This is a genomic window from Limosilactobacillus reuteri (assembly GCF_020785355.1).
Taxonomy (GTDB): Bacteria; Bacillota; Bacilli; order Lactobacillales; family Lactobacillaceae; genus Limosilactobacillus; species Limosilactobacillus reuteri_I.
The window spans coordinates 57672-115342 of sequence record NZ_JAJGVH010000032.1 but is presented as its reverse complement, the minus strand read 5'-3'; the positions used below and the strand labels follow the sequence as shown (position 1 = coordinate 115342).

General features: G+C 39.4%; 57 protein-coding genes, 1 tRNA gene and 1 other annotated feature (2 of these 59 cut by a window edge). Of the genes, 43 read left to right on the top strand and 15 right to left on the bottom strand.

Translation table 11 applies throughout. From position 1 onward, the window contains the following. Both LMB56_RS01250 and LMB56_RS01245 read left to right on the top strand, forming a co-directional pair. Positions 1-693 carry the 3' portion of a hypothetical protein gene (locus LMB56_RS01250; protein WP_153703150.1) on the top strand. Its footprint begins 12 nt before the window's first position, so 693 of the gene's 705 nt are visible here — the last part of the coding sequence; its start codon lies beyond the left edge, outside the window; the stop codon is at positions 691-693. 75 nt (positions 694-768) lie between these two features. Then, the gene (locus LMB56_RS01245) at positions 769-1503 is read left to right on the top strand and encodes a M57 family metalloprotease (protein ID WP_217324506.1); all 735 of its coding nucleotides are present in this window, start codon (positions 769-771) and stop codon (positions 1501-1503) included. A 49-nt stretch (positions 1504-1552) separates the two neighbouring features. On the opposite strand, the gene LMB56_RS01240 is transcribed toward LMB56_RS01245, so the two are convergent. After that, the gene (locus LMB56_RS01240; protein ID WP_153703149.1) at positions 1553-3361 is read right to left on the bottom strand and encodes a heavy metal translocating P-type ATPase; all 1809 of its coding nucleotides are present in this window, start codon (positions 3359-3361) and stop codon (positions 1553-1555) included. Between the two features lie 103 nt (positions 3362-3464). Here LMB56_RS01240 and LMB56_RS01235 point away from each other — a divergent pair, with 103 nt between their 5' ends. Continuing rightward, complete coding sequence (locus tag LMB56_RS01235) at positions 3465-4652, top strand: phosphopentomutase (RefSeq protein WP_229283341.1); 1188 nt, start codon at positions 3465-3467, stop codon at positions 4650-4652. Between the two features lie 213 nt (positions 4653-4865). Here the strand turns inward: LMB56_RS01235 and LMB56_RS01230 are convergent, their stop codons facing one another. Both LMB56_RS01230 and LMB56_RS01225 read right to left on the bottom strand, forming a co-directional pair. Then, entirely contained in the window at positions 4866-5720 is an 855-nt protein-coding gene (locus LMB56_RS01230; protein WP_229283342.1) for an NmrA family NAD(P)-binding protein, read from the bottom strand. Positions 5721-5722: 2 nt separating this feature from the next. Then, a complete protein-coding gene (locus tag LMB56_RS01225; RefSeq protein ID WP_229283343.1) occupies positions 5723-6178 on the bottom strand; it encodes an Rrf2 family transcriptional regulator in 456 nt (151 codons plus the stop codon). Positions 6179-6326: 148 nt separating this feature from the next. On the opposite strand from LMB56_RS01225, the gene LMB56_RS01220 reads away from it, so the two are divergent. The 5 genes from LMB56_RS01220 to msrB all read left to right on the top strand — a co-directional run bounded on the left by LMB56_RS01220 (position 6327) and on the right by msrB (position 9834). Then, positions 6327-7226 (top strand): glycine betaine ABC transporter substrate-binding protein, encoded by a 900-nt coding sequence (locus LMB56_RS01220; RefSeq protein WP_229283344.1) that lies wholly within the window; start codon positions 6327-6329, stop codon positions 7224-7226. An 81-nt stretch (positions 7227-7307) separates the two neighbouring features. Beyond that, complete coding sequence (locus LMB56_RS01215; protein ID WP_229283345.1) at positions 7308-7958, top strand: ABC transporter permease; 651 nt, start codon at positions 7308-7310, stop codon at positions 7956-7958. Next, positions 7933-8703 (top strand): ABC transporter ATP-binding protein, encoded by a 771-nt coding sequence (locus tag LMB56_RS01210; protein WP_229283346.1) that lies wholly within the window; start codon positions 7933-7935, stop codon positions 8701-8703. Before LMB56_RS01215 ends, LMB56_RS01210 begins: the two co-directional genes overlap by 26 nt. Beyond that, complete coding sequence (locus LMB56_RS01205) at positions 8696-9334, top strand: ABC transporter permease (protein ID WP_065533590.1); 639 nt, start codon at positions 8696-8698, stop codon at positions 9332-9334. The genes LMB56_RS01210 and LMB56_RS01205 overlap by 8 nt, the downstream gene beginning before the upstream one ends. A 71-nt stretch (positions 9335-9405) precedes the next feature. Beyond that, entirely contained in the window at positions 9406-9834 is a 429-nt protein-coding gene (msrB, locus tag LMB56_RS01200; protein ID WP_086142779.1) for a peptide-methionine (R)-S-oxide reductase MsrB, read from the top strand. Positions 9835-10033: 199 nt separating this feature from the next. Here msrB and LMB56_RS01195 read toward each other — a convergent pair whose 3' ends face one another. From LMB56_RS01195 to LMB56_RS01175, 5 genes are all read right to left on the bottom strand, one after another. Continuing rightward, positions 10034-11371 (bottom strand): ClC family H(+)/Cl(-) exchange transporter, encoded by a 1338-nt coding sequence (locus LMB56_RS01195; protein WP_016497149.1) that lies wholly within the window; start codon positions 11369-11371, stop codon positions 10034-10036. 345 nt (positions 11372-11716) lie between these two features. Continuing rightward, positions 11717-12862, bottom strand: coding sequence for an ArgE/DapE family deacylase (locus tag LMB56_RS01190; protein ID WP_229277410.1), 1146 nt, complete (start codon positions 12860-12862; stop codon positions 11717-11719). Between the two features lie 18 nt (positions 12863-12880). Beyond that, positions 12881-13588: a methionine ABC transporter permease gene (locus LMB56_RS01185; protein WP_411268716.1), complete on the bottom strand. Its 708-nt coding sequence runs from the start codon at positions 13586-13588 to the stop codon at positions 12881-12883. After that, entirely contained in the window at positions 13563-14627 is a 1065-nt protein-coding gene (locus LMB56_RS01180; protein WP_016497147.1) for a methionine ABC transporter ATP-binding protein, read from the bottom strand. The genes LMB56_RS01185 and LMB56_RS01180 overlap by 26 nt, the downstream gene beginning before the upstream one ends. Before the next feature lie 12 nt (positions 14628-14639). Next, complete coding sequence (locus tag LMB56_RS01175) at positions 14640-15491, bottom strand: MetQ/NlpA family ABC transporter substrate-binding protein (RefSeq protein WP_003671339.1); 852 nt, start codon at positions 15489-15491, stop codon at positions 14640-14642. 91 nt (positions 15492-15582) lie between these two features. Beyond that, positions 15583-15826, bottom strand: a binding site (T-box leader). A 151-nt stretch (positions 15827-15977) separates the two neighbouring features. Here LMB56_RS01175 and LMB56_RS01170 point away from each other — a divergent pair. From LMB56_RS01170 to LMB56_RS01150, 5 genes are all read left to right on the top strand, one after another. Further along, on the top strand, positions 15978-16961 hold the full coding sequence (locus LMB56_RS01170; RefSeq protein ID WP_229277408.1) for a LacI family DNA-binding transcriptional regulator: 984 nt from the start codon (positions 15978-15980) through the stop codon (positions 16959-16961). A 120-nt stretch (positions 16962-17081) separates the two neighbouring features. After that, positions 17082-17957, top strand: coding sequence for a fructokinase ScrK (scrK, locus tag LMB56_RS01165; protein ID WP_229283347.1), 876 nt, complete (start codon positions 17082-17084; stop codon positions 17955-17957). Positions 17958-17977: 20 nt separating this feature from the next. After that, positions 17978-18244, top strand: a complete 267-nt coding sequence (locus LMB56_RS01160; RefSeq protein ID WP_086142625.1) for a hypothetical protein — start codon at positions 17978-17980, stop codon at positions 18242-18244. Between the two features lie 194 nt (positions 18245-18438). After that, positions 18439-19371 (top strand): L-lactate dehydrogenase, encoded by a 933-nt coding sequence (locus LMB56_RS01155; protein ID WP_065533596.1) that lies wholly within the window; start codon positions 18439-18441, stop codon positions 19369-19371. Positions 19372-19517: 146 nt separating this feature from the next. Beyond that, a complete protein-coding gene (locus tag LMB56_RS01150; RefSeq protein WP_229283348.1) occupies positions 19518-20714 on the top strand; it encodes an MFS transporter in 1197 nt (398 codons plus the stop codon). A gap of 197 nt (positions 20715-20911) precedes the next feature. Here LMB56_RS01150 and LMB56_RS01145 read toward each other — a convergent pair whose 3' ends face one another. Together LMB56_RS01145 and nth are read right to left on the bottom strand one after the other, a co-directional pair. Beyond that, positions 20912-21205, bottom strand: a complete 294-nt coding sequence (locus LMB56_RS01145) for an FMN-binding protein (RefSeq protein ID WP_153703140.1) — start codon at positions 21203-21205, stop codon at positions 20912-20914. Positions 21206-21216: 11 nt separating this feature from the next. Continuing rightward, entirely contained in the window at positions 21217-21858 is a 642-nt protein-coding gene (nth, locus tag LMB56_RS01140; protein ID WP_229283349.1) for an endonuclease III, read from the bottom strand. A gap of 297 nt (positions 21859-22155) precedes the next feature. On the opposite strand from nth, the gene LMB56_RS01135 reads away from it, so the two are divergent. From LMB56_RS01135 to ndk, 6 genes are all read left to right on the top strand, one after another. Beyond that, on the top strand, positions 22156-23628 hold the full coding sequence (locus tag LMB56_RS01135) for an APC family permease (RefSeq protein ID WP_229283350.1): 1473 nt from the start codon (positions 22156-22158) through the stop codon (positions 23626-23628). Further along, the gene (locus tag LMB56_RS01130) at positions 23591-24952 is read left to right on the top strand and encodes an aspartate aminotransferase family protein (RefSeq protein WP_229283351.1); all 1362 of its coding nucleotides are present in this window, start codon (positions 23591-23593) and stop codon (positions 24950-24952) included. Before LMB56_RS01135 ends, LMB56_RS01130 begins: the two co-directional genes overlap by 38 nt. A gap of 39 nt (positions 24953-24991) precedes the next feature. After that, positions 24992-25065, top strand: a tRNA-Thr gene (locus LMB56_RS01125). Between the two features lie 169 nt (positions 25066-25234). Further along, positions 25235-26404 (top strand): cation:proton antiporter, encoded by a 1170-nt coding sequence (locus tag LMB56_RS01120; RefSeq protein WP_153706555.1) that lies wholly within the window; start codon positions 25235-25237, stop codon positions 26402-26404. A gap of 12 nt (positions 26405-26416) precedes the next feature. Further along, a complete protein-coding gene (gene helD, locus LMB56_RS01115; RefSeq protein ID WP_229283352.1) occupies positions 26417-28735 on the top strand; it encodes an RNA polymerase recycling motor HelD in 2319 nt (772 codons plus the stop codon). Between the two features lie 87 nt (positions 28736-28822). After that, on the top strand, positions 28823-29266 hold the full coding sequence (ndk, locus tag LMB56_RS01110) for a nucleoside-diphosphate kinase (protein ID WP_003665559.1): 444 nt from the start codon (positions 28823-28825) through the stop codon (positions 29264-29266). A gap of 53 nt (positions 29267-29319) precedes the next feature. On the opposite strand, the gene LMB56_RS01105 is transcribed toward ndk, so the two are convergent. Next, complete coding sequence (locus tag LMB56_RS01105; RefSeq protein ID WP_169470834.1) at positions 29320-30279, bottom strand: DNA-methyltransferase; 960 nt, start codon at positions 30277-30279, stop codon at positions 29320-29322. 277 nt (positions 30280-30556) lie between these two features. On the opposite strand from LMB56_RS01105, the gene trpS reads away from it, so the two are divergent. The 5 genes from trpS to LMB56_RS01080 all read left to right on the top strand — a co-directional run bounded on the left by trpS (position 30557) and on the right by LMB56_RS01080 (position 35575). After that, positions 30557-31579 (top strand): tryptophan--tRNA ligase, encoded by a 1023-nt coding sequence (gene trpS, locus LMB56_RS01100; protein WP_229283353.1) that lies wholly within the window; start codon positions 30557-30559, stop codon positions 31577-31579. A gap of 143 nt (positions 31580-31722) precedes the next feature. Then, on the top strand, positions 31723-32664 hold the full coding sequence (locus LMB56_RS01095; protein ID WP_003667177.1) for a Ppx/GppA family phosphatase: 942 nt from the start codon (positions 31723-31725) through the stop codon (positions 32662-32664). After that, entirely contained in the window at positions 32657-33919 is a 1263-nt protein-coding gene (locus LMB56_RS01090; protein WP_229283354.1) for a hydroxymethylglutaryl-CoA reductase, degradative, read from the top strand. The genes LMB56_RS01095 and LMB56_RS01090 overlap by 8 nt, the downstream gene beginning before the upstream one ends. Beyond that, positions 33912-34871, top strand: coding sequence for an IpaB/EvcA family protein (locus LMB56_RS01085; RefSeq protein ID WP_229283355.1), 960 nt, complete (start codon positions 33912-33914; stop codon positions 34869-34871). Before LMB56_RS01090 ends, LMB56_RS01085 begins: the two co-directional genes overlap by 8 nt. 5 nt (positions 34872-34876) lie before the next feature. Beyond that, positions 34877-35575, top strand: a complete 699-nt coding sequence (locus LMB56_RS01080) for an NAD-dependent protein deacylase (RefSeq protein WP_086142628.1) — start codon at positions 34877-34879, stop codon at positions 35573-35575. Between the two features lie 54 nt (positions 35576-35629). On the opposite strand, the gene LMB56_RS10365 is transcribed toward LMB56_RS01080, so the two are convergent. After that, the gene (locus tag LMB56_RS10365) at positions 35630-35755 is read right to left on the bottom strand and encodes a hypothetical protein (protein ID WP_003665570.1); all 126 of its coding nucleotides are present in this window, start codon (positions 35753-35755) and stop codon (positions 35630-35632) included. A gap of 268 nt (positions 35756-36023) precedes the next feature. Here LMB56_RS10365 and LMB56_RS01075 point away from each other — a divergent pair, with 268 nt between their 5' ends. The 15 genes from LMB56_RS01075 (at position 36024) to LMB56_RS01005 (ending at position 50967) form a co-directional block, all read left to right on the top strand. Continuing rightward, on the top strand, positions 36024-36872 hold the full coding sequence (locus LMB56_RS01075) for a DUF72 domain-containing protein (RefSeq protein ID WP_122480918.1): 849 nt from the start codon (positions 36024-36026) through the stop codon (positions 36870-36872). Positions 36873-36949: 77 nt separating this feature from the next. Continuing rightward, on the top strand, positions 36950-38977 hold the full coding sequence (gene metG, locus LMB56_RS01070) for a methionine--tRNA ligase (protein ID WP_122480919.1): 2028 nt from the start codon (positions 36950-36952) through the stop codon (positions 38975-38977). Continuing rightward, a complete protein-coding gene (locus LMB56_RS01065; RefSeq protein ID WP_122480920.1) occupies positions 38970-39788 on the top strand; it encodes a TatD family hydrolase in 819 nt (272 codons plus the stop codon). The genes metG and LMB56_RS01065 overlap by 8 nt, the downstream gene beginning before the upstream one ends. Beyond that, positions 39785-40351, top strand: coding sequence for a ribonuclease M5 (gene rnmV, locus LMB56_RS01060; RefSeq protein ID WP_122480921.1), 567 nt, complete (start codon positions 39785-39787; stop codon positions 40349-40351). The genes LMB56_RS01065 and rnmV overlap by 4 nt, the downstream gene beginning before the upstream one ends. Then, complete coding sequence (gene rsmA / locus LMB56_RS01055) at positions 40344-41237, top strand: 16S rRNA (adenine(1518)-N(6)/adenine(1519)-N(6))-dimethyltransferase RsmA (protein WP_122480922.1); 894 nt, start codon at positions 40344-40346, stop codon at positions 41235-41237. Before rnmV ends, rsmA begins: the two co-directional genes overlap by 8 nt. A gap of 90 nt (positions 41238-41327) precedes the next feature. Beyond that, entirely contained in the window at positions 41328-41570 is a 243-nt protein-coding gene (locus LMB56_RS01050; RefSeq protein WP_003665581.1) for a Veg family protein, read from the top strand. Between the two features lie 187 nt (positions 41571-41757). Beyond that, a complete protein-coding gene (ispE, locus tag LMB56_RS01045; RefSeq protein ID WP_229283356.1) occupies positions 41758-42609 on the top strand; it encodes a 4-(cytidine 5'-diphospho)-2-C-methyl-D-erythritol kinase in 852 nt (283 codons plus the stop codon). A gap of 141 nt (positions 42610-42750) precedes the next feature. Continuing rightward, positions 42751-43662, top strand: a complete 912-nt coding sequence (locus LMB56_RS01040; RefSeq protein ID WP_229283357.1) for a metal ABC transporter solute-binding protein, Zn/Mn family — start codon at positions 42751-42753, stop codon at positions 43660-43662. Between the two features lie 7 nt (positions 43663-43669). Next, positions 43670-44341 (top strand): metal ABC transporter ATP-binding protein, encoded by a 672-nt coding sequence (locus LMB56_RS01035; RefSeq protein WP_229283358.1) that lies wholly within the window; start codon positions 43670-43672, stop codon positions 44339-44341. Then, on the top strand, positions 44341-45138 hold the full coding sequence (locus LMB56_RS01030; RefSeq protein WP_102816190.1) for a metal ABC transporter permease: 798 nt from the start codon (positions 44341-44343) through the stop codon (positions 45136-45138). Before LMB56_RS01035 ends, LMB56_RS01030 begins: the two co-directional genes overlap by 1 nt. 232 nt (positions 45139-45370) lie before the next feature. After that, positions 45371-46216, top strand: coding sequence for a pur operon repressor (gene purR / locus LMB56_RS01025; RefSeq protein ID WP_003667193.1), 846 nt, complete (start codon positions 45371-45373; stop codon positions 46214-46216). Between the two features lie 3 nt (positions 46217-46219). Next, a complete protein-coding gene (gene glmU / locus LMB56_RS01020) occupies positions 46220-47587 on the top strand; it encodes a bifunctional UDP-N-acetylglucosamine diphosphorylase/glucosamine-1-phosphate N-acetyltransferase GlmU (protein ID WP_229283359.1) in 1368 nt (455 codons plus the stop codon). Positions 47588-47661: 74 nt separating this feature from the next. Next, entirely contained in the window at positions 47662-48651 is a 990-nt protein-coding gene (locus tag LMB56_RS01015; RefSeq protein WP_229283360.1) for a ribose-phosphate diphosphokinase, read from the top strand. 170 nt (positions 48652-48821) lie between these two features. Next, on the top strand, positions 48822-49559 hold the full coding sequence (locus LMB56_RS01010) for a hypothetical protein (protein WP_229273237.1): 738 nt from the start codon (positions 48822-48824) through the stop codon (positions 49557-49559). Positions 49560-49644: 85 nt separating this feature from the next. After that, positions 49645-50967 (top strand): replication-associated recombination protein A, encoded by a 1323-nt coding sequence (locus LMB56_RS01005; RefSeq protein ID WP_229283361.1) that lies wholly within the window; start codon positions 49645-49647, stop codon positions 50965-50967. A gap of 49 nt (positions 50968-51016) precedes the next feature. On the opposite strand, the gene yidA is transcribed toward LMB56_RS01005, so the two are convergent. Genes yidA through LMB56_RS00990 form a run of 3 tightly spaced genes read right to left on the bottom strand, consistent with a single transcriptional unit; the run spans position 51017 to position 54031 of the window. Then, on the bottom strand, positions 51017-51838 hold the full coding sequence (yidA, locus tag LMB56_RS01000) for a sugar-phosphatase (protein WP_229270911.1): 822 nt from the start codon (positions 51836-51838) through the stop codon (positions 51017-51019). After that, positions 51838-53205: an HD domain-containing protein gene (locus tag LMB56_RS00995; RefSeq protein WP_229283362.1), complete on the bottom strand. Its 1368-nt coding sequence runs from the start codon at positions 53203-53205 to the stop codon at positions 51838-51840. The genes yidA and LMB56_RS00995 overlap by 1 nt, the downstream gene beginning before the upstream one ends. A gap of 1 nt (position 53206) precedes the next feature. Then, complete coding sequence (locus LMB56_RS00990; protein ID WP_229283363.1) at positions 53207-54031, bottom strand: lipoate--protein ligase family protein; 825 nt, start codon at positions 54029-54031, stop codon at positions 53207-53209. A gap of 159 nt (positions 54032-54190) precedes the next feature. On the opposite strand from LMB56_RS00990, the gene LMB56_RS00985 reads away from it, so the two are divergent. From LMB56_RS00985 to LMB56_RS00970, 4 genes are all read left to right on the top strand, one after another. Beyond that, positions 54191-54589: a YwiB family protein gene (locus LMB56_RS00985; RefSeq protein WP_003665595.1), complete on the top strand. Its 399-nt coding sequence runs from the start codon at positions 54191-54193 to the stop codon at positions 54587-54589. Between the two features lie 45 nt (positions 54590-54634). Then, entirely contained in the window at positions 54635-55192 is a 558-nt protein-coding gene (rpoE, locus tag LMB56_RS00980) for a DNA-directed RNA polymerase subunit delta (RefSeq protein WP_172401344.1), read from the top strand. A gap of 175 nt (positions 55193-55367) precedes the next feature. Next, a complete protein-coding gene (locus LMB56_RS00975) occupies positions 55368-56972 on the top strand; it encodes a CTP synthase (protein ID WP_113896832.1) in 1605 nt (534 codons plus the stop codon). Between the two features lie 268 nt (positions 56973-57240). Further along, on the top strand, positions 57241-57671 hold the start of the coding sequence (locus tag LMB56_RS00970) for a UDP-N-acetylglucosamine 1-carboxyvinyltransferase (protein ID WP_229283364.1). The gene runs 847 nt beyond the window's last position; only the first 431 of its 1278 coding nucleotides appear in the window; it begins with the start codon at positions 57241-57243; its stop codon lies beyond the right edge, outside the window.

The window sequence follows — 57671 nt, the reverse complement described above, 5'->3', positions numbered from 1 at the left end:
GGGATGTCGGTAGTTCGCTTTAGTTCTTTTGCGCCGGTGACAGAGATGATTTTACAGTCGTTGCCAGCCGCGAAGGACAAAGAAGACCAAAAAGCGCCGGCCATTAAAAACTTTGATCAATTACGTCAACGATTAAATAGTCAAGCGCGATTCCTTATTTTGGACCTTGAGTTTTTTCAGGATCAGCAGAAGCATCGAAATGGCGTTGCTCAGATTGCGGGGAAGATGTTTGAAACACAAAACAGCTTTAATTACTACCTCTATGCCCAGAATATGTCTGCTGAGCGACAATTGGCTTTTTTGCGACAATATGACCTCCGCCTTTCAGAAGTAAACGGATATGAGGTTAGGCAGATTTTTAACCGGATTTTTCATTTCATTGCGGTAGAGCAGCCTGACTATATTGTAAGCTGGGATAATGGAACTGACTTTGAATCATTGAATTATGAAGCAAATCGATTAAAAATTAAGAAGGAGGACCGTCCCTGGCGCACGATTCAGTCGTTAGATCTGGAAAAGCTAGTCGCTAAAGAAGTATGGAAAAGTAAAAGTGGGATCAGTCTGGAAAAGATGTGTCGTTTATTGCATCTTCCCCGGGTTAAATATCATCAAGCCCAAAATGATGTGATAGCGATTGAACAGATCTTGAAATTTTATGCTCGTGATTTAGAGCGTGAATTAAATTGTCGCTGATCGTTACCAAAATTTAAAATTTAGTTCATGATTTATCCCGATTGACTTTTTATAATTAGTAACAATTGAAAGAAGGTGAACGAGATAAATTTCATTTTTCGACTGCTTAAGCGGATATTTATAATAGGACTTTTAGTAGGTGGAGGATGGCTTTATTTCAATGATGCACAAGTTCAAGCAACGGCGAACCAAACTGCATGGAACGTTCGTGATCGCATTGCTAAGTTAATTGGCAGAGACGATACAAGCTCAAACGATAATTCTAATCTGCACTTAAACGATACAAACAATGGCTCTTCCAAAAGTGACCAAGAACCAACGACAGAACAACAAACAAGTACACAAACTTCAATTCCATCTACTGGACGATGGGCGACTAATCAAGCAACGGTCTATGTAAATACAAATAATGCTCAACTTGACGCAGCTACTAATACTGCAATTCAAAACTGGAATCAAACTGGGGCATTTACATTCAAACCGGTAAATAATCAAAGTAAAGCAGATATCGTTGTTACAACAATGAACCGTTCTGATTCAAATGCTGCTGGGTTAACGAAGACGTCCTCGAATTCGTTGACAAGGAGATTTATGCATGCAACGGTGTACTTAAATACATATTATTTAACTGACCCAAGTTATGGCTATAGTCAGGAACGAATTGTTAATACAGCCGAGCACGAACTGGGGCATGCGATTGGACTCGATCATACCAATGCCGTTTCGGTAATGCAACCTGCTGGATCATTCTATACGATTCAACCAGATGATGTGCAAGCAGTCCAAAAACTATATGCTAATAATAAATAAAAATGGCGAGACTGAAAGAAGTAAATTTCTCTCAGCCTCGCTATTCTATTTAGTCTGTCATTTTCCGTGCTTTTAGTGCCCATAGGATAGAGACAGTATCAATTATTTCCTGTAACATGGCGCCGAAAAAGGCCGGAATGATTCCGGTGCTAGCAATAAGCATTAGGATAGTACAGATTGCAATTCCGATTAGGACCGCCTGTTTTGCAATCCGCAGAGTTTCCTGAGAAATGCTAACGGCTTTTGCGACTCGCGAAAGGTCATCTTTTAGGATAACAACGGCAGCTGATTCACTAGCAGCAGTTGATCCATGAGCTCCCATCGCAATTCCAACATCAGCTGTCACAAGAGAAGGTGCGTCGTTTACGCCGTCGCCAACCATGAAAACAGGATGTTCATTTGTTGGAATGACTTTAAGTGCATTGATTTTATCTTGGGGAAGAAGGTCGGCTTTAACCTGCGTGATCCCTACTTGTTGGGCAACTTTATCTGCAATAACAGCTTGGTCTCCCGTTAACATTAATAGATTGGTAACCCCAAGCTTTTTTAACCGGTTCATTGTTTGCTTTGCTTCAGGACGAATATGATCGGTAAAAGTAATTGCACCATAGTATTGCCCATCGACGCTCACATAAATAGCCGTTGATGCTAACATCTGGTTAAGATTTTCTGATGATACGAATTTTAATTTTCCTACTTTAACTTCCCGTCCATCAACAGTTGCTAAAATTCCTTTACCGGTTATTTCTGTAAGTTGATCGACAGGTGATAAGGAAATATTATACGCAGTGGCATAAGAAATCAGTGAGCGTGCTAGGATATGTGATGATTGTTGTTCAGCACTTGCTGCGTAATGGAGGAGCTGAGTTGAGTCGATTTTTCCTGTAGGGAGGATTTTATCAACGGTCAATTGACCACTTGTAATAGTTCCTGTTTTATCAAATGCACCAGTTTTAGCAACTGCTAGTTTTTCCAGTACACTCCCTGTTTTGACAACAATTCCATTTCGTGAAGCTCGGCTCATTCCAGAAACCATTGCCACTGGAGCTGCGAGGATTAATGGACATGGTGAAGCAACAACGAGAACTTCCGCAAATCGTTCGGGACGGCCAGAAAGCACCCATGCGAGTGAAGAGATAATAATGGCAATAATCGTAAATGGAACAGCATATCGGTCGGCTAATCGAACAAAGTGGGCAGGAGTTGATTCAGCCTCCTTAACCAATTTAACGAGTTGCTGATATTGACTATCTTTGGCTAGCTTGGTGACCTGTAAAGTAATGGCATTATCACCATTAACTGATCCTGACATCACTTCGTCACCAGCTGTTTTTGAAACTGGCCGTGATTCACCAGTTAATGACGATTCGTCGAACAATCCCTCACCATTTTTAATAATTCCATCGACTGGTACTAATTCTCCAGGCTTAACGATAAGCTGGTCGCCAACTTTGACATCGTTAACTGGGATGTCGCTAGTTTTGCCATTGGTGATTAAATGCGCCGTTTGTGGTGAATTATTAAGTAATGCTTTTAATTCGGTGCTTGCTTTTTTGGCAGCATAATCTTCTAAGGCATCTCCTCCGGTTAACATTACAAGAATAACCATCGCTGCCCAATATTCGCTAACGGCTAGCGTTGCGACGACAGCCATAATGGCAAGCAGATCAACGCCATATTTACCACTACGAATAGTTTTTATCATGCCAATAAACATTGAAAAAGCAACAATTGCGCCGACGACAGTAACTAGAATTTGAGCAAAAAGTTGTAAATGAAATCCAAATTGGAGCACGACTGCGATTGCTGCAATTACTAGGATAATGATTAATTTTTGTTTATTAGATAGTTTTTTCATAATACCCCCGCTTAGTCCTCATACTTTCTACAATTTAATTATAGGATTTTTATGCAATGATATAATAAAAAATTAGAAATATTAAGGAAATTGGTGAAAAAGAATGCAAAATGGACAATCTTATCAACGTATTTTTGTAGTGATAATTGATTCATTAGGGATTGGAGCAACGGCTGATGCCAATCAGTTTGAGAGTTTAGGGGCTGATACGCTAGGACACCTTGGGGAACATTTTCGCGTACGGCTACAACTACCGACTTTTCAGAAAATGGGTCTTGGCAACTTGCACCCGATTATGGGGATGCCTTCGCTTGAAAATCTTCACGCTGCTTATGGTCAAATGAGTTCAATTTCAACGGGCCTGAGTGATCGGGAGAGCCAGTGGGAGATGATGGGCTTGGCAACGACCGCTGAACCTGACGTTTTTATTGATGGTGTGCCGTTGGAAATAGCGATTAATTTTGCGCGAAAAGCAAAGCGCCCTCTTTTAAGCAATTCCTTAATGAATATCCGGACTGCGTTGAAAGATTATGGCCTTGAACAATTGACAACAGGTGGTCTGCTAGTAGCGACGGCTAGTTCTTCGAGTGTTTGGTTAATTGCGCATGAACAGACTATTTCGGTTGGCGAATTAAAAGAAGATTGTCAGATTTTGCGAAAAATGTTGGATAATTCCCCATATACTATCGAAAATGTGAATGGTCTTCTTTTTAGCGGGAACCAGGCGGCTAATTTTTATCCCCAAGAACTTTATAAATTTCCTTTAGCTCCAGCAAGTCCAACGGTTATTGATTGTCTCTTGGAAGAGGGTTATGCTGTGAAGTTAATCGGGAAAAGTACCCAGTTCTTTGGTTTGGACCATAATGAAATAACCGGGAATAATCAAGAGAGCTTTGTTCAGTTGAAAGAACTGATCGAGAAAAAGTTTACGGGTGTTTGTATAGCAGAAGTGGGGGAGATAGAGCAATTTGGTAAAGCGCGTAATCCTGAAGGCTTTGGAACGGAATTGATGCGAATTGACCACGAACTTACAAAAATTATCGATAAACTACAAGATGATGATTTGCTGATTGTGACAGGGAACTTTGGGAATGACCCTACTTATCCTGGCGAAAAACATACTCGTGAATATGTGCCGTTACTTGTAACATCACCACAGATAAAACCAAATATTTCGCTCGGTGGCAGAAGTTTTAGCGATATTGGGGCAACGATTCTTGATAATTATGACTTAGAAGATAAGTTGCCAGTTGGTAATAGTTTTTTAAGAGAATTATTTTCTGCATATTGATAAAAGAGGATGGAAAAATTCTGATTTTCCATCCTCTTTTACCTATATTAACGATGAAATTTATAATAAATAGCAATTCCCATAATCAAAAGAAGGACAAGGTCAGCAAGACGCGGGTTTGTTTTAAATAACTCGTGCATTGCATGAATTTGTCCAATACCAAGGGGAAGAGTAAACATAGAAAAGACACCCTTTCAAAATTTACTTAAGCGCTTAGTAGTTTTTTATAAGGAATTCTTTCATATCTGTTGGTTGATGTCCAGTGATATGCGCAAAGTCGTCAGTAACTTGGTCCATCAAGCCCATTGCAGCTGCTTGGTACATCGAAGCGAGTTCGTTTCCGTCACCCTCAGCCGCGTAAATTTCAGCAAATTTTTTTACGGTAACGGGGTTATAACCAATCTCTTCACCTGTAACATTAGTCATAATATAACTAAGTTCTGGCATTGTATAATTTTTGCTCATGGTAAGGAGATAATTTTGTCCCTTGTCTCGCAAGTATGGTTTAACTGCTACATTGGCGATGGCTTCAGCACTATCTTGGCGGGAAATAAAACTCATTGCCTGGTCACCAACCGGGTAAATGATATTGTGGCGTTCAATTAATTCTGGAAGGTAAGGGACGAGTGGGTCAGCATACAATGAATTCTTAACAACAGCGTATTTAAGGCCGGAACTGGCAAGCCGGGCAGGTAAGTATGCGTAGTAACCAGCCATTTGGAAAGGATTGTTATATTGATCTGCAATAAAACTAACATCGACTAAATTATGAACGGCAGCCTTAAACATTGCGGTTAATGAATTCTCAAATTCGTCAATTCGATCCTTAACTAAGTAGGTGATGCTTGGAATGTAGATAACAACATCGATTCCGCTAAAGGCTGCCGTCATTTTAGCAACGTCATGATAGTCAATTGCGGCAATTTCATATCCAGCATCTTTGAATTGGGAAGCTTTGGCAGGATTGTGAACGCCGACGCGGATGTTGTCTGGGGATGTAAGTTTGCTTAATTGCTTAACAACGTGTTGACCAAGGTGCCCGGTTGCACCAGTAACCATATACTTCATTATTAGTTCCTTCTTTCTTTTTCGGCATCTTTCATTGCTTGTTTAACGCGAATAGTGTCGATGACATCTTGTAAACTGGTTCTCGCAAGTTTGGCTTTCGCGGCTGTTTCCGCTTGTTGGTAAAAGCCGTCAAGCGTCTCTTGAATATTCCCGCCAACGATGCATTGGGGATTTGTTCGTTCATCAATTGTAAATAGATGCGCATCCCCTTCGATCGCAAGAAAAATGTCATAGAGTGAGATGTTTTCGGGTGATTTTGTAAGCGCTGGATCAGCTGCACCATGGACGGTATTGATTAATCCAGCTTTATTGAGCGCGCTCATCAAACGTCGGACAACAACTGGCGAAGTTTCAATGCTGCTAGCAATATTATTACTTGTTAATGGAATAGTTCCTTGATAAATATTAATGAAAGCAAGAATATGGATGCTATCACTAAAACGGGTTGAAATTTTCATATTATCATTCCTTTAATGCTAATTGTAATTTATAAAGTTACATGATGTCAAGAGATTAAATTCGCTATTACCTTGACAATTATTTTTCTTAGATATAGTATTAGTTTATTGATTGAAACTTTTTTAGTTACAAGTTAGGAGAAAATAAATGAAATTTAAGAAAATCGTTGTTCTGTCATTATTAAGCATTACTAGCCTACTAGCAGGGACTATTACGCCGGCAGTAGCAAGTGCTGCCAGCAATAAACCAATTATTGTGGGTTCAAAAAATGTTTCAGAAAGTAAGACTGTTAGTGAAATTTACGCGCTTGCACTTGAGCATGAGGGTTATAAGGTTACTCGGAAACCCAACATTTCAAATAATGTGATTTTTAGTGCAACACAAAAAGGCGAAGTTGATGTTTATCCTGATTATACGGGAACGATTGTAGAGGCATACCTTAAAAAGAAGGGAACTGGCAAGAGTGCTAGTCAAATGGCTAAATTAGCACACGATGGTATTCAAAAAGACGGCTTAACAACATTTAAATATGCACCAGGTGATAATCGCCAAGGTGTTGCAATGCCAACTAAGGACGCAAAGAAGTACCACATTACTAATTTAAGTGAACTACAAAAGAATGCAAAGAAGATTAACTTTGCTTCACAGGGTGAGTTCGAAAAACGTGCTGATGCCCTTCCAGAAATGAATAAGGTTTATGGTAAATTTGATTTTAAGTCAATTAAGGACTATGACGTAAATTTACTCTACAAGATTATGGAACAAGGGAAAGCACAAGCAGCTCCAGTTTCAACAACTGATGGTCAATTAGCAACTAGTAAGTTTACTTTACTAAAGGATAATAAGAATATTTGGCCACCATATAATTTAGTGCCAGTAGTAAATAAAAAAGCTGCCAAAAGTCATCCAAAAATGGAGCAAGCCTTAAATAAAGTTGATGCGAAGTTAACAACTAAGCAATTAACAGATCTAAACAAAAAAGTTAATGTCGACGGGCAAAATTATAAGACCGTTGCTAAAAATTGGTATAATCAAAATATGAAATAAGTGCCAAGGGGGCAGATAGCTAGTTTTTCTTGCTAGATATTTGCTCCTTCGTTATAGGCAAAAGATGAGGAGAGTGGTAGCTTGCTAGACCAAATAATTCAATATTTTCAAACGAATAGCGGACAATATTGGCAATATGTTGGTCAGCATATAATTCTGACTGTTGTAACGCTAGTGATTTCAATGATCATTGCATTGCCATTAGGATATATTGGTTCGCGAATAAAACCAGTTGCTCAATTTTGTGTGATGTTTGCGCAATTGTTACGAATCATTCCTAGTTTGGCATTGCTGTTTCTATTAATTCCATTTATTGGAACGGGGGTTGTCCCTGCGTTAATTGCTTTAATTGTTTTAGCGCTTCCGCCGTTGCTAATCAATACAATTCTCGGCTTTAATGAAGTGAGTCCACTATATAAGGAAGTTGGGATAGCCCTAGGGATGGATCAGCGCCGATTACGTCGGCAAATAGAAATTCCCCTGGCGTTGCCCTATATTTTAAACGGAATAAAACTAGCATTGGTTGAGATCATTGCTAGTGCAACCTTAGCTACTTATATTGGTGCTGGTGGATTGGGGACCCTAATATTTACTGGCTTAGGCTTATACGATATGAGTTATGTAGTGATTGGCGCAGTAAGCGTTGCTATTTTATCCTTGCTGGCAATGATTAGCTTTGATTTTTTAATTAGAAAGGTACAAAAGCATGACAGAACCAATTATTCAATTTAAACATGTTGAGAAGCGTTTTAACGATCAAACGGTGATTCCTGATCTCAATTTTACAGTCAACAAGGGCGAATTTATAACGATTCTTGGCTCATCTGGTTCAGGGAAAACTACTACCTTGAAAATGATTAATGGGTTGATAGCGCCAAGTGCTGGTGAAATCTTAATTGATGGACAAAAGCTTCGGGAACTCGATCTAGTAAAATTGCGCCGGCACATGGGATATGTTGTCCAACAGATCGGATTATTTCCTCATATGACAATTGGACAAAATATTGCAGTTGTGCCCAAAATGCTGCATTGGGATAAGAAAGAGATTAATAATCGTGTTAAAGAACTACTAAGTCTTGTTCAACTAAATCCCGCTGAATATATGAATCGCTATCCTCAACAATTATCTGGGGGCCAACAACAACGCGTAGGAGTGGCAAGAGCTTTAGCGACTAATCCACCGTATGTATTATTTGATGAACCTTTTGGCGCACTGGATGCCTTAACAAGGATGGAATTGCAACGAGAAGTAAAAAAGATTCATGAATCGTTGGCAGAAAAGACTTTTATGTTTGTAACCCATGATATTAACGAAGCTTTATTTTTAGGCCAGCGAGTGATGATCATGCATGAAGGACGCATCGTTCAGTTTGCTACGCCAGAAGAAATTGTGCGCCATCCAGCAATGGAATTTGTTGAGCAGCTTTTAGGAACGATTCGCCAAAATCAAGATTTGTGGAGGCAACAATATGATTGAGTATTGGAATGAGAATTGGCCGATAATGCTTGATGATGTGCAGCAACATGCAACAATGGTTCTTTCTTCATTAGTAATTGCCTTAGTGATTGCGGTTGTAATAATCTTATTATTCTTACGGCGTGAAAAATGGCTTAACAGTTTGATCTATTTCTTTTCGCTCTTATATTCAATTCCAAGTTTTGCATTTTTTGCCTTACTCTTACCGATTTCTGGATTAGGAATGAAGACCGCGATTATTGTTTTAACGATCTACTCTGAATATGTCCTATTGCGTTCCTTCATTACGGGAATCCGTGGAGTTGATCCACAATTAATCGAAGTTGGTGTGGGGATGGGGATGACATCTCGACAGGTTTTTCGCCAAATTCAATTGCCGCTAGCATTACCGGCAATTTTTAGTGGAATCCAAGTGGCACTAGCTTCGACAATGGCAATGGCAACTATTGCGGCAACGATCAATGCTGGTGGGCTTGGTCAATTATTGTTTGAAGGATTGCAGGGGCAACAGGTCGTGCCGATTTTGTGGGGAACAATTTTAACAATGGCTTTGACATTAGTTTGTGCCGGAATTGTTCAATTGATTTCGTGGATGTTGTTGCATCGGTGGAAAGGAGTATTAAATAACTGAGCAGGAAATTAGTAGTATTCCCTGAGAATTCGTATAATCAAAATAGGTAACGAAAACGAGGAGGATGCTGAATGGATAAAAATGAATTAAAGAAATTAACGCCAATGCAATATGCTGTGACTCAAATGGGAGTTACTGAAAAACCATATAGTGGTAAATATGATCGATTTGATGAACCGGGTATTTATGTTGACGTTGTTAGTGGGGAACCATTATTCTCATCATTAGATAAATACGATGCAGGATGTGGGTGGCCAGCATTTACTAAGCCGATTAAGAAGCGTGTCCTTACCGAAAAACGTGATCAATCATTTGGAATGGAGCGAACCGAGGTAAGAAGTAAGGAAGCTGATTCACATCTAGGGCATGTCTTTACTGACGGTCCAACTGATCGTGGAGGATTGCGCTATTGCATCAATTCAGCAGCTTTGCGGTTTATTCCGGTTGATAAATTGCAAGAAAAAGGCTATGGAGAATATCTAAGTTTGTTTGATAAATAACTAAAAATCGGAACTGTGACATAAGTTAAGTTACTTTCATAAAAAGCAAATACGCAGTACAACAATGGCCTCTAATGTCCGGCAGAACCGAACGTTAGAGGCCATTGTTGCTTGCGGGGACTCCCAGAGGCTAGCTTCACGTCGAAAAATGAAGTCACAAGTGACTTCTGTCTCGCTCCCGATGTTGGTTTTAAATTATTTATTTTTCTTCTAACATTGCGTCATAAAGTGAAGGGCGACCACCTAATAAGCGATTAACATAATAGGCGACTAAGGTAATTAAGGTCATTGGTAAAATTTGTTCAACTGAACCAACCATTTCAGTTACTAATAAAATTGCTGTAAATGGTAATCCTTCTGCCCCGCCAAAATATGCGGCCATTGAAATTATAATGACGTTGACATAACAACTAGCTGGGATTATTCCCATATGGATAAGAATGGTTCCAGTCAATGCGCCAACAACGGTTCCTAAAACGAATAATGGCATGAAAATACCACCTGGAACTGTAGCACCATACGCAATCATTGTGCCACCAAAACGAAGGATAAAATAAATTAATAAAATTGCGACCATTGCTTTCCAATTCGTTGAAAGTGACATATTGGTGACATATTTAATAAAATCGTGACTACCACCAAGAATATAAGGATTCCATAACCCAACAGGAATAACTAATAATAGTGGAATAATGCTATGGAATTCTTTGGGGATAAAGGTGATTTTGCTGTACCACCAGGTGAGGTTGAGGGCAGCAAATTGAAAACAGTATGCTAAGAAACCAATAACAACCCCCGCAATGATTAACCATGGATAAGATGCAACAGGCAATTTGGTTGTGATTGGAATATATAAGCAGGGCTTAATGCCAAAAAACAAAAAAGTAATAAATGCAGAAACAATGGAAGAAGTTAAAGCGGGAATCCAAATTCGGGAATTGAAATTATGCGTCATTTCTTCTAGTAAAAACATTGTTCCTGCTAAAGGAGCGCTGAAAGCAGCAGATAACCCAGCAGCAACTCCACATTCCATTAATAAATATTTATCTTTATCTGTGAGGTGAAAAAATTTTTCGTTAAAGCAAGCTCCAATACAAGCACCAATTTGGATACTTGGTCCTTCACGTCCTAAGAAAAGTCCAGGACAGATAGTGAGCAAACTAGCGACAAACTTTCGCCATAATACAGGCCACCAATGGATCCGGTGTCTTCCTAGCAAAACAGCTTTTAATTGTGTAACCCCGGAACGAACAACGTCCTCTTCATAGGGTTTTACAATTTTTCCAATTAACCATGCAACGATAAATGTACCTAATACATAAGGAATCAAAACTAAGGGATGTTTTCCCATAAAAGGATAGATAATAGTAAGTAAAGTCAGCGTATGATCGATAATCCAACGAAAGACTCCAATTACAAGACCAGTTACTATCCCAATAGCAATGCTAACGCCAAGGTAACGCGAAACAATGGAGGTGAATGGTTTTCCTAAAATGTCCCGTGCCCGTTTGTGATATAAGGTATTTTCATTTTTCACAAATACTGCCTCCAATACGGTGTTTTCCCTATATTAGCATAAAAAGAGAGTGAACAATAACAGTCTGCGAGAGATAAGTATTGTTCACTCTTATTTTCTATGAGCTTTTTAATAAAATCTATGTTGGTGTTTACCACCCACAAATAAACTTATAATTGAAGCTAATAAAATTGCGGAAAAACTTACAACAGCGATTACGTTACTCAATAATGACATCATGGTAAACACCCTTTCTTAATAAAATTGACATCGCTTTCATCAACTACATTATAACATTAGTTGGCTATAATTGATTAAAAAGCATCTCTTATTTTACTAATTAGAGTATTCATTTAAACATCTTGCTTATTCTTTGAAGAAATCACGAATAATTTGCTTATAAGCTTTAATTGTAGCGACGTAACTAGAAATTGTTGTATATTCATCATTTTGATGAGCCGCATTCCAATCATCACAACCTAAAATTACAACCGGAAGATCTGGCCGATTTAATGTAAATACACTCGCATCTGTTGCACCATTGATAATATCGAGTTTGATATCATCTGGATAATTGCGCTGAGCAGCATTGAGGGCGATTTGGACAAAATCATTATTAGGTTCTGTTGCAATGGGATAGAAATCTTGAATAATTTTTAGTTCTAATTGGAAGGGCGTTGTGTGATTAATGTATTCAAGCGCATCGTTTAATCGATCTGCAACTTTAATATTATTAAATGCTGCCGTGGGACGAATATTTCCATGTAAACTAGCGCTGTCGGGGATGGTATTAACTTGTGACCCACCGTCAATAACTGTAATGCTATGCTGCACTTTACCGAGATACTGATCATCCTTGCTATTATCAAAAAGGTGTTTTTCTTCTTCGATAAACTTTAGCAACCCTTCAATTGCATTAATACCGTTTTGCGGATGTGAACTATGACAAGACTTTCCATAGCTAGTAACGCGATAGTTCATACTTCCTGAGTGAGCAAAAATAACGTTTCCGCCAGTTGGTTCACCAACTACTAATGCATCAAGATCATCGGCAACCCCTTGTTTTTGTAATCGATAGGCACCAGGAGTACCAAGTTCTTCTCCGGCGGTAGCAATAAATCTAACTGTTCCTGATGGCAGTTGACCAGCTTCTTTTAATTCGATTAAGACGATGGCTTGAGCAGCCAGACCGCTTTTCATGTCAGCTGCTCCCCGACCGAAAACATAATCACCGTTAATCTCGCCGCCAAAGGGATCATGTTGCCAGCGATCTGGATTAGGTACTGCCACGGTGTCTTGGTGCCCAGTAAGTCCAAGAATCTTTTTGCTTTCACCAGTTCCGATTTCCGCGATCAAATTTGCACGACGGTCACCAAATTCATCAACTTTTGAATCAATTCCGTGACTTGCTAAAAGTTTTTGTAAGTAATGGGCTACCTCAACTTCATTTCCATTAACAGAATGGATTTTTATTAAATCTTGCAGTACTTTGACTTTTTCACTGACTTCCATAATAATCCCTCCTATATGTTAACGGTCTTGGTGGTTAAGTTTCTTGGCTAAAATATCGCCAACTACTTGAATGATTAAAACAAATAAAAGAACAAGAATCGTGGCGACAAGGGTTACGTCGTTGTTAAAGCGGTCGTAACCGTATGAAATAGCAGTATTACCTAAACCACCAGCACCAATTGCACCGGCCATTGCAGTAAGGCTAACTAAACTAATTAATGTAACGGTGGAGACACGGACAAGTTCAGAACGAGCTTCGCGGAGGTAAACGTCAATAATGATATCCCGGTTAGTAGCCCCAATAGCTTGGGCAGCTTCAATTTTACCGTGGTCAACACTTTCAAGCGCAACTTGAACTTGACGAGCATAGAAAGCAAATACACCTAATGAAAGTGGCACTAATGCGGCGGTTGTTCCAATCTGTGTTCCAACAATCAATTGGGTGAAGGGGGCAATGAAGGCCAACAAAATGATAAATGGAATTGCCCGGAAAACAGATACGACTTTATCAACGATACTAAAAACAATTCGATTTTCTAAAATTCCACCGGGCTCAGTAACCACAAGCGCAACTCCGAAGATTAATCCTAAAATTCCGCCGAAGATAGCAGGCCAGAAAGTCATGTAGATAGTTTGCACGATTGAAGTGCCCCAACCGTTGTCACCACCCCAACCAAGTTGAATTACATTTGGTATAAGATTATTCATTCCAAATCCTCCGATCATCAATCTTTGTGACAGTAACATCGTTTTCTTTTAAGAAGTCAATAGCTTGTTGACGCTTATCAGCATCGCCCTTGATAACCACAAACAGGGTACCGACTGGTGAACCGGCCAAGACTTCAATGTTTCCATAAAGCATACTTGCTTCAACTTGCAGCTTCTTATATAACTCGATAATGATTGATTTAGTCACATTATTTGCATCGTAGACCAATTGCAGCAACTCTTCATCATCGTCAAGGTGGCCAAGGTCAAATGCTTTAAGGGTATCGACTGCGGCTAAGGAACCTCCCACAAATTGACGAGTTAAGTCCTGTTGTGGTTGGAGGAACACCTTCTGTAAGGTGCCGCGCTCAATGATTTGTCCATATTCCATGACAGCAATCTTATTCGCTACCCGTTTAACAGCGTCCATTTCATGAGTAATAAGGACAATCGTTAAATCCAATTTATCATTGAGCCGTTTAAGAAGGTCCAAAATCTGATTAGTGTTTTGGGGGTCAAGAGCCGAAGTAGCCTCATCAGAGATTAGAATTTCAGGATCATTAGCTAATGCCCGGGCAATGGAAACTCGTTGCTGTTCACCACCAGATAATTGAACAGGGTAGAATTCAGCCTTATCCTTTAAGCCAACTAAGTCTAAAAGTTCAAGCGCCTTCTTCTCCTTTGCGTCATCATCCAGGTCAGTATGTTTAAGGGCGAAAAGGACATTTTCAATTACTGAAGTTTCATTTAATAAATTGAAGTGTTGAAAAATCATTCCAATTTTTCGGCGCTTTTCTTGTAACTCTTTATTGCTAATTTGCTGTTGATGGTCTTTGAAAAAAACAGTGCCATTAACTGTTACTGATCCAGCAGTAGGAAGTTGGAGGAGGTTGATGGTTCGAACTAATGTTGATTTACCAGCTCCAGAATAACCAACAATCCCATAAATATCGCCCTTTTCTACTTTTAAGGTAACATCCTTAACGGCATGAACAACCTGTTTTCGCTGCTTAAAAGTTACGCTAATGTTGTCTAAGTCAATGATCGGGTTCGCCATATTAATCCTCCTTTATTTATTGAAGTTGAGGTCCCAAGCAGGAATTTCTGCAGTTCCGTATAGTTTCTTAATTTCTCGTTTAGTTTTTTCAGTTTGGTAAGCACGTACAACATCTTTGTAAATCTTGTTGTTCTTTTCACTGTCTTTAACAGCAATGATGTTGACCCATTGCTTTGAATCCTTGTTAACTGGTTCAACGAAAATAGCACTCTTGTAATTAAGACCAGCAGCTTGCGCATAGTTAGTGTTAACTACTGCGGCATCAACGTTATCTAGCGACCGGGCTGTTTGATCAGCGGCTAATTCTTTAATCTTAAGATCGCGTGGGTTCTTAGAAATTGAACTTACGGTTGCGAGCTTTGTACCCTTCTTTAGGTCAATCAAACCAGCATTCTTTAATGCGAATAATGCCCGTGATTCGTTTGAAGCATCATTTGGCACTGCGATCGTTCCACCATTAGGAATTTCCTTTACACTCTTGTATTGCTTGGAGTATAACCGGATTGGAGTAATAAATGTATCACCTAAAGAAACAAGATCAGTTTTATGGGCTTTATTCCAAGTTTGTAAGAATAACTTGTGTTGGAAGGCGTTTAAGTCAACATCGCCATTTTCCAAAGCCTTGTTTGGTTGGTTGTAATCAGTGAATCGTTTGAATTTTAAAGTAACGTTGTACTTATCTTTAGCGGTTTTGCTTACTGAATTCCAAATTTCATCGTCTTGTTTTGAACCAGCCATAATCCCGACAGTAACAGTCCGTTTTGCTTGTTGTTGCGGACGGATAAAACTAAAGTATCCGGCAATAACAACGATAAGTGCAACTACTGACCAAATAATGATATTTCTTCTTTTCTTTCTCTTCATAGTAAAAACTCCCTTTCAATCAATTAAATATTTTCGTTGGTTAATTAAAACGTTAACTTGCTAGTAAATAAAAAAGCACTCGTCCCTTTATTCAAAGGACGAGTGCTTCGCGTTACCACCTTTATTTGCTGAATCTTCACAGACCCAGCCTCAGTAGGTTACTCTAATAAAATAATTAGAATTACCTAGCACTAATAACGTGTGCTAACCCGTTATCGACTAACAATCATCGATACCATTCCAAGCCCATCTTCAGTAGTTACGCTTGCTTCTTCACACCACCCAGAAGCTCTCTTGAAAGCCTCGCTACTTACTCTGCTTTTCGATATGTTTTAACGTTCAATTAATTATTATGTGTTTTATTATAATGATTCTCTAATTTTTGTCAACGCATTTTTTAATTTAAATTTTGCTTTATTTAAGTCATCAATCGTTTTACATGAGATTATAATAGTATTTATTAAAGATAGTAAGGATCGAAAATTAATGAATAAACCAGTAAAACTTGAGGATGTTGCTAAAAAAGCCGGCGTATCTAAAACAACTGTCTCGCGGGTGTTAAATAAGCGGGGCTATTTAAGTGGAGAAACAATTAAAAAAGTTCAGAACGCGATGAAAGAGTTAGAATATCGTCCCAATGTTATTGCCCGTCAGCTTTTTAAACAAAAAACTAATTTAGTAGGGCTAGTTTTTCCCACGGTCAACAATCCTTTCTTTGGTCAACTGGAGGCAGCTTTAGATACAGAACTATATCAGGCTGGCTATAAAGTTTTAATGGGAAATAGTCAAAATAACCCGCAAAAAGAACAAGAGTATATGCAACTATTGCTCAACCATCAGATTGATGGGTTAATAATCGGGGCTCATAATGATCAAGACGTCCAATATAAGGAAAAGAATTTACCAATTGTATCAATTGAACGGTTAGTAAGCTCTCATATTCCAATGGTGGGTGTAAATAATTATGAAGGAGGACGCTTAGCAACGGAGCGTTTGGTAGAAATTGGTTGTCGCCATATTATCCATACTAATTATCCTCCTCATGAAGAATCAACAAATGGTCAAAGGCGCCGGGGATATGAAGATGTAATGAAGGAAAAGGGACTGCCAGCGATTACCTATGCGGTTGATTTTGATCGGCCAGTTGAAGAGAAAAAGAAAGTATTTGAACAAATATTTAGTGAACATCCAGAAGTTGATGGAATTTTTGCTGATAATGATACTAATGCGGCATTGATTATGCAGGTAGCCCAAAAGTATGGGCGTAAGATTCCAGAAGATTTAAAGATAATTGGCTTTGATGGTGCTGATATCACCAGGGTTCTTTTTCCGGAATTAACAACAATTCAGCAACCAATTAATTTAATGGCTAAGGTAGCAGTTGAGCTACTTGAACAGCAAATTAAGGGAGAAGTAATTGAAGATTCTATTCAATTACCAGTGAAACTAATTACGGGGGTAACAGCTTAATGCTGCTCTTTTTTCATCCATTTATGTCAACCGGTTGACATAAATGGATGAAAGCGATACCATGAAAGCGTTGAAAATATAATGGTGATGTAAATGGTTAGTAAAAATGAGGTGACTTATATGCTGTTAGGAAGCATTGAAGCGGGTGGAACTAAATTTGTATGTGCGGTTGGAAATATCAATTATCAAATTAAGAAATCGATCCATATTCCAACCACTACTCCTAAAGAGACGTTGCAAAACTGCATTGATTTCTTTAAGCAATTTGATGATCTAAGTGCAATTGGGGTGGCTTCATTTGGTCCGATTGAAATTCGCCGCAGTTCACCAAAATATGGCTTTATTACCAATACCCCGAAGAAAGGGTGGCAAGATGTTGACTTTGTTGGAACCTTAAAGAAGGCCTTTGACGTTCCGATTGCTTGGACTACTGATGTAAACGGATCAGCATACGGAGAATATGTTTTATCAACCTTATTTAATAAACGGATCCATTCCTTGGTTTACTACACAATAGGTACAGGTGTTGGTGCTGGCTGTGTAATTGATGGTAAATTTGTTGGCGAATTAGGCCACCCAGAAATGGGGCATATTCGGTTAAAGCGGCATCCTGATGATCTTGATTTTAAAGGAATTTGTCCATACCATGGCGATTGTCTTGAAGGTCTTGTAAGTGGACCGACATTTGAAGCGCGATTAGGTAAGAGCGGGCGCGATGTTCCATTAACTGATCATGTTTGGGATATTATGGCTTACTATGTTGCACAAGCTGCTCTTGATGCTACTTTAATGTTCCGTCCCGGACAGATAGTTTTTGGGGGAGGAGTAGTTAGTGAAGAGTTTTTAAAGAAAGTACGCCGTGAATTTAAGAAGTTACTTAATGATTACGTTAATGTTGGCAATGTTGACGAATACATTACGATGCCATTAGCTCAGAATAATGGTTCAGCAACAATTGGTGATTTTGCGTTAGCGTTGAAGGCGGCAACCGAATAATTTTAGTGGGGATGCGTTAAATGGATGAGAAAAAATTCATTATTTGGTTAGGAAGAATAGCTAGTGTTATTGCTGTTTTAATGTATATTTCGTATATTGCTCAGATTTATAATAATTTACATGGTCATTATGCTGCACCGTTACAGCCATTTGTTGCTGGAATAAATTGTACACTATGGAGTATATACGCGTATTTCAAAACAAACCGTGATTGGCCAGTATTTTGGGCAAACTTTCCTGGGATTTTCTTTAGTTTTGCAACATTCTTAACTTGTTTTCCGTGGTAGAGATAGAAAATAAGTAATTAGGGGAAGCAGGAAATAATTTCCACAATATCGTAACAATATTCGTATAAAAAACGAGGCTGAGAGAAAACAAAATTTTCTCCCAACCTCTTTTATTTTGCCTATCTATAGTAATTAAAAAATAATTATGTTATGATTACAAAATAATTAAAAAGGAATTGAAAGGGGTCTTAGTAATGACACGAAAAGTTGGAGTTATCGGAATGGGTAATGTGGGGTCAACAGTTGCCCACTATATTGTGGCAATGGGTTTTGCAGATGACCTAGTTCTGATCGACAAAAACGAAGCAAAGGTTAAGGCAGATGCACTTGATTTTGAAGATGCGATGGCTAATTTGCCTTTCCATACCAATATTACTGTTAATGATTACAGTGCGTTGAAGGATGCGGATGTAATTGTATCCGCGTTAGGAAATATCAAACTTCAAGATAATCCTAATGCTGATCGTTTTGCGGAACTTCCATTTACCCGCCAAGCAGTAAAAGAGGTTGCACAAAAGATTAAGGAAAGTGGCTTTAACGGTAAGATTGTGGCTATTACTAACCCGGTTGATGTTATTACCTCGCTCTATCAAAAAATAACTGGTCTTCCGAAGAACCATGTATTAGGAACTGGGACCCTGCTTGACTCTGCACGAATGAAGCGGGCAGTGGCTGAACGGCTTAACTTAGATCCGCGTTCTGTAGATGGTTATAATCTTGGAGAGCATGGTAATTCACAATTTACAGCATGGTCCACTGTTCGCGTTCTTGGCCGTCCTTTAACTGAATTAGCAGATAAGCGCGGATTAGACTTAGAAGAGCTTGATAAGGAAGCTAAGATGGGTGGCTGGACTGTCTTTCAAGGGAAAAAGTATACTAATTATGGGGTTGCAACGGCAGCTGTTAAGCTTGTCAATGCAATTTTATCCGATTCGTTGACTGAATTACCGGTATCGAACTTCCGTGAAGAATACGGAGTCTACTTGTCTTACCCAGCGGTCGTTGGTCGTGATGGAGTTGTAGAGCAAGCACAACTTGACTTGACAGAAGAAGAACTGCAAAAGCTGCAAACATCAGCCGATTTCATTAAGGAAAAATATCAGGAAAGTTTACAAGCAAAAGATTAAGGAAAATTTAAATAAAGAAAATAGACTAGCATAAAAAAATTATGCATGGTAGAGTTGCTTCTATACTTAACAAATAAAAGTGGCGTCATCAGATAAATTTGGTGGCACCACTTTTATTCTGTAAAAATATAGAAAGGAAATATATCATGACAAAAGAAGTAAAGCGTATAATCTTTGTAGTTCTTTTTTGTGAGTTTTTGATTTGTCTCGGAATGAGTCTCATCTTCCCAGTTGAACCGTTCATTAAAAATGAATATCACTTTACTGCCTTTGACATGGGAGTGATGTCTTCCCTATTTGCGTTTGTGCAATTTATTGCTTCACCCATTGTTGGTCGGATTTCAGACAAAGTTGGACGAAAACCAATGTTAGTATGGGGATTGCTGATATTTGCGATTGCTGAATTTGTTTTTGCCTTAGCACAGCATTTATGGTTATTTGACTTATCGCGGGCAGTAGATGGATTATCAGCAGCTATGTTTGTGCCAACATCAATGGCATTAGCGGCAGACATTACTAGTGAAAAAGATCGCGCCAAAGTTATTGGGTGGTTGTCAGCAGCTTTTAGTGGGGGATTAATTTTAGGACCAGGTCTTGGTGGAATGTTAGCGCATGTAAATTATAAATTCCCATTTTGGGTTGCTGGTATTCTGGGATTGATTAGTACGGTTGTTGCCTGGCGCTTTTTACCTCACGATGAGGATGAATTATTTAAGAGTGAAACTAAAAATCCAGAAAATGAATTATTGACTGGTGGTTGGAGTCAGTTGAAACAAATTATGACTCCAATACTAATTACGCTCTTTGGAATGATCTTTGTAGCTTCATTTGGATTAGCTGGCTTTGAAAGTATCTATAGTTTATATGTCAATGAAGTTCATAATTTTGACTTAAACGCAATTGCGCTTGTTTTAACCCTCAACGGGATTATTTCGCTTATTCTGCAAGTCTTTTTCTTTGATCGGCTAGTTCGTTGGCTGGGAGAAGTTCGACTAATGCGATACAGTTTTTTCCTTAGTTTAGTTGGAACGATCATGGTGATTTATGATCACAATCATTGGCATATCATTATTGCAACCTTGTTTGTTTTTGAAGCGTTCGATATGTTGCGCCCAACAATTACTACATTGTTAACTAAGATGAGCAAGACAAACCAAGGATTATTGAACGGGGTAAATATGTCATTGACAAGTGTGGGGAATATTATTGGACCGCTTATTAGTGGCTATTTATTAGATGTTAATTATCAATATCCATATTGGTTCGTATCGATATTCCTAATTATTTCCTGGGTAATAACGCTTGCTTTAGGACGGGAAAGAAAAGCAGCTGCTAATGATTAAATGTTTAATTTTATGTAAGAAAAGAAAATGGGAGCGAGACAGAAGTCACTCGTGACTTCGTTTTCGAGCCCCCGCAAGCAACAATAGGCCTTCAGTGTTCGACATTGCCGGACGCTGAAGGCCATTGTTGTACTGCGCTGTTCGTATTTTATGGAAGTGACCTAACTTATGTCACAGCTCCATTGTTGTATTTATACTTAATTTTGTCGTGCCTGTTGCAGTGCATCTTTAGTTGCTTCTTTAATTGCACGGCTTGTTGCACTGGCCCCAGTAATGCCATCCACATCTGCACTATTAGCCGCAATAATTTTACCGGGAAGTTCATCTAAAGCCCATTGACCCATTTCAGATTCATGATGTTTGATTACTTGTAAATCTTGAATCTTATCATCTTGGTAGGTTAATAATACTTCTAATTCACCGCCATAAGCACTAAAGCCACTTCCAATATATTGATTTCTGTCTATTTCTCTCATTTTATTATTATCCATAATCTTCTAAGTTAAATCACATTATTTTGGCCTGTTACGCAGAGTGATAACAGTGGACAAGTTTGACATTTAGGATTTCTTGCCGTGCAGACATATCTACCCCAAAAAATCATACTATGATGAGCATCTAACCAGTGTTCAGGAGGAATAGTTTTCATTAACTTCTTTTCAATTGCAAGAACGGATGCTTTGGGTTCAACCATTCTAAGGCGGCGGGCAACACGACTAACGTGGGTATCAACTGGGAAAGCTGGAATGTTAAAGCATTCTGCAAGGACAACATCAGCAACTTTCCTCCCGACTCCAGATAAGGTCATTAGCTCCTTGAGGGTGTGGGGAACCTCACCGTTAAAGTCAGTAACAATTTGTTGAGAAGTTTTGACTAGGAACTTAGCTTTATTTCGATACAGTCCTAATCTTTTGATATAAGGCTCAACTTCCTCGGGTTCAACCCCTGCTAAATCTGCTGGCAACGGAAAACGAGCAAATAGTGCTGGCGTTACTTCATTGACAGATTGATCTGTTGACTGTGCACTCAAGATTGTAGCCAAAAGAAAGTGGTAGTTTGTGTCAGCAATCAAAGTTGTTCCTGCTTCGGGAAATGTTTGCCGCATGACCTTGATTGAGTAACGAATTTCATCTGGTGATAACATATAAAATCACTCTTTTCGAATATGATTATAACTATTTTAACCCGAATGATTAAAATAGCGAAGGGTAATAACCTCATTTTATACTCATTAAATTATTATTTGTAAAATTGAGGGTTAGCAATATGACATCAATTTATGTTAAGGAAAAAATGTTTAATATGGATGTAATTGTAGAAATCGCTTTCTTTAATTAATTTAAATAAACGATTGACCAGAGAAGAGCACCTTGGTAAAATGTATTAAAGATTTTCTTATAATTCTAATCAAATTTTAATTATTCAGAAAAGGAGGATGATTATGAGTTTTTGGAAAACAATTACACGTAAAGAAGACCCGCGTGTTTATGATAATAAAGACGGTCATTTGGTTCGATCTTTGAAGGTGCGGGACTTTTTAGCTTTAGGTGTTGGAACGATTGTGTCCACTTCCATTTTCACTCTTCCTGGTGAAGTGGCCGCAATGCATACCGGACCTTCAGTAGTTATCTCTTTTTTAATTGCTGCAATCGTGGCGGGGCTAGTTGCCTTCGCCTATGCAGAAATGGCTGCTGCAATGCCGTTTGCTGGTTCAGCCTATTCATGGATTAACGTCGTGTTTGGAGAGTTTTTTGGTTGGATCGCTGGTTGGGCACTATTAGCTGAATACTTTATTGCTTTGGCCTTTGTTGGGTCTGGTCTCTCTGCTAACTTCCGGGCATTATTTGTTCCGCTTGGCTGGAAGCTGCCTGCTTCATTATCAAATGCTTTTGGTACAGAAGGCGGAGTTGTTGATATTGTTTCAGTTGTTGTAATTATTTTAGTAGCTCTCTTAATTTCACGCGGGGTATCACAAGCTGCTCGTGTTGAAAATCTTCTTGTTATTCTTAAAGTTTTTGCAATTTTACTTTTTATTGTTGTTGGTTTAACCGCTATAAAAGCAAGCAATTTTATGCCATTTATTCCACAATACCATGAAACAGCTAATGGTGCATTTGGTGGTTGGCAAGGTATATATGCCGGGGTATCGATGATTTTCCTTTCCTATATCGGATTTGACTCAATTGCTGCTAATTCAGCGGAAGCAATCAATCCACAAAAAACGATGCCACGTGGAATCCTTGGTTCCTTAGTAATCGCGGTTGTTCTTTTTATAGCAGTTAGTCTTGTATTGATTGGGGTATTACCATATCAACAATACGCTAACAGTGCTGAACCAGTTGGGCTTGCATTACGTGCAGCTCATCATAGTGGTGTAGCAACTGTTGTTCAAACAATTGCTGTTCTAGGAATGTTTACCGCCTTGATTGGGATGAGTATGGCTGGTTCGCGGTTGATTTACTCATTTGGTCGTGATGGAATGTTGCCAAAATGGCTTGGAAAACTTGATGAACATAATCGACCAAACCGTGCACTTTGGACGCTTACAATTGGTGCTGTTTTGATCGGTGCTTTCTTCCCATTCGCCTTTCTTTCCCAATTGATCTCAGCCGGTACGTTGATTGCCTTTATGTTTGTTTCACTTGGTATTTATGCATTACGTCGTCGTGAAGGACAAGATATTCCAAATCCTTCATTTAAGATGCCATTCTATCCAGTATTACCAGCTCTAGGTTTTCTTGCTTCATTACTTGTGTTTATGGGATTAGATTACCAGGCAAAACTTTACGCTGGTATCTGGTTTGTCTTTGGCTTAATTATTTACTTTGCTTATGGAATGCGTCACTCGTCAATGGCAAAGAAAGAAGATGGACAAAATGTTAAAAACGAAACTGAAGCAGGAGAAAACGAATAGAGATGTTTTATTAGAAGAAAAAAATGCATTTGCAACTGCTGCCCGGATTAAGTACTACGATATTGTATTAGATCATGGACAGGGTGCAATGGTTACTGATATTGAAGGAAATGATTATATCGATTTGCTTGCCAGTGCTAGTTCGACTAATACTGGTCATGCGCATCCGCGAGTAGTGCAAGCTATTCAAGAACAAGCAGCTAAAATGATTCAGTATACTCCAGCGTATTTTGCTAATTCACAAGCAGCGCGGTTGGCACCTCGATTAGCAGAATTAGCGCCGATAAGCGGGCCAGTTGAAATGGTATGGGGTAATTCTGGTTCGGATGCTAATGATGCAATTATTAAATTTGCGCGAGCATATACTGGACGCCAATATATTATTTCCTTTACGGGGGCCTATCATGGTTCAACTTACGGTTCAATGAGCTTGTCAGGTGTTTCATTAAATATGACACGAAAAATGGGCCCAATGCTACCAGGCGTAGTAAAAGTACCATTCCCTAGTCCCTGGGAACGATTAACTAATGAAAGTGACGAGGCGTTTGTTGAGCGGATGTTCCATCAATTTATGCTGCCTTTTGAAACTTATTTGCCAGTTGATGAAGTTGCTGCAATTCTTATTGAACCAATTCAAGGTGATGGGGGAATTGTTAAGACTCCTCCTGCTTATATGCAAAAGGTATACGAGTTTGCTAAAGCTAATGGAATTCTCTTTGCCGTTGATGAAGTTAATCAAGGCATGGGACGGACTGGTAAATGGTGGTCGATCCAGCATTTTGGGATTGAACCAGATTTAATGTCTGTTGGTAAGTCATTAGCTTCGGGAATGCCGCTTAGTGCAATGATTGGTCGTAAGGAGGTTCTGGAATCATTAGGGGCCCCAGCCAATGTTTACACTACAGCTGGTAACCCGGTTACGACTGCAGCAGCGAACGCGACCTTAGATGTTATTCAAAATGAGCATCTTTTAGAGCGTTCACAACGCCTTGGCAAAAAAGCAGCTGAATTCTTTAAGCTTGAACAGCAAAAATATCCCTTTGTGGGTGATGTTCGAATGTATGGACTGGATGGTGGTATTGATATCATCGATCCAGTTACGGGAAAAGGTGATACAGAAGCAACAACCAAGCTAATGTACCGCATCTTTGAATTAGGAGCAATTATCATTAGTTTGCGGGGGAGTATTCTTCGTTTCCAACCACCATTAGTTATTACAGAAAAAGAATTAGATCAAGCTTTTGCGATGATTGATCAAGCATTCGCGGAATTAGCCGCTGGTAAATTAGCAGCTCCCGCAAATGCAGAAGAGTTAGGTTGGTAACTCTTGCAATTTAAGACCATCTTCGGGTATACTTTAAGCGCCATCTTAGCTCAGCTAGGTAGAGCACATCCATGGTAAGGATGAGGTCGGCGGTTCGAACCCGCTAGATGGCTTAAAATGAACTAAGAAAAGAGATTTAGAAAAACAAATCGTTTTTCTAAATCTCTTTTCTTCTTTATAAGAATATGGCCTTGCTAGTAATATAATTAGGATTGAAATTACAGCTATGTTAAAATCAAAATTATGTAGCATTAGCTTAATTGATAAATTGGAGGAAAAGAAATGGAATTTATTGCAGTGTTGGCGGGGTTATTGCTTGCAACCCAGATCGTAGCACACTTATGTCGTCGTGTTGAGATTCCAGAAGTGATTGGACAAATCCTGGTTGGAATCATTGCAGGACCCGCTGTTCTAGATTGGGTTCATTTAAATTCAATGATGAATGAATTTCAGGAAATTGGGGTTATTATCTTGATGTTCATCGCAGGATTGGAAAGCGACCTATCCTTACTAAGAAAATACTTGAAGCCCGCTGTTGTTGTGGCGCTTTTGGGGGTAATTGTTCCCATTGTAATTATGGGACCGGTAAGTTATATGTTTGGCTTTACTAAGCTTGAATCACTGTTTATCGGGGTTATTTTTGCGACAACATCTGTTAGTATTTCAGTTGCAGTATTACGTGAATTTAATCGCCTAGATAGCCGAGAGGGGGCAACGGTGCTTGGAGCAGCGGTTGCCGATGATATTATTGGTGTTATCTTATTAAGTGTGATGATTAGTGTAATCAATGGAAGCAGTAATAGTGGTCACGGCAATGGTCAGCCTTTAGGAATTGTTCTCTTGATGCAGTTAGTATTCTTTGGTGGAACTTACCTATTGATTCGTTGGTTAGCACCTTACCTAATTCATATGAGTGATCGCCTATTAACAGTTGCTTCAACGTCGGTAATGGCGATGATTATCTGTTTAGGCATGGCCGCAATTGCTGATTATGTTGGTTTAAGTGGGGCTGTTGGCTCTTTCTTCGCTGGAATTGCTGTGGCTAACACCAAGCATAAAGAAGTTGTTGACCGGAGTTTTATTCCAATTGGGTATGCAATGTTTATTCCGCTATTCTTTGTCAGTGTAGGGTTGAACATGCGCTTTGATAATATTGGTGAATCGTTTGTCTTTGTTATTGTAATGACAATCCTTGCATGCTTAACAAAACTGCTTGGATGTGGAGCGGGTGCTAAGCTATCTGGCTTTAGCATGCCAAGTTCTTATGTTGTCGGTAGTGGGATGGTTGCCCGTGGTGAAATGGGATTGATTACGGCCCAGATTGGTTATGAAGCACATCTTCTTTCACCAATGTATTATTCAGATGTAATTACCGTGATTATTATCGCAACTGTATTAGCGCCATTTATTTTAAAGAATGCATTAAAACGATCAGTCAACGAACTTGAGTAAAGGGGGCTTTTGATGGAAAATCATGAACGAGAAACAGAGCAAGCGCGGGTTGATAATGTTGAAAAACAAATTGACCAACAGGTAGCTGCTACCACTAAAGCTGTTGAAGATGCTCATCGTGAAACACGGGCAGTTGAACGCAATTATAGTGAAAATGCATCCATTAACCGTTATGAAGTTGATGATATTGCCGAATCTCGGTCAATGATTGAACAGCAGCGACAATTGGTTTCACGAGCAGCGGAAAGTGAATCAATTCTAAAGCACCAGTTAAGAACTTTGAAAAACTTAAAAGGGTCACCGTATTTTGGCCGGATTGATATTCAAGATCCTGGTGAAGATAAGAGTGAAACGCTATATATTGGTACTTCTTCCTTAATGAATGAAGATAAAACAGACTTTTTAATTTATGACTGGCGGGCACCGATTTCTGGGGTTTACTATAATGGTACCCTTGGGAAAGTCAATTATGAAACGCCAGCTGGGATGCAAACCACAGAATTAAAAAAGAAACGCCAATTCACTATTAAGGATGGTAAGATCACTAACATGTTTGATACCAATGAAACGGTTGGTGATGAAGTTTTGCAAGCAGCTCTTGGAAAGCAAAATGACCAGTATATGCATAATATTGTGGCAACAATACAAAAAGAGCAAAATGATATTATCCGTGATACGCGTAGTGATCTTTTGCTAGTACAAGGAGTGGCTGGTTCAGGAAAGACTTCAGCGATCCTTCAGCGAATTGCATACTTGCTTTATCATAGTCGAACAGAATTGAATGCTGACCAGATTGTCCTCTTTAGTCCCAATAATTTATTTAGCCACTATATTTCTGAAGTTTTGCCAAGTCTTGGTGAAAGAAATATGCGGCAAGTAACATTAGAAGGGTTTATCCGGCGGCGTTTTGAAGGCTTACAAGTAGAAACATTATTTGATCGCTATGAAGAACGGCAAACACCTGAAAATGCTTCTCATGTTGTTGCTGACTTTATTGAAAGCGAATCTTTTATGACGTCAATTGCACATTATGTCGAGAAAATGACAATTGAGGATTTGCAGTTTGCTGATATTCGCTTTAATGGTCAAGTTTTCTTTTCGGCTGATCATGTCAAAGATCTTTATAAAGAATTACCATTGACGATGGCTCCTGCTGATAAGTTAGTTCAATTAAAAAATAAGTTAATTCGTGAATTACAGCGGCGAGTTAAAGATGAAGCTAAAAAAGATTGGGTAGCTAAAGAACTGGATTCACTTGATTTACAACAATTGCACAACCTTTATGGTAAGAAGACAATTGATGACTTTAAGGATGAAGATGAGCAATATGCTTACCTTTCGCGGCGCTTAGCTAAACGACGCTTACGTGTGATTGCAGATGCGATCTATAATAATTACTTTCTCGATTTTTATAATCAATATAATAAGTTTTTGCATCAGGTTGAGGTGCCTAAAACAATTAGTCAGCGGGAATGGGCAACAATGATTCTTGCCTTTCAAGATGAGATTGAATATCATCGGCTGGAATTAATGCATGCGGCACCTTTGATGTATCTGCGTGATTTGATTTCCGGGACAGGACAAAATCGTTCTTTTCAATATGTATTTATTGATGAGATGCAAGATTATTCAACAGCGATGTTAATCTACTTAAAACACGCCTTTCCCCAAGCTAAATTTACGGTCCTCGGTGATAGTGAACAGGCTCTTTTTAAGCCATTGCAGTTACCGGAGGACTTATTAAACAAACTTAGTGGGGTATTAAAGGCAAAGCGACCTAATCTAATTGCTTTACGGCGGAGTTATCGTTCCACGACGGAGATTACTAATTTTGCGAAGGCCTTGTTGCCGGATGGAGATAAGATAATTTCCTTCACTCGCCATGGAAAGAAACCACGCTTGTTAGTCCGTTATTCTGATAAAGAGAGTCAGCAAAGCTTGTTAGATGAGACGCTTAAATTAGCTACCGAACATGAAACTGTAGCGATCTTAACCAAAAATCAAGAGCAAGCCGCTGTTATTTATCAATTACTTCATCGGCAAAAGGTTGAAAATATTCATCTCCTAGATAAGGATGCAAGTGAATTGCCAAAGGGGATCTTAATTCTCCCAATTTACTTAGCAAAGGGGCTTGAATTCGATGCTGTCCTTGCTGCGGATGTCTCTGCTAAAAACCTAGCTAATACTGATGAAGTCGGTATGATCTATACAATGGCATCACGGGCAATGCATGAACTGGTCCTTTTAAGCAACGGTTCAGTTAGCGACGCAATTAACGAGAAAGCTGGGCGTCTTTTAACGATTGAATATCAATTGCCAAATAAAAATTAAATTTTTCTATTGTCTAAAAACGCTTTCAAGAAGTGTCGACTTATGATAATCTAATGGAGTAGATATAGAAAAAGGAGATGCTTCGCCATGGTTAAAGACGAATACACACTTGTACTAGTAAAGCCTGATGGGGTAAAGACTCGTCATATTGGAGACATTATTACCCGTATTGAACGGAAAGGATATAATATTGAAGCTCTTAAGATGATTGACCCATCAGAAGAAAAGCTTCGTCAACATTATTTTGATAAAGTTGACAAACCATTCTTCCCTGAATTGTTAGAATACATGACAGAAGGACCAATTGTCGGAATTGTTGTTTCTGGTACTAATGTAATTCAAGCTATTCATAACATGGCAGGTGCTACTAACCCTGGTGAAGCTGAATGGGGAACAATTCGTGGTGACTATGGTCGTGAATGGCCTGATGGTAACTTGCGAAATATCATTCATACGTCTGATAACGTTAATAGTGCTACTCGTGAAATTGGTATTTGGTTCCCAGAATTTGATATTAAAGATAAGCAGTAGGATTAAAGAGAGGCTGAGAAAAAACTTCGTTTTTTCAACAGCCTCTCTTTAATTTATTCATCACTTGCCCTTTGTTGGCGTTTAATTTTTCGTTGTACTGCCAAGGTATTGCGTTCCCAAAAGACCCCGTCAGTGTAACCTTGGATGCTAGGATCATCTTTTATTTGATTAAGTCGGTACTGTCCCCATGCACAATATAGAAGACTTTGCTCGATTCCAAGATAACGGCGGTTAAGCTTAGCGGCAGTCACTAAACTCGAACCGGAACCAGCAAAAGGATCAAAAATGAAGTCATTAGGATTAGAACTGGCAAGGATAATTTTTGCCAGCAATTTCTCGGGCTTTTGCGTAGGGTGACCAGTATTTTCTGGCATTGACCAATACGGAATTGAAATGTCATCCCAAAAATTAGAAGGCATCGTATCCCGAAAGTTACCATTTTTAGTAGCTTGCCAGTCTTTAGCTACCCCATCTTGACGATAAGGAGCTACCACCTGTCGTCGTTGCTTAACTTGGTCGACGTTAAAGGTGTAATCACTCGGGTTCGCGGTTAAGAACCAAATATCTTCCATCCCATTTTTCCAATTTTTCAGTGAACCCCGGCCCTTTTCTCGTTGCCAAGTAATCCGATTTTGAATTGTAAAATTTTTTTCGAGGATAGGTGCTAGGGCCATGCTGGTTGCCCAATCGGAAAAAACATAGATACTAGCATTTTCTTTTAATAATGGCTTTAAGAGGTCAATCCACTTTTGCGTGTAAGTTTGATATTGGCTTGTGGACATTTTTTTAAAGCTTAAACCATCATACTGTTTGTTAAGGTTGTAAGGAGGGTCAATAAGGGCGAGATCAACCTGGTGTGGTGATAATTTAGTCATTACCTTGAAGGAATCCCCGTTGATAATCTTATCGGATATTGTCTGGAGATTATCAGTAGGCTGAATAATTTGATTGAGGAGCTCAGGTGAAGCTTCCTCAAGCGTGAAATCGATTGTTTTATTTCTTTTTGAGCGCATATAGACCACTCCTGTTCGACGTTTAATATTATTATACTTGTCATATTCAGGATTGTCTTGCCTTTTTAGTAGGAGTTGGATTAAAATTAATTATATTAAGTAGCGCGAGCCTTAGCGAGGGACGGTCGGTGAAAAGGTCCCCAAAGTGCGAAATGGTCACAACAGGATACATAATGAGCGGCAATAATGATTGCAATTTAGGTGGCACCGCGCGAAAAGCGTCCTATTTAGTTTATATGACTAAGTAGGACGTTTTGTAATTTAGGAGGAATTTAAAATGGCAGAAGAAAAACACGTTATTTTAACTGGTGATCGACCAACTGGCAAGTTGCATATTGGACACTATGTAGGTTCGTTAAAGAATCGGGTTGAATTACAAAATACGGGTAAATATGACACTTTTATCATGATTGCTGACCAACAAGCATTGACTGATAATGCCCGTGATCCTGAAAAAATCCGTCGAAGTCTCCATGAAGTTGCTCTTGATTATTTGGCGGTTGGAATTGATCCAAAGAAATCAACAATTTTGGTTCAATCACAAATTCCAGCATTGAGTGAATTAACGATGCACTATCTTAACTTAGTAACTGTTGCGCGTTTACGCCGAAACCCAACTGTTAAGACTGAGATTAAGCAAAAGAAGTTTGGTGAAAGTGTGCCAGCTGGATTCTTTACTTATCCAGTAAGCCAAGCAGCAGATATTACAGCATTTAAGGCTGATACAGTGCCGGTGGGTGATGACCAAGAACCAATGCTTGAACAAACTCGTGAAATTGTGCGGACGTTCAACCGTATTTACCAACAAGATATTTTGGTTGAGCCTGAAGGAGTATTTCCACCAAAGGGTCAGGGACGGATTCCAGGACTAGATGGTAACGCGAAGATGAGTAAGTCCCTTGGCAATGCAATTTATCTTTCTGATGATGCTGATACAGTGCAAAAGAAAGTAATGTCGATGTATACTGATCCAACACATATCAAGGTTAGTGATCCTGGTCATGTTGAAGGCAATACTGTCTTTACTTATCTTGACATCTTTGATCCAGACAAAGAACAAGTTGCTAAATTGAAGGAGCAATACCAAGCTGGTGGCCTTGGGGATGTTAAGATCAAACGCTACTTAAATGAAGTTCTTGAAGCTGAACTTGAACCAATTCGCAAGCGGCGCGAAGAGTATGCAACTAATATTGATTATGTTGATCAAGTTCTTAAAGAAGGCTCAGCACGGGCAAATGAGGTTGCAAACCAGACGCTTAAAGAAGTTCGTGATGCAATCGGGATTAACTACTTTGGCTAAAAATATAAACTAAAAAAGCGAGGCTGTTAGGAAAATAAGTTTTTCCCTGAGCCCCGTTTTTTTTCGTGTCTCCCATAGCAGAACATGGTAACATAAAAGAGATGTATTTATACGAAAAATAATTAATTAAAGCGGAGGTGAAAATGGTGGAAAACCTCGCGATTGTAGACCTCGGCTCAAACTCGGCCCGAATGGCAATAACAGAAATTGCTCCAGACGGACGATTTCGTGAAATTCGACGTGTAAAAGAAAATACACGTTTATCTGAGGGAATGGGACGAGAAAAAATGTTACAAGAGAGTGCAATTGAACGCACAATTGCGGCTCTAAAACGATTTAAAAAAATCTACCAAGAGATTCCCAATATTAAGGTTCGTGCGATCACGACTGCTGCAGTTCGGCAGGCACGAAATCGCCAAGAGTTTTTGAAGCGTGTCCAGCAAGAAGTTGGTATTCATCTACAAGTTTTATCTGGTAAAAAAGAAGCCTATTATGATTACTTAGGTGTCGTTCGAACATTGCGGCTTAACCACTGTTTAATTTTAGATGTTGGTGGAGCAAGCTGTGAATTGATATTGGTACAGCAGCGAAAAGCACGTAACTTGATTTCTATTCCGGTCGGCGCTGTTAATTTATCAGAGCAATACCATTTAAATGGCTATGTTCGTTCGGCTGACCTTTTTCGTGCGCAGGTAGCGATGAACGAACGATTGACCAAAATTCCGTGGTTACGTTATGCGACACGTGTTCCGATTGTTTTATTAGGTGGTGCTAACCGGACTTTGGCGCGTATGACCCAGTCTTACCATCACCATCACCGTCGAAATGGTTCAATTCATGGGTATCAGCTTTCCTCGCGAGTAGTATTTGCTACTTATCGTGAATTGCTAAATCGTAACTTGGCCCAGCGTAAACGAATGACTGGTCTAGAACCAGAACGAGCAGACATTATCATCGGCGGAATGCTGCCTCTTGTAACCCTTTTGCAACGTAACAGTGATGGCCGGGTTATTTTTTCAGAGAGTGGCGTCCGCGAAGGAATTATCACTGAATATGTAAATCAAAGGAAGCGACACCATGACTGATTGGCAACACGGTTTTTATAAGTTATCTGCCGATGATCGACGTCAACAATTGACAAAAGCTCGTCAACTGTCCCCCATCGAAGAGCAAGTATTAGCAAATACGAGTTCAGATTTAGGGGATGAGTTAGTCGAAAATTATATTACTGATTATTCTTTACCTGAAGGAGTAGCCTTAAATATAACTGTAAACAATCGTCAGTATGTTGTGCCGATGGTGGTTGAAGAACCATCAGTCATTGCTGCTGCTAGCAATGGTGCGCACCGGGTAAGCAGGTCGGGAGGATTTAATGCCCCTCAGCAAGACCGTCAATTAGTGGGTCAAGTTGTTTTAGACGATGTGTCCGATAAAGCAGCAGTTACATCATGGCTATTAGAACACCAAGATGAGATTTTAACAATTGCTAACCAGGCGCACCCATCAATGCAGGCACGAGGTGGGGGTGCAAAATCAATGAAAGTTCGCACTCCTGGGGACTTCATTAGCGTTGATTTAGGGATTGACGTTTGCCAGGCGATGGGCGCTAATAGCGTCAATACGATGGCAGAAGCGGTTGGAAAATGGTTAACGGACAAAGGCTTCCATGTTATTACCGCAATTTTAAGCAATCTTGCCACACAGAGTCTGCAAACCGCTACTTGCAAAGTTGCTTTTCGGTACTTAGCAACTACGGAGATGGATGGTAAAGAGGTTGCTCAACGAATTGCCCGCCTTAGTGACCTTGCGCAAGTTGATCCTTATCGGGCAGCCACCCATAATAAAGGAATAATGAACGGGATTGATGCGGTTATGATCGCCAGTGGAAATGATTGGCGGGCGATTGAAAGCGGAGCTCATGCCTACGCTGCTCGTGATGGACAATATCGTGGCTTAAGTACTTGGGAAATCCAGGACGGCTACTTGGTAGGAAAAATTGTTCTTCCTTTACCAGTTGGTGTAATTGGTGGTTCAATTGGATTAAATAAAATGACTAAGATAAACTATCATATTAGTCAAATTAAGAGCGCTGAAGAGTTGGCAGCAGTAACAGCAAGTGTCGGATTAGCACAAAATTTGGCTGCTTTACGAGCATTGACAACCACTGGGATTCAAGCTGGTCATATGAAACTCCAATACCGGTCATTAGCAGCAAGTGTCGGAGCGACGCCAGCAGAAGTACCATTAGTAGTAGCACAATTAAAGCAGCGATCACATGTTGACCAAGCACTTGCTAAAGAAATATTATCAACGATCAGAAAGGACCAAGTTAATGACTGAAGAGAGAATTACACTAAATAAAGAAAATCAGGCACTTCTTGATCAGGTTAATAGTCTATATCCTGAAGGTAGTGTCTTTGTTCAGTTTCATGGTGACAAGTCAGGATACGTTCGCCATGACCAAGCAACTCAACAAACTATTCCTGGTGCCTTGGTTATTATTGTGACTGACTTGACTGCGCCAAATTACACTGCTTCACACGAATTATTGCACCTTTTGATGTTACTAAAAGGTTTCCCACAAATCTTTTTCCAACTGTCTCTTGGGGATAAGGAACTCGATGAACAGATGATGATTATGTCAACCGACTTGTATAATATCGCTATGCATCGAGTAGTTGTGGCAGAACAACGTAAGCATGGTTTTATTACTGATGAGATTGAAGAGCAGTATTTAAAGGGAATTGAACATACATTAACTCCGGAAAAAGAGGAAGATGATGAACGGACGTTACGGTTATTAACCCTTTTGGATGCTTTGGTCTTTTACGGTGACCACATTTCAAAGTATGAAAAAACTTTAGCAGAAAAGTACCCTCTTGCACTGGCCGCGGCAAAAAAGATGTATGCTGAGATTACAAAGAAGCCCATTAAGTCACCGTTCGATATGCGCCGGTCAATTGTTAAGATTTATTCTTTATTTGATCAACAGATGCAGGAATGGGGCTTGCCAGCCTTACACAATAACGAATACACAACTTTATCACCGGTATTAAGTGCTCGGCAATTGCGTTTAGAGATGCGTCAAGTTTTTGAAATCTATCATTCTGATATGAAAGAACGGGGGACGGATAAGCGCGCCTATGTTGGTCTTCGGCGGAGTGATGGTCAAAATTCATTTACTCTTCCGGCACCGACCCAAAATGCACCAGAAGCATTTAAAAAGATATATGATCAATCAGTGCAGGAATTTCTTGAACAGAATAGCATTCCATACATTGTAAGGAAGTGAGTTAGATGGATGCGACGATTCAAAAAACATTTGACGACGCAAAAAATATTGTCTTTCTAACGGGAGCTGGTGTTTCAACTGCTTCTGGCATTCCCGATTTTAGGTCAGCAAACGGTTTATATACGCAGAATCGGAATGCTGAATATTACTTAAGTCACCGTTATTTTGTTAGTGATCCAGAAGGCTTTTATGAATTTTGCAAGCAAAATTTGTATTTTCCAGATGCAAAGCCCAACGTAATTCATCAAAAACAGGCAGTCTTGACGCAACAGGACCGTGCGACTGTTATAACGCAAAATATCGATAACTTATATGAAGAAGCTGGGACGAAACACTTGATTGACTTTCATGGGAACCTCTTCCACGTTTATTGTGAAAAGTGTCATGAAACTGTTCCAGTGAGCGAATATTTGAAGAGTCGCCTGCATCAAAAGGATAATGGCCCCTTGCGTCCGGACATTGTGTTATATGATGAAGGAATTAAGCAAGAGGATATTGTCAATTCTGTTAAGGCAATGCAACAAGCTGATTTAGTTGTGATTGTGGGTACTTCGATGAAAGTATATCCATTTGCGGGCTTGCTAGATTACCGCAATCCAAATGCAAAGGTGATTGCTGTTAATCAGCAATTATTGCAATTTCCTTTTGACTTTCAAATGGTTCAAGACGATGCAACAAAATTCTTTGACGAATTAAAAGTATAAAAAAGAAGCTGCAGTTGTCTAAGGACAATTTCCAGCTTCTTTTTGCTCCAGTGGTTATTCAAAGAAAACGACCTTCCCATCAACTTTGAATGGGAGTGCTACTAAATGAGAGCCTTTCTTTTTAGTAGCATCCTTTTCTTGATAAAAAATGTGACGAATACCTTTGTTCTTTAGTAGCATTTCTGATCGCTCCTTTCATATTGTTCACTTGTAAAATAACATGTTTTGAACGCTTTTCCTAGAGAAATAACGAAGTATGAGAAACGCTTTCATTTTAAAGTGCGAAAATAATGCATAATCCGTTCGCCTTTTACTATCAAAGTGAATAAAAGTGATAAAAACAACGATTCGAGTCCTTGAAAAATGAATATAGATTTATTTTGTGGTGTATAAGAATTTGCTAAGTAATTTGATGAGGATTTTTGAGGTAAGAAAGAGAGGATTAAAGATGAAAATAACGATGGGGATGACAACTTGGACAGAGCATCCAGTACTCATTCATGATGAACAACGCCCAGTAAGGCTTGATGAGTATGCTCAACATTTTCCAGTGGTTGAGGTTGATACTTTTTTCTACGCTTTACCTCAGATAGCAACAATTCAAAACTGGCTTGCTACTGTTCCACCAACTTTTCAGTTTATTGTTAAGGCTAATCAGAAAATGACATTACATCAGCGAAATCAGGAACGTGGCGAATTAGAACAGGTCTTTCAACAATATCGTCGAACAATCTCTCCCTTGGTAGCTGCTGGTCAATTAAAGACGATATTATTTCAGTTTCCTCCATATTTTGATGCAACTGTGCGTGACTTTTCTTACTTACGATTAATTCGGGAATGGTTAGGAAACTTGCCAATTGCAGTCGAATTTCGTAATCAAACTTGGTATAAGAAAGAAATTTTACCGTCAGTCTTAGATTTCTGTCGTGAGCTCAATTTTACATTAGTAGCTGCTGATGAACCCCATAATACGCCGACGTCAGTGCCATTTGTGCTTGCGGCAACTAATCCCGACTTAGCCATGCTGCGCCTTCATGGCCGTAATCGCAAAGGTTGGGAAAATCAAGGAAAAGAATGGCGAAAAACACGGACGCTGTATCGATATTCGACGGAAGAACTTCAATTCTTTAAAAAACAAATTGAGTCCTTACAGCCGCAGACTAAAGAACTCTGTGTTATCTTCAACAATAACTCAGCCAAGGATGCGGCACCGAATGCATTAAGTCTTCAAAAAATGATGAACATTGAATTTAAGGGTCTGGCACCTAAATCACCAGAACAGCTTGATCTGTTTTAGGATGGAGCAAGCCCTAATAAAATGCTATACTAAATGTTAAATCTTAATTAGTAATATCTTAGAAAGAGGGGCCTCATATGGCTGAACAAAAACCAACTTATTACATTACAACACCAATTTACTATCCATCTGGTAAACTCCATATTGGTAATTCATATACAACAATCGCATGTGATGCAGAAGCACGTTTTAAGCGTTTGATGGGCTATGACGTATTCTACTTAACAGGAACCGATGAACATGGCCTTAAGATTGAACAAAAGGCTGAAAAACTCGGCATGAAGCCACAAGAATACGTTGATCAAATGGCTGCCCAAATTAAAGAGCTATGGAAAAAACTTGAAATTACAAATGACAAGTTTATTCGAACAACCGATGACTACCATGAAAAAGCTGTTCAAAAGATTTTTCAACAATTGCTTGACCAAGGAGATATTTACAAGGGTAAGTATACTGGTTGGTACTCGGTTGATGATGAAGAATACTTCACAGAAAGTCAGTTAGCGGAAGTTTACCGTGATGAAGACGGTAATGTGATCGGTGGAAAAGCGCCATCAGGTCATGAAGTTCAATTAGTTGAGGAAGAATCGTACTTCTTTAAGATGAGCAAGTATGCTGACTGGTTAATGAACTACTATAAGGAACATCCTGATTTTATCGAACCACAATCACGGATGAATGAAATGATTAATAACTTCTTAAAGCCAGGACTAGAAGATCTTGCAGTTACGCGAACATCATTTACCTGGGGGGTTAAGGTTCCTAGTGACCCTAAGCACGTGGTATACGTATGGATTGATGCATTATCAAACTATATTACTGCGCTGGGATATGGTAGTGATGATGATAGTCTTTTCAAAAAGTACTGGCCTGCCGATGTTCACATGGTTGGAAAAGAAATTGTTCGTTTCCATACGATTTACTGGCCAATCATGCTTCATGCGCTTGGCTTGCCATTACCAAAACACATCATCGGTCATGGCTGGTTAACAATGCGTGACGGTAAGATGTCGAAATCAAAGGGAAATGTTATTTATCCTGAAACTCTTGTTGATCGTTACGGTCTTGATGCCACACGTTACTACTTATTGCGGGCAATGCCATTTGGTAACGATGGCGTCTTTAGTCCAGAAGACTTTGTTGATAAGGTAAACTATGACCTCGCTAACGATCTAGGAAACTTGCTCAATCGGACTGTTGCGATGATTAATAAGTATCAAAACGGCAAATTGCTTGGTACTAATGATGCAACTACTGATTTTGATGCTGATTTAGAACAAACTGCTAGTGATGTAATAGCTGAGTATAAAGAACTGATGGACAAAACACGATTTGCTGAAGCATTGGCAACTGTTTGGAAGTTGGTTAGTCGTGCTAACAAGTACATTGATGAAACTGAACCATGGGTATTAGCAAAAGATGATAGTAAGAAGGATGTATTATCAGATGTGATGACCCATCTAGCAAAGAGTTTGCGGATTATTGCGGCCTTAATTCAACCAATTATGCCGAATGCACCAAAACAAATTGTTGAACAACTTGGAATTGAAGGGACTGACTTATCATTAACCGATCTTCAATTTAATGATTTCCCAGCAGAAGCTCAGGTTGTCGCCAAAGGAACTCCGATCTTCCCACGATTGGATGCGAAGGCCGAGGTTGAATTTATTAAGAGCAAGATGACAGCAAACGAAAAGAAGAAGGGAAGAAAGGCAATGGCTGAAGCAAAAGAAAAAGCCCAAGAAGCAGCACAAGAAGAGAAAACAGATGGCAAAAAGCCAATTCGGATTGATGTCTTTGACAAAGTTGAATTGAAAGTGGCTCAAATCACGGCTGCCGATCATGTAGAAGGTGCTGATAAGCTTCTAAAATTCCACATGGATGATGGAACAGAAGAAGGTCGTCAAATCCTTTCTGGAATTGCTAAATGGTATCCAGATCCTTCTGTTTTAGTAGGTAAGAAAGTTTTGATTGTTGCTAACTTGAAACCACGGAAAATGCGGGGCGAATTAAGCCAAGGAATGCTTTTGTCTGCTGAAAAAGACGGTAATGTTCAAGTAGTAACTGTTCCTGACAATTTAGTACCTGGAATGGGCGTTGAATAAAGTGAGTAATCATCAACACCAGCAATTGGTTTATGATTCCCATACCCACCTAAATGACGATGCGTTTTATGATGATGTGCCTGCCTTTATTAACCGTGCTGCTCATTATGGCGTGACGGAGATGAATATTGTTGGCTCAAATCAACTATTGAATACCCGTGCTTTAAAGTTGGGACACCAGTTTGATAACCTGCATCCAATTATTGGTTGGCATCCAGAAGATATTGCTAATTGGAATAGTGAAACCAAGAAAGAATTACGCCAACAATTAGCAGATCCCTTAGTCGTGGGAATTGGAGAGATTGGCTTAGATTATTATAATGACGAGCATTCTCCTCACCAGCAACAACAAGAAATTTTTGCTGAACAGCTTGAGTGGGCGCGAGAACTGAAATTACCAGTCTCGATTCACTGCCGAGATGCACTAGCTGACACGTATGAAATTTTGCGGAATGCCCACGTCGATGAATTTGGCGGTGTTATGCATAGTTTTAATGGGACGCCAGAATGGGCAGAGAAATTTATGGATCTCGGGATGATGATTTCTTTTAGTGGTGTCGTAAGCTTCAAAAATGCGACAGAAGTCCATGAAGCCGCGTTAGTTGTTCCCCTGGAAAAGATGATGGTTGAAACAGATGCACCTTACTTAACGCCACTCCCATACCGAGGAAAGCAAAACGAACCCGGTTTTACTAAATTTACGGTGGATGCAATTGCAGATTTAAAGCAGGTTGATGCTGGTAAAGTGGCATATAAAACATTTACGAACGCCCGCCGCTTATTTTTGGAAAATGAAGAAAGAGGCCTATGATTAGAATAAAAGAAGTTATAGTTGTTGAAGGTAAAGATGATACTAAGCAAATTTTAAAAGCGGTTGATGCCGATACCTACGAAACAAATGGTTCCGCAATTTCAACGGCTGACTTGGCAAAGTTGAAAAAGTTACAAGCAAGTCGGGGACTAATTGTTTTTACTGATCCGGACTTTAACGGCGAGCGGATTAGAAAAATAATCAGTGAAGCCATTCCTGGCGTTAAGCATGCTTTTATTAAACGAAAAGATGGTGTGCCAACTGAGGCTCACGGTAGCTTAGGAGTTGAGCATGCAACGCCAGCAATTATAAAATCAGCTTTGGAGCACCTTTATACTCAAACAACGACACCCCAGCAAGTTTTTAAGCGAGAAGACTTGCAAAAATGGGGATTAACAGGTCAAGCAGATTCACGAAAACGGCGTGAAAAGTTAGGGCAATTACTCGGAATCGGCTATGGCAATGGGAAACAGTTGATTCACCGGTTAAACATGTTTCAAGTTGACCGGGCAACATTTGAACAAGCGATTAAGCAAATAAATCAGGAGGAAGATCATGAGTAATTCACCAGAAATTGGTAGTCGAACACGTACCCGCGCGATAATGGAAAAGTACGGGATCCGAACAAAAAAGAGTTTCGGCCAGAATTTCCTTACTGATTTGAACGTCTTAAAAAATATCGTTGAGGCAGCGGATATTACAGCTAACGACAATGTAATTGAAATTGGCCCTGGAATTGGCGCCTTAACGGAGCAATTAGCACAAGCGGCAGGAGAAGTTTTAGCCTTAGAAATTGATCAAGATTTAATTCCAGTATTAAAAGAAGTATTATCACCATATGATAATGTAAAAGTGATTAATCAAGATGTCCTTCAAGCTAATTTACCAGAATTAATCAAAAAGGAATTTAAGGATCCTAGTCGACCAATTAAGGTGGTTGCTAATCTCCCTTATTACATTACGAGTCCCATTCTAATGAATTTACTGGCTAGTCCTGTTGAGTGGGCGACGATTTGTGTAATGATGCAAAAGGAAGTTGCTCAACGACTCACGGCTAAACCAGGAACTAAACAATATGGTGCTTTGACATTAGCGATTGAATACCAAATGCAAGCTAAAATTGCTTTTGATGTTTCGCGGAAAGTATTCGTGCCAGCGCCTAATGTTGATTCAGCAATTGTGGTACTAACGCCACGGCCAAATCCGCTTCCGGTTCAGCCTTTTGATAAGCAAAAATTATTTGGCTTTATCCGGGGATGCTTTGCTCATCGTCGCAAGAGTCTTTGGAATAACCTGCAAAGTGTAATTGGTAAGGATCCAGCGGTAAAAGAGAAAATGACTGCCGTTTTAACCCAGCTGGATATTTCGCCACAAATCCGGCCGGAAAAGTTAACCCTCGAACAATTTATTGAACTTGCGAATGCTCTTCACCAGCAAGATCTCTTGTAAAAGATGGTTGACCGTTATAAAACATTATGGTACAATTTTGCTTTTTGTGTAAAAAAAGAGTATGCTAGTCTACAGTGAGGTGAAGGAGTCGTGCCTAATAGCATTGTAGAAATTAAGAAGAAGCTAGATGAACGGATTGGCGAGCATGTTTTAGTAAAAGCGCAAGCTGGACGTAAACGTATTACCACCCATCACGGTATTTTAAGTAAGACTTATCCTGCAGTATTTGTTATTCATTTGAATGATGAACAAGGAACATTGGATCGAGTTTCCTATAGCTATACTGATTTGTTAACACGAAATATTTCAATTGCCTTTGATGAAGCGGAATAAACTGATAAAAATTAAAATTCATATTTATAAAATAATAGGAGTGGGTAAAAATACCTTTCAACAGGAAGGCAGTTTTTATTCACTCCTTTTGCTTTAATGATAGTTAGGAAACAGTAGTTGCAAGGATTATAGTTCCGTTAGTATAATTTAACTAACTAAATTATTATAAATTAAGGAGGGTTGCCGGATGATAGTTACAGAAAAAGCACCAGCAAAATTGAATTTGAGTTTAGATACGCCGATGCGATATTTTGATGGTTCTCCTCAATGGGATATGGTAATGGTTTCGGCAGACCTGGCTGATTATGTAACTGTTGAGACACACCGGCGCCCTGCAACAATTAAAGTTTATACAAATAGTGGCTTTTTACCCAATGACCAACGTAATTTAGCATACCAAGCAGCTCATATTTTACGTAGTCGTTTTCATTGTAAAGATGGCGTTACAATTCGGATTAAGAAGCAAATTCCAGTCGCGGCCGGATTGGGCGGTGGCTCTTCAGATGCAGCGGCAGTTTTACGCGCATTAAATAGTATTTGGCAGTTGGGCTTGAGTTTATCAGAACTGGCAAAGATCGCATTAACAATTGATTCTGACGTTCCGTATTGTATATATAACAAATTAGCCCACGTTACTGGCCATGGTGAAAAAATCGAATTGTTACCACCGCAACCTCATTATTGGGCTGTGATTGCAAAACAGAAGATCAGTGTTTCTACGCCGCAAATCTTACGACAAATTAATTATGAGAAGCTTCAACATCTTAATAATGAAGCATTACTGACAAATTTAAAGAAAGAAGATTGGCAAGAAGCAACAAAATATATGGGAAATGTTTTAGAGCCTTTAACGATGAAATTTTATCCAGAGATTGGTCGTCTAAAGAATAAGATGAAAGAATTGGGGGCCGATGTTGCTCAGATGAGTGGGACGGGACCAACCGTCTTCGCAATCTGCCATACAGAATCGCGAGCAAAACGGATTCAAAATAGTATCCGGGGATTTTGTCGCGACGTTCATGTTGTAACTTTGCTTTGATTATATTTAAGGACAAGAGGATGGAAAGAAGTAACTTTCTCTCTTGTCCTTTTTATTTTTATAGTTGCAATCAGACATAAAGTTCGATATTATATTCATTGTTCTAAATAGTAATGATTACGATTAAAGAAGAGGGAAAGAATGAAAAAATATATTATCGGTATTAGTAGTATTATTGCTTTGTTGGTTGTAATACTTGGTTTATCCTTTGTTCCATGGAAATCGATGGGGAAAAATCAAAAGCCAATTAGAGTGGTAACCGGATTGAATTTCTATGGTGAAGTAGCGCAGAAAGTAGCTGGCGATCATGGCCAAGTGATTTCGTTTATTGATAATGCTTCGGTTGATCCCCATGATTATCAACCCAATACTAAGCAGGCCCAGCAAGTTGCTAAAGCCAATGTAGTAATTGAAAATGGTCTTGGTTACGATAGCTGGGTAAACAAACTCGTTAAATCAAGCAGTAACCATAACAAGATTAAAGTAATTAATGTAGCATCTTTAACCGGCAAGAAAGATGGCGACAATGAGCATATTTGGTATGCACCTGAAACTGTCGAAAAGTTAGCAAATGACCTTGCAACTCAATATGGTAAAATTGATCCGCAACACGCTAAGGATTACCAAAAGAATGCGCGAAAATATTTAGCTTCTCTTCAACCACTTAATGAAGAAATTGCCAAAGTGAAGCGCCAGGTAAATCCTAACAATAATCGTGTTGCAGTTAGTGAACCAGTTTTTGATTATGCCTTAGAAAATGCTGGCTATCAAATTATGGACAAGCATTTCGAAAAAGCTGTTGAAGATGGGAATGATCCATCACCAAAAGATATTGAAGAAATTCAACAAGCAATCATTAATCACCAAATTGCCTTCTTTGTTGATAATTCGCAGACAAGTGATAAAGTTGTTGATAATTTAGTTAAACTTGCCCATGAACATAATGTTCCAGTATTAAAGGTAACGGAAACAAAGCCGAATGGGGATGACTATATGCAGTGGATGCTCAAGCAATACCAAGCATTGTCTCGCATTCAACAAAAGGAGAATTAAGAAGATAATGGCAGTTGTATCAGTTGATGATTTAACGATCGCTTATGGAAATCATACTGTAATCGATCATTTAAGCTTCTCCATTAATGAAGGGGATTTTCTTGTCGTGGTTGGTGAAAATGGGGTAGGAAAAACGACTCTTGTTCGCTCAATGCTTGGTTTTTTAAAACCGAAAAGCGGGACAATAACTATTCCGCAAAGTACACGACTTGGCTACGTTCCTCAGTTTCGTAATATTGATGAGGAATACCCACTATCTATTCGTGATTTTGTTGCTTTAAATACTAAACCACGCTTTTTACCATGGCTGACTAAAAGCGAGCGAAACCGTGTTGAACGGATGATTCGTGAAAATAACCTAACAAAGATTGCTGAACGGCCCCTTGGTTTAGCATCAGGGGGTGAGAAGCAACGGGCATATCTTGCTCAAGCTTTATTACCCAATCCCAATCTCCTTATTCTGGACGAATCGACGGCAAGTCTAGACAATGAAATGAAGTATGAATTGCTAGACCTAGTAACCCGTTTTCAACAAAATGGTTTAAGTGTAATGTTTATTACTCATGATTGGGATCTAGCAGAACAATATGGGACCCGTTTCTTGTATCTCTCTCCCGGTTCTTATTCCACTGGGCCAATTAATGAGTTACCCAGTCCGGTAAAGGGGGATAAAAAGTAATGTTAACTTTAAGTTTTATGCGTCACGCATTTATCGCTAGTACATTTATTGCGATTATTTGTGGAATTATTGGAGTTTTTGTCGTTGCACGAAATTTATCGTTCTTAACGCATACCTTGTCTGAAATTGGGTTTGCTGGTGGTGCTTTTGCCGTTTTTGCTGGATGGCCAGCACTAAACGGGATGATTCTGTTTACAATGTTAAGCTCAGTTATTGTTGGACAAATGAGTATAAAAGAATCACGACGAGAAGCGGTTATTAGTGCCGTTTCAGCGCTGTTCATTGGTTTAGGAATTCTTTTCTTATCTTTGAGCAGTCAGTCAGCTAGCTCAGCAACAAGTATTTTGTTTGGTAGCGTGGTTGGAATTAGTTTGAATGAGGTCTGGCAGCTTGTCTACCTTTCCATTCTTGTTTTGATCATTTTGCTATTGATGTATCGTCGCCTTAAGTTTGATTCCTTTGATTCAATTGGGGCGCAGGTCAGTGGAATAAATCAAACAGTGATTTCTGTTATTTTTCTTTTACTACTTGCTTTAAGCGTTAGTGTTGCTGCTCAGATTGTTGGTTCTTTGCTAATTTTTATTCTCCTAACGTTACCAGCTGCTAGTGCTAAATACTTTACGCATGGTGTCGCACGGATGATTATTTTAGCGATTTTATTTTCACTGTTAGGGACATGGCTTGGGCTTTTTCTCGGTTATTTGACAGATTGGCCGGTTAGTTTCTTTATCGCAGTGATTGAAGTTATCATCTATACCACAGCCTTGATTTATAGTAAATTTATCGAATCGAATTAGACTGTGGCTTAAGTAGGTAAACAACATAGTACAACAATGGTCTTCAACGCCCGACAAAGTGTTGGAGACTATTATTATTTGTGGGGCTTTCAGATGCTAGCTTCGTGGCGACAAAATGCCCCCCTATCTCGTACTCTTTTTTCTCAGTAAATACTAAAATTTTGCCGAAAATCCGAACATTTTATGTTAAAATCAATGTTAATTAATCCTTTTTGAAAGGCAGAGAAAGAACATGAAAATTAGACGGAGTAACCGATTGGTGGATATGACACGTTACTTGCTTGAACATCCGCGATCATTAGTATCGTTGAAGTTTTTTGGTGAGCGTTACGACTCAGCTAAGTCATCAATCAGTGAAGATTTAGGAATTGTTAAACATACCTTCCAAACTTGGGGACAGGGACGATTAGAAACAATTCCTGGTGCAAGCGGTGGCGCGGTATTAACGCCATTTTATTCTAAGGAAAATGCTCAGGCGGCCATTGATAACTTGGTTGACCGGGTTAATGATGACTCGCGGTTGCTACCGGGAGGTTATGTTTACTTATCAGATTTAATCGGCCAACCAGAAATCTTACGGCAGATCGGTAAGTTAATCGCTACTCAATACGTTGATACTGATGTTGATGTTATTATGACAGTTGAGACTAAAGGAATTCCGATTGCTCAAAGCGTTGCGATGTATATGAATAAACCATTTGTTATTGTTCGTAATAGTTCACACATTACTGAAGGGCCTACTGTAAGCGTTAATTATGTTTCTGGGTCCGTCCAACGGATAAAGAAGATGGAATTGTCCCGTCGTACATTATCAGCTGGGGCGAATGTCTTGGTTGTTGACGACTTTATGAAGGGCGGCGGCACGATTAACGGAATGAAATCTTTGATTAAAGAATTTGATGCTAACTTGGTTGGAATCACTGTCTTTGCAGAAGGTCGTCCAGTAAACGGGCAACGGTTAGTCGATAACTGTACTTCATTAATCAAAGTGGAAACCAAAGATGGCACGGAGAAGAAGATTGCAGCACAAGCAGGAAGCTTCATGGAAAACGTGTTTGATAAGAAAGTGGAGAATTAGGAAATGACAAAACGTAATGCAATTATTTTAGCTGCTGGTAAAGGTACACGGATGCGCTCAAAGCTATACAAGGTTTTACACCAAGTTTGTGGTAAGACAATGGTTGAGCATGTTTTAACCCAATTGGAAAAGGCCAAGATTGATAATATTATTACAATTGTTGGTTTTGGGGCGGAAACGGTTGAACAGCAATTGGGACATCGTACTAAGTATGCGCTTCAAGAACAACAGCTTGGAACCGGACATGCCGTAATGCAAACAAAAGACCTTCTTGCAAATGAAGATGGTGAAACTATTATTGTCAGTGGTGATACTCCTTTATTTACAGCTGAGACTTTTGAAAAGCTCTTTGAATATCATGAACAGCGGCATGCGGCAGCCACTATTTTGACTTCTATTGCTCCTGATCCAACTGGTTATGGCCGGATTGTGCGAAATGATGTTGGAATCGTTGAACGAATCGTGGAACAAAAAGATGCTACTGTTCAAGAACAGGCAATTAAGGAAATTAATACCGGGGTTTACTGTTTTGATAACAAGAAACTCTTTGCAGCCCTTAGCAAGATCACGAATGATAATGCTCAGGGTGAGTATTATTTAACTGATGTTATTGGCATTTTGAAGCAAGAAAATGAGATCGTAACAGCCTACAAGATGGATAACTTTGACGAATCGATGGGGGTAAATGACCGAGTTGCCCTTGCACGCGCAAACAAGGTAATGCGTAACCGGATTAATACTCATTGGATGCGTGAAGGGGTTTCAATGATTGATCCTGAAACAACTTATATTGATGCCGATGTTAAGATTGGTCGTGATACAGTTATTGAAGGTGGCGTTGTAATCAAAGGTCATACAGAAATTGGTAACGATTGTTATATCGGTGCTGGTTCACGGATCATTGATTCTAAGATTCACGATGGGGTTAAAATTATTTCGTCTACCCTCCAAGAAGCAGAAATGCACAATGGCAGTGATATTGGTCCTAATAGCCACCTGCGTCCAGAAGCAGAAATTGGCGAAAATGTTCATATTGGTAACTTCTGTGAGGTTAAGAAGGCTTATATCGGTGAAGGAACAAAGGTCGGTCACCTCACTTATATCGGTAACGCTACTTTAGGTAAAGATATTAATGTTGGCTGTGGAGTAGTCTTTGTTAACTACGATGGGACAAATAAGCACCATACCAATGTTGGGGACCATGCCTTTATCGGTAGTAACAGTAACCTAGTGGCTCCGGTTAATATTGCCAATGATTCATTTGTTGCTGCTGGTTCGACCATCACAGACAGTACGGAACAATATGATATGGCGATTGCGCGGGCACGGCAGGTTAATAAAGAAAATTATGCTAAGAAGCTACCATGGTAACTTGCTTTTTGCCTCACTAATTTATATTATGTAAGTGGTAGTAGTATAACTTTTATTAATCAGCGGAGGACCTAATGACACAGCAATATTTTGATCAAAATTTAAAAATCTTTGCGTTAAATTCAAACCGTCCCTTAGCAGAAAAGATTGCTAAGCATGTCGGTGTTGATTTAGGAAAATTATCTGTTAATCGTTTTAGTGATGGTGAGATCCAAATTAATATTGAGGAAAGTGTGCGGGGAGACAATGTTTATGTCATCCAGTCGACTTCTGCCCCAGTTAATGACAACTTAATGGAGTTATTAATTATGGTGGATGCGCTTCGCCGTGCTAGTGCCAAGACGATTAATGTGGTGATGCCATACTATGGTTATGCCCGTCAAGACCGGAAAGCACGGAGCCGTGAACCAATCACTGCTAAGCTAGTTGCTAATATGTTGCAAAATTCCGGTGTTGATCGGATTATTGCACTTGATCTTCATGCCGCACAAATTCAAGGGTTCTTTGACATCCCTGTCGATCATTTGATGGGTGCTCCTCTTTTAGCGGAGTATTTTATCAACCAGGGTGTTGCTGAAAATGCAGTTGTTATTTCTCCTGATCATGGTGGAGTAACACGGGCACGAGCACTTGCTGAGTTTTTAAAATCTCCAATTGCGATTATTGATAAGCGGCGTCCACGGGCGAACGTTGCTCAAATCATGAATATTATTGGGGACGTTAAGGGTAAGAAGTGTATTATGATTGATGACATGATTGACACTGCGGGAACTATTAGTTTAGGTTCGCAAGCACTGATAGATGCTGGCGCAGAAGAAGTCTACGCATCATGTACTCATGCGGTATTATCTGGCCCAGCAATTGAACGTTTACGGAATGCACCGCTTAAAGAAGTGGTTGTGACGGACTCGATTCAACTGCCACAGGAAAAACAAATCGATAAAATCAAGCAGGTATCGGTTGCGCCACTAATTGGGGATGCAATCAAACGGATTAACGAAAATCGTCCTGTTAGTCCACTCTTTAAGCAAGTCTTCCAAAGTGCACAGTTGGAAAAGAAGTAATGCTTAAGCAAAATTAATAAATAAAGTAGGTCGGAAGGAAAAATATTTTTAGTTTCTTTCGGCCTTTCTTATTTTCCGTTTCTGTTTTTAAAAGAAGATAAAGATTTAGGAAAGACAAACAGTCATTATCAATTCATGTTATAATACGATGTGAAATAAGGAGGAGAAAAATGACAACAATTAAGTTTTTCAAAAAAGCAATGGTTGGAACAGCTGCAGTCGCTACTATCTTTGCCCTCGCTGGTTGTGGTAAACAATCTGCGTCAAGTAGTGATACAAGTTCTTCCAGCACATCGTCTGTCCGTTCTTCCGAAAGTAAAGCTTCAAAGGCTTATCGTACAGCTAATAAGCTTATCCAAAATCATGACTATGAAGGAGCATATGAACAATTAAGCCAATTAAACGATCATAATGCTCAAACGGAAGCACTTGCTGATGATTTACAGAGCTATATGAATGCTCAAAAAGCATATGAAAATGGCGATTATGATGGTGCTAAGAACAATTTGAAATCACAAAAGTCGACTAGTACGGCAATGCGCAATGCATACGCTGACTTACAAAGCAAGGTAAGTTCTGCACAAGGTTCTACGAGTTCTCAAGCTTCATCATCTGCTAATAGCAAGCAAACAAATAAGCAATCCAGTTCTACAAGCTCAGCAACGCAACAATCATCCTCTGCTGCTAACCAAGCTGCATCTGATGCAACTAGTGATAATGTAGTCCAACAATTTGCTAACAAGATGGGCTTCAGTGGCTCCCAAGGTTACCAAATTATGCCAACAGGCAAGGATGGCAATGTTTACAAGTTTGAAGTTCGGCAAAACAATAGTGATAACACTGTTGCAAGCTTAATTGGTATTTACCAATATAACAGTCAAACTGGAGCGGTAACAAAGATCGCTTAATAATTTATTGATAATAACGATATTTGAGCAAGAGCCAGCGAATAAGTAGCTGGACTCCTGCTTTTTTTGTATGAGGAGGGGAAGCATGCATCAAGAATCATTATTCAACCAAAATAGCGAACAAAACACGCCACTAGCTAACCGTGTTCGTCCAACTAGTATTGATGAATTTGTTGGTCAGCAACACTTATTGGGAAAAGATAAGATCTTACGGGAAATTATCATGAATGATCAATTATCATCACTGATTTTTTGGGGACCGCCAGGGATTGGCAAAACCACATTAGCTGAAATTATTGCCAAGCAGACAAAATCCCACTTCATTACTTTTAGTGCAGTAACAAGCAGCATTCGTGACATCCGTAAAATCATGGAAGAGGCAGAACAAAACCGTGAATATGGTGAACGAACGGTTTGCTTTATTGATGAAATTCATCGTTTTAACAAGGCTCAGCAAGATGCATTCTTACCCTTTGTGGAACGGGGAAGTATTATTTTAATCGGTGCGACAACTGAAAATCCATCCTTTGAAATTAATGCTGCCTTGTTGAGTCGGTGTCGGGTATTTGTTCTTAACTCTCTTAGTGTTAGTGATATTGAAGAAGTGTTACAACACGCTTTAAAACATCCGCATGGTTTTCCGGGGATGATAATTAATTGTGAGGAGGGAGTTATTCCATTAATTGCTCAATTTGCGAACGGGGATGCCCGGATTGCGCTTAATACGTTAGAAATGGCGGTACTAAACAGCGAAAAGAATGAGCAAAAAGTTACGTTAACGATGGATACCTTGAAACAATTGATTAACACTAAATCATTAAGATACGACAAAAAAGGTGAAGAGCATTACAATATTATTTCTGCTCTTCACAAATCAATGCGTAATAGTGATGTAGATGCAGCCGTTTATTGGTGCTCGCGGATGATTGATGGTGGGGAAGATCCATTGTATATTGCGCGGCGATTAGTTCGCTTTGCTAGTGAAGACATTGGACTAGCAGATACTAATGCCCTACAGGTAGCAATTAATACTTTTAATGCTTGTCAGTTTTTGGGAATGCCTGAGTGTGATGTCCACTTAACGGAGTGTGTCATCTATCTCTCACTAGCTCCTAAGTCCAATGCGGCCTATACTGCTCGTCAGATAGCAAAACGCGTGATCAAAAAGACGGGGAATTTACCTGTTCCCTTAACGATCCGAAACGCGCCGACAAAGTTAATGAAAGAGTTGGATTACGGTAAAAATTACCAGTATGCGCATGATACTAAAGATAAATTAACCACGATGAAGACGATGCCGCCAGAACTGGATGGTCAAACTTTTTATCATCCTAGTACTCAGGGGCGGGAACCACGCTTTCAAGCACGGATGGATCAAATTAATGAATGGCATCGTAAAAATAATTAAAAACGGTAACTGTCCTAGCCCGTGAAAAGAGCTACAGTTACCGCTTTTTTTAGTTTAATACATATTCTTCAATCGCTTTTCCAACACCATCATGATTATTATCAGCGGTTGTTACGTCAGCGATCTTTAAGGTACCAGGAATTGAGTTTCCCATCGCTACCCCCAACCCCGCAAATTCGATCATTGAATCATCGTTTTGTGCGTTGCCAAGAGCCATTACTTCATCTTTTTTAATTCCGAGTTCTTCACTAAGTAATTGAAGAGCATTTCCTTTACTTGCTTGTTTATTCATGAATTCCAAATAAAAGTCCTCACTACGGACAATGGAAAAGCGATCACGCATTTCTGCCGGAAGTTCTGCCCATGCTTTGTCAATTTGTTCTTTAGTATCAACCATCATTGCCTTGGCGATTACGTATTGATCTTGCATTTTAGAAAGTTCTTCAAAGGTGCGGTAACGGATTGGCATACTTACAAGGTCTGACTCGTAGACTGTATAGGGACTTAAATCTCGGTTAATTGTGTAGATGTAATCCCGCGTTTCAATTTGGGACTTGACACCTTCTTTAATACAATAAGTTTGCCAGTCTGCATAGTCATTGAAAGACATAGTGTAGTTTACCAAGACGTTGCCACTAGTTGATTGGGCCAACGCACCGTTAAAGCTAATAACAAATTCATTATCTGAATCATTTAAGTCTAGTTGGTCAAGGTATGCCTTTACGCCTGTCATGGGACGTCCAGTGCATAAGACGATCTTTACTCCCTGCGCGCTGGCTTTTTTTATTGCGGCAACAGTTTGTGGTGTAATTTGGCGTTGGTCATTGATTAATGTTCCATCGATATCGATTGCGACTAATTTAATTGCCATTATTTTTGCTCCTTTGGGTTGATAATATGATTATTCTTGATATAGCTTTGAAATTCTTCATAGATTGGTTCGAAAATTTCAATATTGTTTCGCGTTTCAAGCATCTCTTTTGGGAAAAAGAACCGTTGATCCCCGGCTTCTCGTCCCGACACGCTGGCGACCAAGGTACTAACTTGAGATAACTCAATGAAATCGCCATTAGGTTGGAGAAGCTCGATCTGCGTTTGGGTATTAGAATCTTGTGGATGATAAGTATCATACGGAAGTTTAAAGCTATCGTTAACTGCGGTGTAGTACTGGCTATTAAATCCAGCAGTCTGAATTAGCTTTCGTAAAGTTGGCAAAAGCTTTTGTGTATTTTGATCATAAATGACTGATTTAAATGGTCGGCGGTTAAGAAAACGACTAGCAAGATCGCTTAAAATATCATCACGAGAATGGGTCCAATGAATAAAATAAGTGGTTAAGACACCATCGTCAAGCGCCAAATAGTCATCCAGGTTGAACTTACCATTAAAAAATGGCATCAGCATATGAGGGGTGAAGTCGGGTTCAAAGTCATTTGGGTGCTGGTAAATATATTTTGCCCGCATTAAGAGGTGGTCCAAGATAACTTCCATTGAACGGGAAACAGGATGAAAGTAGACTTGCAGGTACATCTGGAGCCGGCTGATAATGTAATCTTCTACCGCATGCATCCCCGAAATTTCAAAGGCAATCCCCCTCTTAACCGGTCGCATAACATGAAGAACACGATCAAGATCAAACTTTCCGTAGTTTGTTCCTGTGTAATACGCGTCTCGTTGCAAGTAGTCCATCCGGTCCGCGTCAACCTGACTTGAAATCATTTGAACTACTTGTGGATTCTCATAAGTATGGTCGATCACGCTAGCAACTTGATGGGGGAAGTCAGGTGAAACCCGTTGTAATATCTTATTAATGTTAGTGCTGCTATCGGTGATCAACTGGCGGGTAATTTGCTCATGGTTTGTATGGAAAATATGTTCAAATGTGTGGGAATAAGGACCGTGACCTATATCATGGAGAAGGGCTGCGCATAAAGCAACCGGTCGTTCGTGATCATCCCATAGGCCGTCGCCAGGATGCTGACTAGGATAGTTTCGTTGAAAATAGTTGCACATTTGGCGGGTAATTTCATAGACGCCTAGGCAATGGCCAAAGCGGGAATGCTCGGCGCCATGAAAGGTAAATGATGAAGTTCCTAGCTGCTTGATTCGTCGTAATCGTTGGAATTCAGGCGTATTAATTAAGTCCATAATAATTTGATTATCGACAATAATTTGTCCGTGAATTGGATCGCGAAAAACCTTTTCACGGCGAAGTTTTTCGTCATAAAAGTGATTCATATTAATCTTCTTTCTCTAAACGTTCTTGTAAACGTTCCATGCTGATTAGTTCTTTACTGAGAGTTGATATAAAATTAGGCGACCACATTAAGTTATTAAGGCTGTCGGGAGCAATGATTTGAACGACTGATTGGATTTGCTGGATCGCATCCTGAACGCTTAATTGCGTGTTGAGGGCTTTAGAGAGAGTTGTCATCGCTCCCGGCCAAACATCTGGAAAATGCCACTTGTTTTGATCTTGTTGCAGACCTGAATCATAGAAGTCACGAATTAGCTTACCTCGATCCTGCTGATTACCACAGACGCTTAAGTAAAGCATTACTGTAACTCCCACTTTGTTCCGTCGTTGAGAAATTCCACCAATCTTTTGGCCGTTAACGCTAATATCGAAGCTTCCTGGACAGTACGAATGCGTGATTTCACCAGTGGCAATTTCTAGGCTAGGGAAAGCTGCCTGAATTAGGTCGACCATTCGCTGGTATGCTTCATCAATAGTTAATTCATGATCTTCGAGGTGCCATGGATAGAAAATTGATAGGTTTAAAATACCGTCGTCACTCACAACTGCTAATCCCCCTGAATTACGCATGAAATAGTGGAAACCGCGGTGCGTAAGTGAAGCAAGGGCAGTTGATAAATGCGGTAATCGTTGATCTTTTAATCCTAAAATAACCGTATCCTCTAATGTCCAAAAATGAAGGAGGGGAAATTTGAGTTCGCTAGCTGAACGTAACAAAGCGTTGGTATAGATGAAAGACGAAAGATTATCCGCTGGAGTTAAAGGTTGAATAAACTGTTGAAAACACTGATTCTTAAAATTAGGCATCGTACTTCTTCTTTTCTGTGAAATAATATATCTATATTATACAAGAACTCATGAGAACATGGACGTTTCACGGGGTATTTATTAGTAAAAAGAGTATAATAATGACGATAAGCAAAGTGAAAGGAGGAGTTTATTATCAAGAGCGTAATTCCTGTTCATGTGAATCTCTCAACGATCATTGATCAAAATGGACAGCAAGAAAAATTTACCTTTACTGAAGAAGGTACTTTTGTTGAAATGAATGGTAAGTATTATTTACGGTACATTGAACACCAAGACGGGCAAGAAACGCCGGTCCAAATTAAATTTGAGGATGAGCTGATCCGCTTAAGAAGGCGTGGAAATGTCGAAACAAACCTATTTTTGGACCCGACACAAGAAACTATCATGCGGTACCAAACAGAATACGGCATGATTAAAATTGATGTGTTGACAGAAAGCTTGGAAAAAGACGTTGATGTAAAGGCCCCGGCTGGTCACCTTTCTGTCAAGTACCAACTAAAACAAGCGGGACAATTAATAGGGAGTTACCAACTAGAATTGCAATTTGCGGCCTAATATTGTATGATGTAGTTTAGACTTTTTGAAGGGATGTGCACCAATTTGGATTTAAAGGTTTTTGACGGTCAGGACAAATCAGAACTTTCAATGATTGAAGTCGCACACGCTATTTTAGCTCACCATGGAGAAGCGATGGCGTTTGTTGATTTGACCAACGAGGTTCAGCAATATCTGGGTAAGAGCGATGAGGAAATTCGTGAACGTCTTGCACAGTTCTATACTGACTTAAATGTTGATGGCAGTTTTATTTCCCTTGGTGACAACACCTGGGGTCTGCGTGCTTGGTACCCATTCGAATCTATCGATGAAGCCACTGTTGGTGAAAACGAAGAAGATGAAGAGGATGATCGTCCAAAGAAGAAGCGGCGTAAAGTCAATGCCTTCCTCGCAGACACCGATGACGATGACGATGTAATTGACTATGACAATGATGATCCCGAAGATGAGGATCTTGATACTGACGATGACACCGATTCTGAAGATGATTATGATGACGACACTGATGACTTCAGTGACGACGATGATGATCTTGATGATGGTATTGAAGGTCAGCTATCAGAATTACATGATGAAGAAGATGAAGACGAGGATGACGAATAATTTTCAACTTTGTGCTTGACTATTATTTATTGACCCTGTATTATCTTTCTTGGGCGCCTGTAAAGACAGGCCAATAAGTTCGTAGATAAATAAGCTCCCTGTTTCAGTGTTTTATTTGAAATAGGGAGTTTTTTCTATTATCACACCCGCAAATATAAAAAAGGAGTAGACGACAATGACGAAATACATTTTTGTAACCGGTGGAGTTGTATCATCATTAGGAAAGGGAATCGTTGCTGCCTCTTTAGGACGATTATTAAAAAATCGGGGCCTAAAGATTGCAATTCAAAAGTTTGATCCCTACATCAATGTTGACCCCGGTACGATGAGTCCATACCAACACGGTGAAGTTTTTGTGACTGATGACGGAACGGAAACTGATTTGGACCTTGGTCACTATGAACGTTTTATCGATAATGATCTCAATAAATATTCAAATGTTACAACGGGTAAAATCTACTCTGAAGTTCTTCGTAAGGAACGCCGTGGGGATTACCTTGGTGGAACAGTACAAGTTATTCCGCACATCACTAATGCCATTAAGGACAAGATTAAGCGTGCTGGTGAAAGTACCGATGCTGAAGTTGTAATTACCGAAATTGGTGGTACAGTTGGGGATATTGAATCACAACCATTCATGGAAGCTATTCGCCAAATGAAAGAAGAAGTGGGCAGTGACAATGTATTGTACATCCACACTACCTTAGTACCATATCTTCGCGCTGCTGGTGAAATGAAGACTAAGCCAACTCAACACAGTGTTCGCGAATTACGTGGTTTAGGAATCCAACCTAACATTTTGGTAGTTCGGACAGAGCAACCAATTACTGATGATATGCGGAAGAAGATCGCCTTATTCTGTGATGTTGATCCTAAAGCCGTTGTTGAATCAATGGATGTTCATACTCTTTATGAAATTCCGTTAAACTTACAAAAGCAAGGCATGGATCAATTGGTTGTCGACCACTTTGGTTTAGATGTACCAGAAGCTGACATGACAGAATGGACAGAAATGGTAAATCATATCGAACACGACTTAACTAAGACCGTTAAGATTGCGATGGTTGGTAAGTATACTGACTTACAGGATGCTTATATTTCAGTTAATGAATCATTACGTCATGCTGGTTATCCTGTAAATGCTAAGGTAAAGATTGACCACTTTAATGCTGAAAACATTACCCCAGAAAATGTTGAAGAGACATTGAAAGACTACGATGGGATTCTTGTTCCTGGTGGTTTTGGAAATCGGGGAGTAGAAGGAATGATCACTGCAATTAAGTATGCTCGGGAAAATGATGTTCCTTACCTCGGTATTTGCTTAGGGATGCAAACAGCATGTATTGAATTTGCACGCGATGTATTGGGCTACACTGATGCAAACTCAACTGAATTTGATACAAACACTAAACACAATATTATTGACTTGATGGCAGATCAAGCGGACATTGAAGATATGGGAGGAACACAACGGCTTGGTGCATATCCATGTAAGCTTAAGCCAGGAACGGTTGCTGCAGCGGCTTATGGTAACCAATCAATGATCAGTGAACGGCACCGTCACCGTTATGAATTTAATAACGACTACCGTCAAGAAATGGAAAATCATGGCTTGGTTATTTCTGGAGTGAACCCCGATCGGAATTTAGTTGAAGTAGTCGAAATTCCTGATAAGAAATTCTTTGTGGCTGCTCAATACCACCCAGAATTTAAGTCACGTCCTAACCACCCAGAAGGATTATTTGCTGCATTTGTGAAAGCAGCTGCTGAGGACAAATAAAAATTTAAAGTGTATAATATATTTAATGCAAGAGATGGGGGCAAGAATGTCACTTCTCTTGTTTTTTGTTTAATAGAATTGTTAAATTTTAAGTTAAATATGCTAATTTTTGGCCTGACCTTACGATTTTTTTTAAGATTGTTTATAAAAGGTTGTAATTCTCTTGATATTTCATTATCATTACAGTTGACTGTTTTGTAACTGAAATAATCATTAACTTAGCTTAAATGAAAAACAGACTAAAATTTTTAAGTGAGGAAACGCAGAAATGAAGAAAATGATCATTCAAGGAGGAAACCGTCTTTCTGGCGAAGTCACGATCGGTGGTGCCAAAAATAGTACAGTGGCATTAATCCCAGCTGCTATTCTTGCGGATACCCCTGTAGAGTTTGACACGGTTCCAGATATCTTGGATGTTCACAATCTGATGATTATTTTGGAGTCAATGAATGTAAAGTCCGAGTTTAGTCACGGAGTTTTAGATATTGATCCAACACAAATCGTAGAAGCTGAACTTCCAAGCAAGGCAATTAAAAGTCTTCGGGCTTCCTATTACTTTATGGGTGCATTATTAGGTCGTTTCCATCGCGCGACATTAACATTTCCGGGAGGCGATAATATCGGCCCCCGCCCAATTGACCAACACTTAAAAGCATTTAAAGCACTTGGAGCAACCGTTAGCGAAGAAAAAGGTACTGT

What these genes read in the sequence shown, in the direction of transcription:
- LMB56_RS01240 (WP_153703149.1), bottom strand. Translation starts at nt 3,361, where the DNA reads ATGAAAAAACTATCTAATAAACAAAAATTAATCATTATCCTAGTAATT.
- LMB56_RS01235 (WP_229283341.1), top strand. Translation starts at nt 3,465, where the DNA reads ATGCAAAATGGACAATCTTATCAACGTATTTTTGTAGTGATAATTGAT.
- LMB56_RS01230 (WP_229283342.1), bottom strand. Translation starts at nt 5,720, where the DNA reads ATGAAGTATATGGTTACTGGTGCAACCGGGCACCTTGGTCAACACGTT.
- LMB56_RS01225 (WP_229283343.1), bottom strand. Translation starts at nt 6,178, where the DNA reads ATGAAAATTTCAACCCGTTTTAGTGATAGCATCCATATTCTTGCTTTC.
- LMB56_RS01220 (WP_229283344.1), top strand. Translation starts at nt 6,327, where the DNA reads ATGAAATTTAAGAAAATCGTTGTTCTGTCATTATTAAGCATTACTAGC.
- LMB56_RS01210 (WP_229283346.1), top strand. Translation starts at nt 7,933, where the DNA reads ATGACAGAACCAATTATTCAATTTAAACATGTTGAGAAGCGTTTTAAC.
- LMB56_RS01205 (WP_065533590.1), top strand. Translation starts at nt 8,696, where the DNA reads ATGATTGAGTATTGGAATGAGAATTGGCCGATAATGCTTGATGATGTG.
- msrB (WP_086142779.1), top strand. Translation starts at nt 9,406, where the DNA reads ATGGATAAAAATGAATTAAAGAAATTAACGCCAATGCAATATGCTGTG.
- LMB56_RS01190 (WP_229277410.1), bottom strand. Translation starts at nt 12,862, where the DNA reads ATGGAAGTCAGTGAAAAAGTCAAAGTACTGCAAGATTTAATAAAAATC.
- LMB56_RS01185 (WP_411268716.1), bottom strand. Translation starts at nt 13,588, where the DNA reads ATGATCGGAGGATTTGGAATGAATAATCTTATACCAAATGTAATTCAA.
- LMB56_RS01180 (WP_016497147.1), bottom strand. Translation starts at nt 14,627, where the DNA reads ATGGCGAACCCGATCATTGACTTAGACAACATTAGCGTAACTTTTAAG.
- LMB56_RS01175 (WP_003671339.1), bottom strand. Translation starts at nt 15,491, where the DNA reads ATGAAGAGAAAGAAAAGAAGAAATATCATTATTTGGTCAGTAGTTGCA.
- LMB56_RS01170 (WP_229277408.1), top strand. Translation starts at nt 15,978, where the DNA reads ATGAATAAACCAGTAAAACTTGAGGATGTTGCTAAAAAAGCCGGCGTA.
- scrK (WP_229283347.1), top strand. Translation starts at nt 17,082, where the DNA reads ATGCTGTTAGGAAGCATTGAAGCGGGTGGAACTAAATTTGTATGTGCG.
- LMB56_RS01160 (WP_086142625.1), top strand. Translation starts at nt 17,978, where the DNA reads ATGGATGAGAAAAAATTCATTATTTGGTTAGGAAGAATAGCTAGTGTT.
- LMB56_RS01155 (WP_065533596.1), top strand. Translation starts at nt 18,439, where the DNA reads ATGACACGAAAAGTTGGAGTTATCGGAATGGGTAATGTGGGGTCAACA.
- LMB56_RS01150 (WP_229283348.1), top strand. Translation starts at nt 19,518, where the DNA reads ATGACAAAAGAAGTAAAGCGTATAATCTTTGTAGTTCTTTTTTGTGAG.
- LMB56_RS01145 (WP_153703140.1), bottom strand. Translation starts at nt 21,205, where the DNA reads ATGGATAATAATAAAATGAGAGAAATAGACAGAAATCAATATATTGGA.
- nth (WP_229283349.1), bottom strand. Translation starts at nt 21,858, where the DNA reads ATGTTATCACCAGATGAAATTCGTTACTCAATCAAGGTCATGCGGCAA.
- LMB56_RS01135 (WP_229283350.1), top strand. Translation starts at nt 22,156, where the DNA reads ATGAGTTTTTGGAAAACAATTACACGTAAAGAAGACCCGCGTGTTTAT.
- LMB56_RS01130 (WP_229283351.1), top strand. Translation starts at nt 23,591, where the DNA reads ATGTTAAAAACGAAACTGAAGCAGGAGAAAACGAATAGAGATGTTTTA.
- LMB56_RS01120 (WP_153706555.1), top strand. Translation starts at nt 25,235, where the DNA reads ATGGAATTTATTGCAGTGTTGGCGGGGTTATTGCTTGCAACCCAGATC.
- helD (WP_229283352.1), top strand. Translation starts at nt 26,417, where the DNA reads ATGGAAAATCATGAACGAGAAACAGAGCAAGCGCGGGTTGATAATGTT.
- ndk (WP_003665559.1), top strand. Translation starts at nt 28,823, where the DNA reads ATGGTTAAAGACGAATACACACTTGTACTAGTAAAGCCTGATGGGGTA.
- LMB56_RS01105 (WP_169470834.1), bottom strand. Translation starts at nt 30,279, where the DNA reads ATGCGCTCAAAAAGAAATAAAACAATCGATTTCACGCTTGAGGAAGCT.
- trpS (WP_229283353.1), top strand. Translation starts at nt 30,557, where the DNA reads ATGGCAGAAGAAAAACACGTTATTTTAACTGGTGATCGACCAACTGGC.
- LMB56_RS01095 (WP_003667177.1), top strand. Translation starts at nt 31,723, where the DNA reads ATGGTGGAAAACCTCGCGATTGTAGACCTCGGCTCAAACTCGGCCCGA.
- LMB56_RS01090 (WP_229283354.1), top strand. Translation starts at nt 32,657, where the DNA reads ATGACTGATTGGCAACACGGTTTTTATAAGTTATCTGCCGATGATCGA.
- LMB56_RS01085 (WP_229283355.1), top strand. Translation starts at nt 33,912, where the DNA reads ATGACTGAAGAGAGAATTACACTAAATAAAGAAAATCAGGCACTTCTT.
- LMB56_RS01080 (WP_086142628.1), top strand. Translation starts at nt 34,877, where the DNA reads ATGGATGCGACGATTCAAAAAACATTTGACGACGCAAAAAATATTGTC.
- LMB56_RS10365 (WP_003665570.1), bottom strand. Translation starts at nt 35,755, where the DNA reads ATGCTACTAAAGAACAAAGGTATTCGTCACATTTTTTATCAAGAAAAG.
- LMB56_RS01075 (WP_122480918.1), top strand. Translation starts at nt 36,024, where the DNA reads ATGAAAATAACGATGGGGATGACAACTTGGACAGAGCATCCAGTACTC.
- metG (WP_122480919.1), top strand. Translation starts at nt 36,950, where the DNA reads ATGGCTGAACAAAAACCAACTTATTACATTACAACACCAATTTACTAT.
- rnmV (WP_122480921.1), top strand. Translation starts at nt 39,785, where the DNA reads ATGATTAGAATAAAAGAAGTTATAGTTGTTGAAGGTAAAGATGATACT.
- rsmA (WP_122480922.1), top strand. Translation starts at nt 40,344, where the DNA reads ATGAGTAATTCACCAGAAATTGGTAGTCGAACACGTACCCGCGCGATA.
- ispE (WP_229283356.1), top strand. Translation starts at nt 41,758, where the DNA reads ATGATAGTTACAGAAAAAGCACCAGCAAAATTGAATTTGAGTTTAGAT.
- LMB56_RS01040 (WP_229283357.1), top strand. Translation starts at nt 42,751, where the DNA reads ATGAAAAAATATATTATCGGTATTAGTAGTATTATTGCTTTGTTGGTT.
- LMB56_RS01035 (WP_229283358.1), top strand. Translation starts at nt 43,670, where the DNA reads ATGGCAGTTGTATCAGTTGATGATTTAACGATCGCTTATGGAAATCAT.
- LMB56_RS01030 (WP_102816190.1), top strand. Translation starts at nt 44,341, where the DNA reads ATGTTAACTTTAAGTTTTATGCGTCACGCATTTATCGCTAGTACATTT.
- purR (WP_003667193.1), top strand. Translation starts at nt 45,371, where the DNA reads ATGAAAATTAGACGGAGTAACCGATTGGTGGATATGACACGTTACTTG.
- glmU (WP_229283359.1), top strand. Translation starts at nt 46,220, where the DNA reads ATGACAAAACGTAATGCAATTATTTTAGCTGCTGGTAAAGGTACACGG.
- LMB56_RS01015 (WP_229283360.1), top strand. Translation starts at nt 47,662, where the DNA reads ATGACACAGCAATATTTTGATCAAAATTTAAAAATCTTTGCGTTAAAT.
- LMB56_RS01010 (WP_229273237.1), top strand. Translation starts at nt 48,822, where the DNA reads ATGACAACAATTAAGTTTTTCAAAAAAGCAATGGTTGGAACAGCTGCA.
- LMB56_RS01005 (WP_229283361.1), top strand. Translation starts at nt 49,645, where the DNA reads ATGCATCAAGAATCATTATTCAACCAAAATAGCGAACAAAACACGCCA.
- yidA (WP_229270911.1), bottom strand. Translation starts at nt 51,838, where the DNA reads ATGGCAATTAAATTAGTCGCAATCGATATCGATGGAACATTAATCAAT.
- LMB56_RS00995 (WP_229283362.1), bottom strand. Translation starts at nt 53,205, where the DNA reads ATGAATCACTTTTATGACGAAAAACTTCGCCGTGAAAAGGTTTTTCGC.
- LMB56_RS00990 (WP_229283363.1), bottom strand. Translation starts at nt 54,031, where the DNA reads ATGCCTAATTTTAAGAATCAGTGTTTTCAACAGTTTATTCAACCTTTA.
- LMB56_RS00975 (WP_113896832.1), top strand. Translation starts at nt 55,368, where the DNA reads ATGACGAAATACATTTTTGTAACCGGTGGAGTTGTATCATCATTAGGA.